The organism is Novosphingobium sp. GW835-FHT14H07, assembly GCF_058793515.1.
In genome coordinates this window covers 1-44,376 of the sequence record NZ_JBXAFX010000032.1, presented here as the reverse complement: position 1 = coordinate 44,376, position 44,376 = coordinate 1, and the positions used below count along the sequence as shown (strand labels likewise).

43 protein-coding genes and 2 pseudogenes are annotated in these 44,376 nt (G+C 64.0%); 25 read left to right on the top strand and 20 right to left on the bottom strand.

What is annotated here, in order from left to right:
* Nucleotides 1-14 precede the first annotated feature (14 nt).
* From AC1Q5P_RS19240 to AC1Q5P_RS19230, 3 genes are all read right to left on the bottom strand, one after another.
* Nucleotides 15-1,592, bottom strand: coding sequence for a strawberry notch-like NTP hydrolase domain-containing protein (locus AC1Q5P_RS19240; RefSeq protein WP_492519788.1), 1,578 nt, complete (start codon nucleotides 1,590-1,592; stop codon nucleotides 15-17).
* Nucleotides 1,593-1,650: 58 nt separating this feature from the next.
* Nucleotides 1,651-2,250: a DUF7146 domain-containing protein gene (locus AC1Q5P_RS19235; protein ID WP_492519787.1), complete on the bottom strand. Its 600-nt coding sequence runs from the start codon at nucleotides 2,248-2,250 to the stop codon at nucleotides 1,651-1,653.
* A 319-nt stretch (nucleotides 2,251-2,569) separates the two neighbouring features.
* Nucleotides 2,570-3,874: a replication protein RepA gene (locus AC1Q5P_RS19230; RefSeq protein WP_492519786.1), complete on the bottom strand. Its 1,305-nt coding sequence runs from the start codon at nucleotides 3,872-3,874 to the stop codon at nucleotides 2,570-2,572.
* A gap of 553 nt (nucleotides 3,875-4,427) precedes the next feature.
* On the opposite strand from AC1Q5P_RS19230, the gene AC1Q5P_RS19225 reads away from it, so the two are divergent.
* The 3 genes from AC1Q5P_RS19225 to AC1Q5P_RS19215 all read left to right on the top strand — a co-directional run bounded on the left by AC1Q5P_RS19225 (nucleotide 4,428) and on the right by AC1Q5P_RS19215 (nucleotide 7,233).
* Nucleotides 4,428-5,633, top strand: a complete 1,206-nt coding sequence (locus tag AC1Q5P_RS19225; RefSeq protein WP_492519785.1) for an AAA family ATPase — start codon at nucleotides 4,428-4,430, stop codon at nucleotides 5,631-5,633.
* Nucleotides 5,634-5,864: 231 nt separating this feature from the next.
* Nucleotides 5,865-6,845, top strand: coding sequence for a ParB/RepB/Spo0J family partition protein (locus AC1Q5P_RS19220; protein ID WP_492519784.1), 981 nt, complete (start codon nucleotides 5,865-5,867; stop codon nucleotides 6,843-6,845).
* Nucleotides 6,846-6,951: 106 nt separating this feature from the next.
* Nucleotides 6,952-7,233 carry a WGR domain-containing protein gene (locus AC1Q5P_RS19215; protein WP_492519783.1) on the top strand — a complete coding sequence of 94 codons (282 nt, stop codon included), beginning with the start codon at nucleotides 6,952-6,954 and terminating at the stop codon, nucleotides 7,231-7,233.
* 38 nt (nucleotides 7,234-7,271) lie between these two features.
* On the opposite strand, the gene AC1Q5P_RS19210 is transcribed toward AC1Q5P_RS19215, so the two are convergent.
* Nucleotides 7,272-8,435, bottom strand: coding sequence for a hypothetical protein (locus tag AC1Q5P_RS19210; protein ID WP_492519782.1), 1,164 nt, complete (start codon nucleotides 8,433-8,435; stop codon nucleotides 7,272-7,274).
* 151 nt (nucleotides 8,436-8,586) lie between these two features.
* Between AC1Q5P_RS19210 and AC1Q5P_RS19205 the strand changes: the two genes are divergently transcribed.
* Together AC1Q5P_RS19205 and AC1Q5P_RS19200 are read left to right on the top strand one after the other, a co-directional pair.
* Nucleotides 8,587-9,831 carry a hypothetical protein gene (locus AC1Q5P_RS19205; RefSeq protein ID WP_492519781.1) on the top strand — a complete coding sequence of 415 codons (1,245 nt, stop codon included), beginning with the start codon at nucleotides 8,587-8,589 and terminating at the stop codon, nucleotides 9,829-9,831.
* Nucleotides 9,831-11,042, top strand: coding sequence for a site-specific integrase (locus AC1Q5P_RS19200; protein ID WP_292923681.1), 1,212 nt, complete (start codon nucleotides 9,831-9,833; stop codon nucleotides 11,040-11,042). The genes AC1Q5P_RS19205 and AC1Q5P_RS19200 overlap by 1 nt, the downstream gene beginning before the upstream one ends.
* A gap of 46 nt (nucleotides 11,043-11,088) precedes the next feature.
* On the opposite strand, the pseudogene AC1Q5P_RS19195 reads toward AC1Q5P_RS19200, so the two are convergent.
* The 4 genes and pseudogenes from AC1Q5P_RS19195 to AC1Q5P_RS19180 all read right to left on the bottom strand — a co-directional run bounded on the left by AC1Q5P_RS19195 (nucleotide 11,089) and on the right by AC1Q5P_RS19180 (nucleotide 17,778).
* Nucleotides 11,089-14,311 (bottom strand): annotated as a pseudogene (locus tag AC1Q5P_RS19195) (efflux RND transporter permease subunit).
* 3 nt (nucleotides 14,312-14,314) lie between these two features.
* Nucleotides 14,315-15,445 (bottom strand): efflux RND transporter periplasmic adaptor subunit, encoded by a 1,131-nt coding sequence (locus AC1Q5P_RS19190; protein ID WP_292923683.1) that lies wholly within the window; start codon nucleotides 15,443-15,445, stop codon nucleotides 14,315-14,317.
* The gene (locus AC1Q5P_RS19185; RefSeq protein WP_056383951.1) at nucleotides 15,442-16,707 is read right to left on the bottom strand and encodes a TolC family protein; all 1,266 of its coding nucleotides are present in this window, start codon (nucleotides 16,705-16,707) and stop codon (nucleotides 15,442-15,444) included. The genes AC1Q5P_RS19190 and AC1Q5P_RS19185 overlap by 4 nt, the downstream gene beginning before the upstream one ends.
* 405 nt (nucleotides 16,708-17,112) lie before the next feature.
* The gene (locus AC1Q5P_RS19180; RefSeq protein ID WP_292923685.1) at nucleotides 17,113-17,778 is read right to left on the bottom strand and encodes a cation efflux transmembrane domain-containing protein; all 666 of its coding nucleotides are present in this window, start codon (nucleotides 17,776-17,778) and stop codon (nucleotides 17,113-17,115) included.
* A 75-nt stretch (nucleotides 17,779-17,853) separates the two neighbouring features.
* Here AC1Q5P_RS19180 and AC1Q5P_RS19175 point away from each other — a divergent pair, with 75 nt between their 5' ends.
* From AC1Q5P_RS19175 to AC1Q5P_RS19160, 4 genes are read left to right on the top strand one after another with little or no spacing between them, the layout of a single operon-like run.
* The gene (locus AC1Q5P_RS19175; RefSeq protein ID WP_056383946.1) at nucleotides 17,854-18,258 is read left to right on the top strand and encodes a MerR family transcriptional regulator; all 405 of its coding nucleotides are present in this window, start codon (nucleotides 17,854-17,856) and stop codon (nucleotides 18,256-18,258) included.
* Nucleotides 18,259-18,314: 56 nt separating this feature from the next.
* Nucleotides 18,315-18,950, top strand: a complete 636-nt coding sequence (locus tag AC1Q5P_RS19170; protein ID WP_056383944.1) for a cation diffusion facilitator family transporter — start codon at nucleotides 18,315-18,317, stop codon at nucleotides 18,948-18,950.
* Entirely contained in the window at nucleotides 18,947-19,591 is a 645-nt protein-coding gene (locus tag AC1Q5P_RS19165) for a class I SAM-dependent methyltransferase (RefSeq protein ID WP_056383942.1), read from the top strand. The genes AC1Q5P_RS19170 and AC1Q5P_RS19165 overlap by 4 nt, the downstream gene beginning before the upstream one ends.
* A 16-nt stretch (nucleotides 19,592-19,607) precedes the next feature.
* Nucleotides 19,608-20,144 carry an MAPEG family protein gene (locus AC1Q5P_RS19160; RefSeq protein ID WP_492519780.1) on the top strand — a complete coding sequence of 179 codons (537 nt, stop codon included), beginning with the start codon at nucleotides 19,608-19,610 and terminating at the stop codon, nucleotides 20,142-20,144.
* Here the strand turns inward: AC1Q5P_RS19160 and AC1Q5P_RS19155 are convergent.
* Nucleotides 20,130-22,034 carry a cytochrome c/FTR1 family iron permease gene (locus tag AC1Q5P_RS19155; RefSeq protein ID WP_056383938.1) on the bottom strand — a complete coding sequence of 635 codons (1,905 nt, stop codon included), beginning with the start codon at nucleotides 22,032-22,034 and terminating at the stop codon, nucleotides 20,130-20,132. The genes AC1Q5P_RS19160 and AC1Q5P_RS19155 overlap by 15 nt on opposite strands.
* Before the next feature lie 879 nt (nucleotides 22,035-22,913).
* On the opposite strand from AC1Q5P_RS19155, the gene AC1Q5P_RS19150 reads away from it, so the two are divergent.
* Complete coding sequence (locus AC1Q5P_RS19150) at nucleotides 22,914-23,252, top strand: hypothetical protein (RefSeq protein WP_056383937.1); 339 nt, start codon at nucleotides 22,914-22,916, stop codon at nucleotides 23,250-23,252.
* Between the two features lie 132 nt (nucleotides 23,253-23,384).
* On the opposite strand, the gene AC1Q5P_RS19145 is transcribed toward AC1Q5P_RS19150, so the two are convergent.
* On the bottom strand, nucleotides 23,385-23,498 hold the full coding sequence (locus tag AC1Q5P_RS19145; RefSeq protein ID WP_022684336.1) for a copper-binding protein: 114 nt from the start codon (nucleotides 23,496-23,498) through the stop codon (nucleotides 23,385-23,387).
* Between the two features lie 214 nt (nucleotides 23,499-23,712).
* On the opposite strand from AC1Q5P_RS19145, the gene tnpA reads away from it, so the two are divergent.
* Nucleotides 23,713-24,132 carry an IS200/IS605 family transposase gene (gene tnpA / locus AC1Q5P_RS19140; RefSeq protein ID WP_010408862.1) on the top strand — a complete coding sequence of 140 codons (420 nt, stop codon included), beginning with the start codon at nucleotides 23,713-23,715 and terminating at the stop codon, nucleotides 24,130-24,132.
* Nucleotides 24,133-24,159: 27 nt separating this feature from the next.
* On the opposite strand, the gene AC1Q5P_RS19135 is transcribed toward tnpA, so the two are convergent.
* Nucleotides 24,160-24,567: a MerR family transcriptional regulator gene (locus AC1Q5P_RS19135; protein WP_056383936.1), complete on the bottom strand. Its 408-nt coding sequence runs from the start codon at nucleotides 24,565-24,567 to the stop codon at nucleotides 24,160-24,162.
* An 83-nt stretch (nucleotides 24,568-24,650) separates the two neighbouring features.
* Here AC1Q5P_RS19135 and AC1Q5P_RS19130 point away from each other — a divergent pair, with 83 nt between their 5' ends.
* Together AC1Q5P_RS19130 and AC1Q5P_RS19125 are read left to right on the top strand one after the other, a co-directional pair.
* Nucleotides 24,651-25,019, top strand: a complete 369-nt coding sequence (locus AC1Q5P_RS19130) for a mercuric reductase (RefSeq protein WP_056383935.1) — start codon at nucleotides 24,651-24,653, stop codon at nucleotides 25,017-25,019.
* Nucleotides 25,012-25,239: a GDCCVxC domain-containing (seleno)protein gene (locus tag AC1Q5P_RS19125; RefSeq protein WP_082594896.1), complete on the top strand. Its 228-nt coding sequence runs from the start codon at nucleotides 25,012-25,014 to the stop codon at nucleotides 25,237-25,239. Before AC1Q5P_RS19130 ends, AC1Q5P_RS19125 begins: the two co-directional genes overlap by 8 nt.
* A gap of 64 nt (nucleotides 25,240-25,303) precedes the next feature.
* On the opposite strand, the gene AC1Q5P_RS19120 is transcribed toward AC1Q5P_RS19125, so the two are convergent.
* From AC1Q5P_RS19120 to AC1Q5P_RS19080, 9 genes and pseudogenes are all read right to left on the bottom strand, one after another.
* Nucleotides 25,304-25,693, bottom strand: a complete 390-nt coding sequence (locus AC1Q5P_RS19120) for a copper-binding protein (protein WP_056383934.1) — start codon at nucleotides 25,691-25,693, stop codon at nucleotides 25,304-25,306.
* Nucleotides 25,690-28,848, bottom strand: a complete 3,159-nt coding sequence (locus AC1Q5P_RS19115; RefSeq protein WP_056383932.1) for an efflux RND transporter permease subunit — start codon at nucleotides 28,846-28,848, stop codon at nucleotides 25,690-25,692. The genes AC1Q5P_RS19120 and AC1Q5P_RS19115 overlap by 4 nt, the downstream gene beginning before the upstream one ends.
* Complete coding sequence (locus AC1Q5P_RS19110) at nucleotides 28,845-30,329, bottom strand: efflux RND transporter periplasmic adaptor subunit (RefSeq protein ID WP_492519779.1); 1,485 nt, start codon at nucleotides 30,327-30,329, stop codon at nucleotides 28,845-28,847. Before AC1Q5P_RS19110 ends, AC1Q5P_RS19115 begins: the two co-directional genes overlap by 4 nt.
* A complete protein-coding gene (locus AC1Q5P_RS19105) occupies nucleotides 30,326-31,558 on the bottom strand; it encodes a TolC family protein (protein ID WP_492519778.1) in 1,233 nt (410 codons plus the stop codon). The genes AC1Q5P_RS19110 and AC1Q5P_RS19105 overlap by 4 nt, the downstream gene beginning before the upstream one ends.
* A 136-nt stretch (nucleotides 31,559-31,694) precedes the next feature.
* Nucleotides 31,695-31,967, bottom strand: coding sequence for a hypothetical protein (locus AC1Q5P_RS19100; RefSeq protein ID WP_232016589.1), 273 nt, complete (start codon nucleotides 31,965-31,967; stop codon nucleotides 31,695-31,697).
* 86 nt (nucleotides 31,968-32,053) lie between these two features.
* Complete coding sequence (locus tag AC1Q5P_RS19095; RefSeq protein ID WP_056383926.1) at nucleotides 32,054-32,416, bottom strand: hypothetical protein; 363 nt, start codon at nucleotides 32,414-32,416, stop codon at nucleotides 32,054-32,056.
* Between the two features lie 44 nt (nucleotides 32,417-32,460).
* Nucleotides 32,461-32,904, bottom strand: coding sequence for a DUF411 domain-containing protein (locus AC1Q5P_RS19090; protein ID WP_056383964.1), 444 nt, complete (start codon nucleotides 32,902-32,904; stop codon nucleotides 32,461-32,463).
* 68 nt (nucleotides 32,905-32,972) lie between these two features.
* Complete coding sequence (locus AC1Q5P_RS19085) at nucleotides 32,973-33,416, bottom strand: DUF305 domain-containing protein (protein WP_292923729.1); 444 nt, start codon at nucleotides 33,414-33,416, stop codon at nucleotides 32,973-32,975.
* Nucleotides 33,417-33,441: 25 nt separating this feature from the next.
* Nucleotides 33,442-33,615: pseudogene (locus tag AC1Q5P_RS19080) on the bottom strand (MerR family transcriptional regulator); the annotation flags it as partial.
* A 73-nt stretch (nucleotides 33,616-33,688) separates the two neighbouring features.
* Here AC1Q5P_RS19080 and AC1Q5P_RS19075 point away from each other — a divergent pair.
* The 12 genes from AC1Q5P_RS19075 to AC1Q5P_RS19020 all read left to right on the top strand — a co-directional run bounded on the left by AC1Q5P_RS19075 (nucleotide 33,689) and on the right by AC1Q5P_RS19020 (nucleotide 44,365).
* Entirely contained in the window at nucleotides 33,689-34,339 is a 651-nt protein-coding gene (locus AC1Q5P_RS19075) for a cation efflux transmembrane domain-containing protein (RefSeq protein ID WP_292923708.1), read from the top strand.
* A gap of 65 nt (nucleotides 34,340-34,404) precedes the next feature.
* On the top strand, nucleotides 34,405-34,701 hold the full coding sequence (locus tag AC1Q5P_RS19070) for a hypothetical protein (RefSeq protein ID WP_292923710.1): 297 nt from the start codon (nucleotides 34,405-34,407) through the stop codon (nucleotides 34,699-34,701).
* A gap of 60 nt (nucleotides 34,702-34,761) precedes the next feature.
* A complete protein-coding gene (locus AC1Q5P_RS19065) occupies nucleotides 34,762-36,039 on the top strand; it encodes a TolC family protein (protein WP_292923712.1) in 1,278 nt (425 codons plus the stop codon).
* Complete coding sequence (locus AC1Q5P_RS19060; RefSeq protein WP_292923714.1) at nucleotides 36,039-37,214, top strand: efflux RND transporter periplasmic adaptor subunit; 1,176 nt, start codon at nucleotides 36,039-36,041, stop codon at nucleotides 37,212-37,214. The genes AC1Q5P_RS19065 and AC1Q5P_RS19060 overlap by 1 nt, the downstream gene beginning before the upstream one ends.
* A 3-nt stretch (nucleotides 37,215-37,217) precedes the next feature.
* Nucleotides 37,218-40,463 carry an efflux RND transporter permease subunit gene (locus AC1Q5P_RS19055; RefSeq protein ID WP_492519777.1) on the top strand — a complete coding sequence of 1,082 codons (3,246 nt, stop codon included), beginning with the start codon at nucleotides 37,218-37,220 and terminating at the stop codon, nucleotides 40,461-40,463.
* A gap of 53 nt (nucleotides 40,464-40,516) precedes the next feature.
* Nucleotides 40,517-41,005, top strand: coding sequence for an SRPBCC family protein (locus tag AC1Q5P_RS19050; RefSeq protein WP_194919685.1), 489 nt, complete (start codon nucleotides 40,517-40,519; stop codon nucleotides 41,003-41,005).
* Complete coding sequence (locus AC1Q5P_RS19045; RefSeq protein WP_194919687.1) at nucleotides 41,002-41,376, top strand: hypothetical protein; 375 nt, start codon at nucleotides 41,002-41,004, stop codon at nucleotides 41,374-41,376. Before AC1Q5P_RS19050 ends, AC1Q5P_RS19045 begins: the two co-directional genes overlap by 4 nt.
* A gap of 45 nt (nucleotides 41,377-41,421) precedes the next feature.
* Complete coding sequence (gene fliE / locus AC1Q5P_RS19040; RefSeq protein WP_194919688.1) at nucleotides 41,422-41,763, top strand: flagellar hook-basal body complex protein FliE; 342 nt, start codon at nucleotides 41,422-41,424, stop codon at nucleotides 41,761-41,763.
* Between the two features lie 30 nt (nucleotides 41,764-41,793).
* Nucleotides 41,794-42,681 carry a bestrophin family protein gene (locus AC1Q5P_RS19035; RefSeq protein WP_194919689.1) on the top strand — a complete coding sequence of 296 codons (888 nt, stop codon included), beginning with the start codon at nucleotides 41,794-41,796 and terminating at the stop codon, nucleotides 42,679-42,681.
* 5 nt (nucleotides 42,682-42,686) lie between these two features.
* Nucleotides 42,687-43,070, top strand: coding sequence for a hypothetical protein (locus tag AC1Q5P_RS19030; RefSeq protein ID WP_194919690.1), 384 nt, complete (start codon nucleotides 42,687-42,689; stop codon nucleotides 43,068-43,070).
* A gap of 3 nt (nucleotides 43,071-43,073) precedes the next feature.
* On the top strand, nucleotides 43,074-43,760 hold the full coding sequence (locus tag AC1Q5P_RS19025) for a ZIP family metal transporter (RefSeq protein ID WP_194919691.1): 687 nt from the start codon (nucleotides 43,074-43,076) through the stop codon (nucleotides 43,758-43,760).
* Nucleotides 43,757-44,365, top strand: coding sequence for a cation efflux transmembrane domain-containing protein (locus tag AC1Q5P_RS19020; protein WP_194919692.1), 609 nt, complete (start codon nucleotides 43,757-43,759; stop codon nucleotides 44,363-44,365). Before AC1Q5P_RS19025 ends, AC1Q5P_RS19020 begins: the two co-directional genes overlap by 4 nt.
* Nucleotides 44,366-44,376 lie beyond the last annotated feature (11 nt).

The window sequence follows — 44,376 nt, the reverse complement described above, 5'->3', positions numbered from 1 at the left end:
GGATAACCGCCAGACTACCGAAAGGTGGGGTCAATATTGGGCGCCGATAGGGGGTCAGTTTTGCGCGCCGGTTGACAAAGCAGCGGCGCATTCTTCGAGATCCAGATGTGGCGGCGATTGCCCTTGAGCCACTGGTCGAGAATGCAGGCAGCAGCCTGTCTCCCCTTCCCTGCCCCGGTTCCGTCGCCAAGGAAGAACCCGGTGCGGTAGAGCTGACCTTCGGGATCCTCCTTGAGCGCGACTTCGCCGGCAGGATGGCTGAAGCGGCCATAGAGATCGCGACCCCAGGCCTCGCCTGCATAAATCACGGTTTCAAGCTGGGCGGCCGAAAGCAGCCTTGCCGTCACCGTTCGTTCGGGCAGTGAGGGCACATAACTGGGTTTGGGCGCGGCGATCGAGGCCATGGCGGCGGATTCGACGAGGTGGGTCGGATGTTCGCCAGCGTCCGCGATCACCACGCGTGAAGGCCGGTAATCGGCATAGACCCCACGCGGCTCGCCCATCGCGGCGGGTTCCGCCAGCACTTCATAGGCAACGGGGCGGACGTCGTTGGTCTGGGCCGCCCGCACGATCACGGGCCGGGCTGGACCGGTCTTCACCGAGCGGAACAGGCTGAGCTTGGGTCGGGGCGCTGCCGACGGCGTTGGATCACGCAACGGCGCCCGGGGAGGCACCGGCGGCAACGCGGCGAAGAGTTCGCCTACCGAACCGCGGTTGATCGTCGATACGCCGATCTCGCCCGGCACCTTGTCGACCGCCAGCACGCGAACCGCAATCCCGGTGCCGTGCTTGGCATAGCCGCCCTTGTCCAGGCGAAGCGACAGGACGACCCGCGCGCCTTCGAGGGTTCGCCGGAAGGTTTCCTCATACCTGGCCGAGGGCGAGAACCAGTCCGGCATGATCGCAACGATCCAGCCACCCGGCAGCAGATGATCCAGTGCAGCCCGCAGGTGCCTGGCGGCGGTATTCTGATCCTCACCGCGCGATTGCGACACCGAGAACGGCGGGTTCATCAGAACGACACTCGGCCGCATGGTTCCGGAGAGCAGCGCGCTGAGTTTCGCACCGTCGTGGCGGTAGACCTTCGTGCCCGGAAACACCGCCTCGAGCAGGTCGGCACGGGATGGTTCGAGCTCGTTGAGGATGAGGTCCTTGACCGCGCCCCTAGCGAGTGACGCGATGATCCCGGTGCCTGCGCTTGGTTCCAGAAGCACGTCATCGCAGGAAAGCCGCGCCAGATGAACGGCCAGACGGGCCAGCGCCGGCGGCGTCGAGAACTGCTGGAACTGGATCTGGTCCTCGCTGCGTACCGTGTGGGTTGGCAGTTCTTTCGCCAGCGCCTCCAGCGTGGCGATCGCCGCGCCGACGTCCATGCGGCCTACCAGCTCGGGAATGGCCAGGGAGAGCGCGACTTCCAGCGCTTCGAAACTGTCGCGCTGCTGCCAGGCACCTGCGGCGTCATTGCCGCCTGCACTCTCGGTCATGGCTTCGCTCAGAGCGGCGCGGTCGATCGGAACAGCGAGGAGTAGCTTGGCGGCAAGTGTGCGCGCAGCGCCGAGAATGGCGCTGGCGCGCGGAATCGTTGTGGTCATGCGGAGAGCTCCTGAGCTCGTGCCGATCAGCGGCACGCCCCCTCCAGCCCCCCTCCCCTCACCGCTTCAGAAGCTGCGCCCAGTCGTTCATGCGGCCCGGTGGCCATTCGGTCTCGATTGCAAGGCCGGGGCGTCGATAGGCTTCGGCTGCGCGATCGCGCGCCCGCCTGCCCTCGGCGTCGTTGTCGGCCAGCAGGATCAAGGTTTCGACTGAGGCGGGGATGTTGACCTGGTGGAAGCGTTTGGCACCCATGGTCGCCCAAGCCTGGATACCCGCGAGCGACGTATAGGCAGCCGCAGTCTCGAACCCCTCGCAGATGCCGATGGTCTTGGCTGGCGGGCCGTTGGTCCATGCAGCGCCGATAGCCTGGCCGAGGACGCGCTTCTCGGTGTAGGTCGATGTCGACGGATCGAGGAAGATCCGCTGGATCGCGGCGATCGCGCCCGCCTTGCGCATCGCAACGAGGAGTGCCGGCTCGAAGCTCGCAAGCTTCCCCTGCCCTCGTGGACACCGGGGATGAAAGCGCAGATCTTCGAGTGGTGCCCAGATCTGGCGCACCTCGCGCACATATCGCTCCGCCAAAGTCCCTTCGATTGGCCGACCGGCTTGCCAGATTTTGAGGTGAATTCCCGTGTTGCGCTGGAAGCTGGGGGTCATGGCAGAGGCATCGACCGTCGGCAGGTCTGCGATGCGTCGAAGAGCTCTGATTACGTCCCGGCTGTCGCAACCTGCGTGGCAAGTTACGAGAATGGCTCGATCACCTTGGCGGATGGACAGAGATGGGGTTCTGTCGGCATGGCAAGGGCACCGACACATTGCGGTATTACCGGACCACGTGCCACCGAGGCGCCGAACAAGGCTGCGTAGGTCCGGACTGGGATTGTTGTTGACGATGGGCATGACTGCCCAGTTCGACCCTACTCCCCTCCCCCTCGTCCTGCGTTTCAGCTTAACCGAAGTGCTCGGAAATCATCGGTCAGCCGGCATCCGAATTTGCGCGTCGCGCGGCATAACGAATGACAAATGCTTCCCAGACTCTCAGCCACTCCGCGTCGGTGCGCGCTTCCTTGATGCCGGGAAAGCCCGTGCGAAATGCATTTGCCATCGTGTCGACGCACCAAGGTTTACCCTTCTCAAGACCGATGGCTCGAAACTTCGTCTCGCGCTCGCCGTAGGTCAAACTGCCGCCCGGGAACGGGAACACCGGCTCGGCGACCTTGTCCTCTCGGACTGCCAACCGTGAAGCCTTTTTGACCGATGATCTCGGTGCGGTTTCGTTGGCCGGGGACCCCAGCAGTCGCAAATGCGGGCCAACAAGCTTGCGTTCCAACGGCGCGGGCGAAGGCCGCAGGACCACTTTCCTGCCGCTGAAATCGACGTCGGCGTTAGGGTAGACCGCAGAGACCAGTTGCATCGTTTCACGCACAGTTTGGCGGAAACGCTTGCTGTCGGCATCGTTGCCCAAGTGTTTAGCCAGCTGATCCCAAGAGATCACTTGCCCTCGATCACTGCTGATCCGCGGAAGTCGGTATGCGAGATAGGTATAAAGATCGAGAGCGGTTGGCGTGCCCTTGAGTTCACGTATCGCGATCTCGTTCAACGGAACGGCATGATCGACGAGGTGACTGTAAAATGCCTCGGACATCCGAATCTCGCGCGCAAATGCGCCATTTTTTTCGAGGGAACCCGCATATTCATTGGAGATCTTCACGTCTCGAACGGCAAATGCATTGTCGCCGGCGTCGTTGCCTTCCCACCGGATTTGCCATTCACACGCGAGCAGCCGGTCGACTTGCTCGCGCATCAAGTTGGCGGTTCCGCGAGGTCCGTACGAGACGGTCTGGTAGCCAAGACGGCGCATCCATTCCGTGAAGTTACGTCCCAGATAAACGTCCCGCGACCGCTTCGTCACCGCCTGCGAAAGCAGATAGATCAACGCGACGCGAGGGTATGCACCATAAGGCACCCCGAGGCTGCGCAGGACTGGTTTGCCCTCCACCGTCTGAAGAACCGGTCGAGGGTTGATTGCGAGGGCGTACTTACCGTCTTCGCGCAAGATCGGTAGAGTATCGTCCTTCGGACGCTTGGTCGGAAGCGACATGGCGCACAATGCGGAATGCAGAAAGGCCGGAACGGGTTCTTCGTCCTGGACGCGAAGGAACGCATCCATCGTGAGCTGAGTGCCGGCAGACTGCGCTAGCGAGCGGACTCGCTCTTCACCGCCGCCTAGCATTGCCAGGGCGTATTGATGTCCGATTGGACGCAGTGTGTCTCCGCTCATTAAACCGTCCCTTCCCGACTCATTGGAGCCTCGGGTTGGTCGTTAAACAACAGGTTTGAGCTTCGAAAGCAAGGCCATTGGCAGTTTCGGCGGGTTTCCGGGCCTTAAACCTCCAAGTCGGCCGATGATCTCGGAGCGGTTTGGCGGGGCGAGACCAAAATCGAATCTCAATTTTGGAAAAAGCGATTCGCGAATCGGTTTTTCTAGGAGATTCCTTTAGTAGGTATGGGCTCCGAGATCATCGGTCCAAGGGAACCGAGATCATCGGGGAAACGCACTGAATTCATCGGCTTGCACCGAGATCATCGGTGATTATCCACAGCCGGATCAATTAGGCTGTCAGTGCCCCAGCTGACTGTGGGGGCGTCAGCTCCTGGCCCCCTTTCTGGACACGACATCATCGGTCCAAGCCCCTGCGTGCTGCTTCGATCCGACTCCTTGATTCGCGAAAGGGCACGGAGATCATCGGTCGATTTGTAAGGTTGGTGGCCGAAGTTTGCTCAAAACTGCCAAGAGTGCTAATTGGCGCCCTCAATCTCACAAAGCGGTGATCATGGCTACCGACGCAGCGCTCGAAACACACCCCGATGAACTCTTGGAAGACGGCCTTGGCAATCTGCACCGCAAGGCCCTCACCATCCTGAAGCGTATTCGTGACGGTGCGCTCGATCCGGAGACCGGTCAAAAGATTGGCCCGTCGTATTCCATTTCGAAGGCGGCCTCCCTTGTGGGGCGAACAGCGTCTGCAATTCGCGAAGCTGAGCGTGATGGCCGCCTCCCCCAGCGCGACCGAACCGCTTCTGGCCATCGGGTCCAGTACACATTGGAAGAACTGGATCATATGCGTGCCGTTTTTGGCACTCGCCCGTGGCGCGCGCCGACGGACACCCCGGCGGTCATCTCCGTCTCGAACTTCAAAGGGGGCGTAGGCAAGTCGACTGTGGCCCTCCACCTCGCACAGCATTTTGCCATTCACGGCTACAGGGTACTGTTCATCGACTGCGACAGCCAGGCGAGTTCTACGATGATGTTTGGGTATCGACCAGACGTCGATCTGACTGAGGATGATACCCTCTACGGCCACTTCCATAACCCTGAACTGCTGGGTGTTCGCTCGATCATCCGCAAGACGCACTTTTTCGGCCTCGACCTGATCCCCGCCAATCTCAAGCTCTACAACTTGGAATACGAGATCGCCGGCTACCTGGCGCAAAATCAGAACTTCGACATCATCGACATGATCGCCGAAGCCATCGATACTGTCGTCGATGACTACGACATCGTCATCATGGACCCGCCTCCGGCGTTGGGCATGGTGTCCATGGCCGTACTGCAGGCGGCGAATGCGATGGTTATTCCCGTGCCGCCTAGTGTCATCGACTTCGCGTCGACCGTGTCATTTATCGACATGGCACGCACGACGATGAAGCAACTCGAGCAACTCGCAAAGCGCGTAAAGCCTGCCTACAACTTCATCCGTCTGGTCGGTAGTCGCGTCGACGAGAGCAAGTCGATGCATCGCGAAATTCTCTCGATGATGCGGCAGGTCTTCGGAGGTTCGATGGCGACCTCAGTCCTCAAGACCAGCGCCGAAATCGACAATGCCAGTTCGAGGATGAAGACGGTCTTCGAGTTAGATCGGCCAGTGACGTCTCACGAAGTTCACAACCGGTGCATGAAGCATCTGAGCGACGTTTGCCGTGAGATCGAGGCCGACGTGCTGCGATCGTGGGCGAGCAGGGCAGGGGACGCGGTTTAGGGACGTTGCCACGTGGCAACAGCCCAACAATATGACGTACGATCAATGTATTATGGTGGATTTGAACAGATTGCAGGCGATGCACGCAGGCGATGGTTTCGCGGCCAAGCAGGCATTGTTGCCACGTGGCAACGCGTCGGCATTCGGGGCCATTTGAACGGGCGCGCAGCCTCGGTTGCCACGTGGCAACTGGATGGCACGAGCAGTGATTGGAAAGGTTTGGAGTAGGCGATGGCAAAGGGTAACCGAGGCTTCGGCAGCAGTCTAACAGAAGGGCTTGACGACGAAATCGAGATTGGCGGCCCTGCGCCCTCCGAAAGCATCATGGCGAGCCGGAGCCAGAGCCTGGCCAGAATCGCGGCGGGCAAAGTCGTCACAGACCGCACCGAATGGGTGGACCCTGCTCGCTGCCGGCCGTGGCGGCTGCACAACCGAGACCTCGATCATTTGAACGAAGAGAGTTGTCGGGATCTCATCGACGCATTCCTCTCAGCCAAGAAGCAGCGCATCCCCGCCATCGTCCGTCGTCTCAAGGACGACCCGGATTTCGACTTCGAGATCATTGCGGGTGTGAGGCGCTGGTGGACAGTGCAGTGGCTCCGCGAGCATCATCATCCGGAATTCGAATACCTGGTGACCATTCAGAACGTATCCGACGAAGAAGCGTTCAGGGTATCGGATATCGAGAACAGGTCTCGGAAGGACATCTCGGACTGGGAACGAGCCAAGGAGTATTCAAGGGCGCTCGAGGAGTTCTACGGTTCAAGCCAGAGCGAAATGGCCGAACACCTCAAGATCTCGCGCTCATGGCTAAGTCGGCTGCTCGACGTAGCTCGACTGCCGGCGGACATTGTGAACGCCTTTCCAGACACGCACGGCATCACGGTCCGTATTGCTAGGGACATCAAGCCTCTCACATCGGAGAAGCGCACGCTGGATCTGATGATAGCGGAAAGCCGCGCCATTATCGCAGAGCGCAGCGATCTGGGAGCGGTGTTGCCTGCTCCTGAAGTAGCGAAGCGACTTATTCGTGCGACGGTCGCACCTACGAAGCCCACGGGAGGCGAAACGGAGGTCAAAAGTACGGCGGGCAAAGTGATTTTGCGCTATGCCCATTCAACGAGGGGGGGATACACGTTCAAAGTGCCCGCCCGCAGCGGTGCGTCGGCCGCTGAAGTCTTGAAGGCCATCGAGAACATCCTGACATCCTGACCGCCTGGGGGTTCCACTCCACAAATCGCCTCCGTGAATCACAGACGCCCGATTGATTCACAATTCCCGTTGGACGGGTATAGCGTGCCTTACTCATGCAGGCGCCATGAGCGCGCGGGCACAGGATCGGTTCATCTGGCTGGAGGCGGTCGACCGGCCGCGCAACGTGGCGCGGCGTTACGCCATCGCTACCAGCGCAGACCTGTTCGGCGCGATCATCGTTCAGTTTGCCTGGGGGCGGATCGGCACGCGCGGGCAGAGCCGCACGGTCTCATTTGTCGACCAGCCTGAAGCCGACCGCTTCGTGCGCCTGCTGCTGCGCCGCAGGGCGGGGGCCAAGGCCCGGATCGGGGTAGCTTATCGCGAAGTGGCAATGCCCGTCTCCTGACGCACTTCAACCGCCTCTTGAGGGGGCTGAAGTGGCATTCAGGTAACCTGGCCGCTGTCCTGCCGTGCCAGCAGCCTGTCGATGTCAGCCATCGCCGCGTCGAACTCGGCAAGCAGCGGAGAGGGAAGGGGGCTAAGCGGCGCGTCCACCACCTCAGCCGTATGCGCAGGGGGCAGGGCGGACAGGATGACCCGGCCAAGCGTGCTGGCGCGGGCAGCCAGTCCCGCGCCGACCAGCGCCTCGGCAACCGCGTAGGTACCGCGCCGGCTGATCCCGAACCCGCTGGTGAGTTGCTCGATGCCCATCGGCGCGAACCCGCGCAGCGCTAGCCACACTTGCGGCGCCCGAGCCGAGGCCCGCAGATGGCGGAGACGCTGCCCGAGCGCCCGACAATCCGCGCGCGCCTGCTGGATCGCTGCGATATGCCGCTCGGCGCTGCGCCGCAGCGCCTCGGCGAGCACCAGCGCGCGTTCGCCGGGCCGCAGCTGGGGGGCGAGTGCTTCGGCGGTCATTGCGCCGGGGAAGGGCAGGGCGGGGGTCAGAGCGATCTGGGCAGCGAGCAGGTGCCCAAGCTGACAATCGACTGCCCACAGCGGGGTGCGCTGCGCTGCGCGGGCGATTGGCGTGCCCTTGCCGAACAGCGGCATCGCCACGTCGCGCTCGATCGGCGCAAATGTCCGGCTGCGGCGCAGCTGGTCAGCCATTCGCGCGAGCGCGGGGAAGGGGAGGGACGGGCCTGCAAAGTTCGAGGTCGCGGCGAGCCTTGCCGCTTCGACCAGCGCCGCAGCGGGATCGCTGTCGTCGGCGCCCAATGCCCGGTCAGGGGCGAACTTGCCACACCGGTCAATTACCGAAGCCGCCTCGGCGAGCGGTTGCCACGGATGGCGCGCCAGCTCGGCAAGCAGGGCGCGAACCAGAGCGTGGGCCGGGCAGGAGGTGAGGGGGCTTTCCTGCGGCGCCCGGGTTGTGCCAGCGAACCACCCATCGAAGCGCAGTTCGGCCTCGGCGAACCCAGCCTGGGTTAACGCGCCGAGCAGCACCTGGCGTAGCAAAGTCCAGCAAAACAGCGCTTTTTCGGGAGCGGAGAGCCCGGCGAGCAGCCCGTCGAGGCGGCCGAGCGCGAGTGAACAGCGGGCTTCGGCCTCAGCCACTTCGACGGGATCGGCGTCGGCATCACTGGCAAGTGGGTAGAAGGGCTCCATGCGCGATGTGTAGTGAAGGTCCGCTAACTGCACAAGCGGCCGGATGTCTGGATTACAGACATGTGATAATTGCAGTTATTACATATCCATAATTGCGTTCTCTATAATGTATGGGCTATGAGGCCGCGCAGGTCATGCGGGGGGCGAGTGCGTGCGAAAAACGGTCTTCTGGTCCTGGCAGAGCGATCTCGACGGCCGCGTTACGCGCGACGTGATCCGCACTGCGCTCGATGAAGCGATCGCGATCCTTGCGGCCGACCTCGAGGAGGCCGATCGGCCGAGCCTGACGTCTGACACGCAAGGGGTTGCGGGCACGCCCGACATCTTGGCGACGATCCTCGCCAAGATCGACGAAGCGGCGGTGTTCGTCGGCGACGTGACGCCGATCGCGCTCTCCGACAGCGGCAAGGCCTGCGCCAATCCGAACGTGCTGCTCGAGATGGGCTATGCCAACAAGGCGCTCGGCCCGCACCGCGTGATCCAGGTCTGGAACACCGCGTTCGCGGGCGCAACGCTCGACAGGCTACCGTTCGATATGCGCGGGCGGCGTGGGCCGATAAGCTTCGACCTGCCGGCCGGCGCCGACACCGCAACTCTCCGTTCTGTCCGAGACAAGCTAGCGCGAGACCTCGCCGCAGCGCTCAAGCTCGCCCTCGATCAGTTACCGCCGCCTCTGCCCGAGGCCGTGCATTGGCAGTCGCATTTTCCAGGCGACGCCGATCTGTGGTTCGACCGCGCCGAGCCGCAACTGGTGACGAACACGGCGCATGGCACCAGCAAGCTGCGCTGGGTGGACCGGTTCCCCGGATACGCCCGGCTGATCCCCTCGAAATGGGCCGCCAAGGCTGGCGCCAAGCAAGCGATCGCCAATCACCCAGGTCACCCGGCGCTGCTCGCGCGCGCCAACTCGCTGAGCTATGGCATCAGCCGGGGCGGGGCGCTCGTCTATTGGCCGGGCACGGCTGACGATGGTGTCTATCCCACCGTCGCGATCACCCAATGGTTCGAGAAAACCGGTGAGTTCTGGGGTGTGGGCGGTGGTTTTCTGTTCGAGCGGGACGGACGCGTGAGTCTCGCCACCGGCTATTTCTTCGAGCACTGGCTCGATTTTCTGAAGCGGAACACGAACCTGGCGCTCGAGCATGGCGGGTCACTGCCCATCCATGTCCGGCTTGGCGTCAACGGGCTGTCGGGAAGCTGGTGGCCGCGGGGGCGTTTTGATTTTGGCGACGAGGGCTTTGCGGCCGTCGAGGAATCCTATGAGTATGTGGCCACCCTGACCTCGGCCGCACCGGAGGATCTCCGGCAGATCGCGGTGGATGCATTCAACGGTTTGGCCGGCGTCTATGGGCTCGAGCCGCATAGCTACGACCAGATCGTCGCTCTGTCGAAGTGATGGGCGACGAATCCCTTCCTGTGCCGATGGGTAGTGGGCGAGCCCTAGGCGCCGTCGATCTGGTATGGGAGGTGACCAAGCTGCAGTGCCGGTCGCCGGTCACCGTGAACGCCGAACTGATCGCAGCCTACCAGGCCGCCTCCTCGCCCCACTCAGTGCGGGCGCTGGCAAGCGACCTGGAGGCCTTCGACCATTGGTGCCGACGCACAGGCCGCATCACGCTGCCGGCGACACCGGAAATAGTGGCGGACTATCTCGACGCGAGGGCCGAGAAGGGCAGCCGACCCGCCTCGCTCGGGCGTTACAAGGCTTCGATCGCCAAGGTTCATCAGCTCCTCGAACTCGTCGACCCAACGAAGGCGCAGTTGGTGAAGCTCCGCCTTGCCGCGATCCGGCGGCGTGTCGGCACCGCGCAGCGCCAGGCGCGGCCGCTGCGTTTCAAGGGTCCGGTCAAGGATGTCGAGCGCGACCAGGCCCGTGGCCTCAATATCCGCGCACTGCTCGAGAGTTGCGCCGATGATCTCCCCGGCCTGCGTGATCGCGCCTTGCTGTCGACCGCCTACGACACGGGCCTGCGCGCATCCGAACTCGTCGCGATCGAGCTCGAGCACATCATCGAAGCGATCGATCCCGAGGCACGGCTGCTCGAGATACCGCGGAGCAAGGGCGACCCGGACGGCGAGGGGGCTACCGCCTATCTGAGCCCGCGTAGCGTGTGCGCGATCCGAGCATGGTGTAAGGCCGCTCAGATCGGACGAGGGCCGCTATTCCGGCGCGTACAGGTGCGGCGGTACAAGGCCCGACCGGCGGTGAAGGGCAGGCGGATCGAGACGATTTCAGGGCGCGAGACCTGGGATCTGCGCAAGACGCTGCCGAAACCGGCGGTGTCGGCGCGCGTTGAATACGATGTGGGCGAGGGCGCGCTCCATCCGGCTTCCATCGGGCCGATCTACCGCGTTATCATCCGGCGCGCTTATGATCGCGGTGCTCTGCCCGATCTGACCGCCGACGATCTTGCCCGGTTGCTAAAAGGCGTGAGCGCGCATTCGACGCGGGTCGGGCTCAACCAGGACCTGTTCGCCAGCGGCGAGGATCTGGCCGGCATCATGGATGCGCTGCGCTGGAAGAGCCCGCGCATGCCGCTCGCGTACAACCGCAACCTCGCCGCCGAGTCCGGCGCGGTTGGCCGGCTAGCAGCAAAGCTCAAGTGAGGCGCACTACGAGGGGTTGCCGCCGGCGAGCGGTACCCCCTCTTCGTCATTGATGCGCGGCTTCAGTAGCCAGCGGGTCCCTCGCCGGCGGTGTCGGCGTCTCTCGGCGTCCAAACCTGGCATAGAGCGTCGGTAACACGAACAGCGTGAGAAGCGTTGCGGAAAGCAGTCCGCCGATCACCACCGTGGCGAGCGGCTTCTGCACCTCCGCGCCAGGCCCTGTCGCGAGCGCCATAGGCACAAAACCCAGCGATGCGACGAGCGCGGTCATCACGACCGGACGGAGGCGGGCGAGCGCCCCTTCGTGCGCGGCTCGCGCCCGAGCCATACCGCGCGCCATCAGATCCTGAATCGATGTCACCATCACCAGGCCGTTCAGCACCGCGATGCCGGAAAGAGCGATGAAGCCGACGGCAGCCGAGATGGAGAAGGGCATGCCGCGCAGCGCGAGCGCCAATACCCCGCCCACCAGTGCAAGTGGCACGCCGGTAAAGACGATCGCCGCCTCTCTAACGCTGCCAAGCGCGCCATAGAGCAATAGCAGGATCAGCGCGAAACAGGCAGGGATCACGAGCAGAAGCCGATCGCGCGCTGAGGCCAAATTTTCGAACTGACCGCCCCATTCGAGATAGGTGCCTGCCGGCAGTCGAACATCGCTTGCGATTTTCTCCTGCGCGTCGGTCACTACGCTGGCAACATCCCGGCCGCGCACATTCGCTTGGACCACAATGCGTCGCTTGCCATTGTCGCGGCTGATCTGATTGGGACCATCAACAACCGCAATGGTCGCAACACTGCCGAGCGGAACAAAGGCTCCCGTCGGCGTCGGCACCGGCACTTGGCCCAAGGTCTCGAGATTGGCGCGTGCCTCTTCTCCCAATCGGATCGTCACGGCAAAACGCCGGTCGCCCTCAAAGATCATACCTGCGTCGCGCCCACCAACGGCCGCTGCGAGCGTGTCTTGAAGCGCTCGCGCGGTGATGCCGAACCGCGCCATCGCGTCGCGATTGGGCGTGACGTCAAGCATGGGAAGCCCCTCGGTTTGTTCGACGCGGACATCGGTCGCTCCCTCGACTTTCCGCAGCACGGCGGCGATGCGGTTGGCCGTTTCTCCCATCTGTTCGAAGTCGTCACCGAACACTTTCACCGCAAGGTCACTGCGGACGCCTGCGATCAGCTCGTTGAACCGCATCTGGATCGGCTGAGTGATCTCGTAGGCATTGCCGGGAAGCTGTGAGAGCCGCTGTTCAAGACGTTCAACCAATTCGGACTTCGCAAGGTGCGGGTCGGGCCAGTCGCTGCGGGGTTTCAGGATGACGAACGTATCCGAAGCGTTTGAGGGCATCGGATCCGAGGCAAGTTCGGCAGTACCGGTCCTTGAAAATACGAACCGCACCTCCGGCTCGCGCGTGATCGCTCTCTCGATCTCGATCTGCATCGCCTGGCTCTGGTCAACCGAAGTGCCGGGCACTCGAAAGGCTTGGATCAGCACGTCGCCTTCGTCGAGTTGTGGCAGGAACTCCTGTCCAAGCGTCGCGAAGCTGCCGATCGCCACGAAAAACGCGGCGACGCCGATTCCCAGCGTGCGACTGGGCCGACGCATGGCTGCGTCAAGACCGGGCTGGTAGCGGGTCTTCAGCCAGCTGATGACGCGCCCTTCCTTTTCCTCGACAGGCCTTGAAAGCCAGATGCCGAGCATGGCAGGCACGAACGTGAGTGAGAGGATGAAGGCGAAGACGAGGGCTAGGATCACAGTCAGCGCCATCGGCGTGAAGGTTTTTCCCTCGACCCCGCTCAGCGTCAGCAGCGGCACATAGACCAGGATGATGATCGCCTGGCCATAAACCGAAGGCCGGATCATTTCTCGAGCAGAGGCGGCGACGGTCGAGAGCCGTTCCTCAATATCAAGGGTGCGCCCCTTGTGATGTTGGCGTTCGGCGATCCGTCGAAGGGCGTTTTCGACGATGATCACGGCGCCATCGACGATGAGGCCGAAGTCGAGGGCTCCGAGGCTCATGAGGTTGGCCGAAACACCGCCTCGCAACATCCCGAAGCTTGTGAGCAGCATCGTGATGGGAATGACGAGTGCCGCGATCAATGCCGCACGAAAGTTTCCAAGCAAGACGAAGAGGACGACAATCACGAGGAGTGCACCCTCTGTGAGGTTTTTCACGACCGTCTTGATCGTTGAATTCACCAAGGCCGTTCGATCGAGAACCGGCTGCACCACAACGTCGTTCGGCAAGGAGGCATTGATCTCCTGAAGCCGGGCATTGACGCTTGAGGCCACCGTCCGGCTGTTTTCGCCGATGCGCATGACCGCGGTGCCGACCACCACTTCCCTGCCATTTTCGGACGCGGAACCCATTCGCAGGGCCTGTCCGGAACGAACGGTCGCGACCTGATTCAGGAGGATCGGAATCCCTTCCTTGGTGGCGATGACGGTTCGGCCGAGTTCGTCGGCATTGCGCAGACGGCCGTCGGAACGAACGGCCAGTCCCTCGCCGTTGCGGTTGATCACACCTGCGCCGACCGAGCTGTTATTCTCTTCGAGCGCGGTCGCGAAGGTCGCTGAGGCTGAGGTCCAAGGCTGCCAAGCGCTGTAGGTCTGGAACGACCTGGTATTGCTTCACATAGCCGCCGATTGAGTCGATCCCGGCCAATCCTGGCGTGTTCTTCAGGAGCGGCGAGACGATCCAGTCCTGGACGGTCCGCAGATAGGTTGCCTGATCGGCCTGGCTGACAAGCCGCTCGCCCTCGGGCGTTATGTAGCTCCCGTCGGGCTGGATGCCGGGCTCACCGGGCGCGTGGCGATCCTCCTTGCGATGTACAAGATGGACCGTCCACATCAGCACGTCACCGAGACCCGTGGCGATTGGCCCCATTTCCGGCGTGACGCCTTCGGGGAGGCTCTCCTCGGCGCTGCGCAGCCGTTCCGCCACCTGCGCCCGTGCGAAATAGACGTCCGTGGACTCCGAAAAGACCGCCGTCACTTGTGCGAAACCGTTCCGACTCAGCGATCTCGTGTATTCAAGGCCGGGCACGCCGGCGAGCGCTGTCTCGATCGGGAACGCCACCTGTTTTTCGACGAGTTCGGGCGAGAGGGCAGGTGCCCGGACATTCACCTGCACCTGGTTGTTGGTGATATCGGGGACGGCATCGATCGGCAGGCGGGAGAGTGCCCAACCCCCGATGATCACGCCGATGAGGGTCACGAGCAGCACAAACCAGCGCCGCTCGACCGAAAAGGTCACAATGCGCTCGATCATGGCTTAATCCTCGTCGACCGCTTCGCTCTTTCCGAGCTCGGCCTTGAGAGTGAAGCTGTTGGCGACGGCGATTTGCTCGCGGCCCGAAAGGCCTGACAGGATCGTCACGGCGTTGCCGCTGGGTTGCCCGAGGGCAACTGGAATCGCCTTGAAGCCCTGCGGCACACGAACAAAAACCGATGGTTTTCCTTCGACCGTCTGCACGGCGTCGGCGGGCACCATGATGCCCGGGGAGCTGCTTGCCACCGAGATTGCCGCCGTCACCGGCTCGCCGATCCGCCACAGGCCCGCCCGGTTGTCGATGAGGGCTATGACAGGCACGAGGCGGGTGCCTTCGTCGAGGATTGGCGAGACAAAGCTCACACGCGCTGTCGTTCGGCGCCCAGCCGCCGTGATCTCGACGGTTGAACCCGGTCGCACACGGCCGGCATCGGCCGGCGACAGCGACAGGTTGACCGAGACCTGGGAAAGATTGGCGACCCGATAAAGTTCAGCATCGGCTGCCACGGTCTGCCCCAGGGTCACGCTTCGTGCGATGACTTGGCCGCTAATGGGTGATCCGATGCCGAGGCGGTTCAGACCGCCGCCGCCACCCCCCGCTGCGGCGACCTGCTGCTGGGCCAAGCGCAGAGCGATGTTGGCCTCCGTTGCCGCCGTGCGCGCGGCGATCAGATCCTGTTCGGGCGACACGCGTTCAGCAAACAGGCGTTGCTCGCGTCTCAAATTGGATTGTGCGAGCGCCAGGCGGGCACGCGCAGCTTCCACCTCGGCCTTGAGCGAGGCGGCCTCACGGCTTTCGATGATGGCGAGCGTTTCGCCGCGTCGCACGTCTTGTCCGAGATTCCGGGTCAGAGCGACGACTTTCCCGCCGATGGCAGCGGACACGACTTGCATACCCTGGGGATCGCCTTCGATGGTAGCAGGGAGCGTGATCGCGCCCGTGCTGCCGCGGGAGGGAAGCGCGACCTCAATTCGCGCCGCGGCGACCTGCTGGGGCGTGAGTCGGATCAGACCCTCTTGGCCCGCGTTGCCTTCTTCCTTTTCCGCCTTCTCCTGCTCGGCGGGCTGGCTACCGCATCCGGCCACGACCAGTGCGAGCACGAGGGGCGCGATGGCCCGCTGCGTGAAGTTCATCGATTGTCTCCCTGATCGGGCGCGCGGGCGGTCAGCCGCTCCAGCTGCGCTTGTGCGTTGTGATAGGCGAGCAGCGCATCGATGGCGGTTGCGCGCGTCTCGGATAGGACGCGCTCCGCATCGAGCAGATCGAGCTGGCTGAACTTCCCCTCCCTATAGCCAATCCGGGCGATGCGCGCTGCCTCCTCGGCAGCCTCAAGGGCAGGCCCGGTCGCGGTCGCGGCGCTCGTTGCAGCGTTAGCGGCATCCGCCTGTGCCTCGGCGATTGCCTGCGCAACGTCCTGTGCCGTCACCCGCTTTTGTGCTTCGGCGCGCAGTTGCTCTGCACCCGCTTGCTCGAGCGCTGCCTTGCCGCTGTTGAAGAAAGGAAGCGGCACCGACAGGCTGAAGACCGCTGCGGTGTCATTCGTCTCCTCGAGACGGCGAGCGCCTGCACCCAGCGTGAGATCTGGGACGCGCTGCGCGCGTGCAAGGCGCATTTGGGCGGTTGCCGTGGCAAGGTCGGCATTGGCCGCAGCCAGCGAGAGTGTACCGGCAGCATCAGGGGGCCGCAGCGGTCCATATCGGCTGTCGACGCTATTGAACCAGGAGCCGTCGAGTGGCGCCAGGATGGTTTGGCCTATCCGCTGGCTGAGCGTGAAGCGGGCGACCTCGGCAGACCGTTCCGAGCGCTCCAGGGCGGCCGCGGCATTGATCCGCGTGACATCGGCGCGCTGAACTTCAAGCGGTGACGCGCGTCCGGCGCGGACACGGACATCGGCGGCACGAAGACCCTCGTTCGCAATCCTGAACTGCTCGCGGGCGTTGACGAGGCGACGTTCCGAGGCAGCGGCCTCTGCATAGGCGCGCGTTACCGCGAATCGGAGATCCGCCTGAGCAATAGCGCGCTCAATTCCCGCACGATCGCGCTGGGCATCTGCGACTGCTACGCGCGCGGATCGTTTGCCGCCGAGTTCGATTGGCAGTTGGAGAGAGGTCGTTGCCTCCATGCTCTGGGTTCCCGAATAGGGCCCAGTCCCCGCGACATTCTCCGCCTCGATATTGATCGTGGGGTTTGGCCGGAGGCCCGCGATGGTTCGAGCCGCTTCTGCCGCTCGAAGGCCCGCCGATGCTGCCTCAAGCGCTGGCGCCGACGCGCCTGCAAGGTCGAGTGCGCGCGACAACGTCAAGGGCGGCTGTGTTTCTGCGGAAGGCGGCGTCTGCGCCTGGGCGCTGAAAGCGTACGGCGCTGCGACCACGAGGGCCGCTAACAGTCGATTCATGTCTTGGAACTCCTGTGATGGCTGAGGGGCGCGATAATCGGTGGCGCCCCAGCGGCTATCATCAGGCTTTCGGGGGTCTCAGCTCTGCGCTGCGCGGCGCAGCCGTGAGTGCCTTCGCCGTATGAATGAACATGTCTGGCGGGCTGGCCGGAGCGATTGGGAGATCGCGGGTCGCAGGAAGGGCGGCAAGATGGTGCCCATGACAGCCACAATGGTTGTGGTGGCAGGCCTTCTTTGGATCTGCCGGCAGCGATCTTCCCTCTTCGGCACCATCTTCAGCCGCGATGGCTTGAGAAGTCGCGGAGCAGTCGATCGACGCCACGGCGTGGGCAACGGATCCGGTCCCGAGGGACAGAATGAAGGCCAAGCAGGCGAGGACGATGAGCAGCCGGACCATTCTCGCCTTCACCCCTTGCTGGCCGCGCGCGCAGGAAGGAGTTCGGTCCGGCTTGGCCCCTTTGAAACCCTTAGCTCGGTGATGGACTGCTGCAAGATCTGCGCACCACCCCACAGCCCGAGCGCCGCCATAATTCCAGCCACGATTATATCGGGCAGCGCCGAGCCGGTGCCGAACACGCCCAAAGCGGCCAGCATCACCGCAATGTTGCCGATCGCGTCGTTTCGCGAGCAAATCCATACCGAGCGCATGTTGGCGTCGCCCTCACGGAAGCGATACAAGATGAGCGCGACACCGCCATTGGCGAGCAGAGCGACAAAACCGACCGCGCCCATCACCTCGGCATGGGGAACGGTGCCATGTGAGAGTGCCCAGATCGCGTTTAGCAGCACATAGAGGCCGAATGCGAAGATAGTCGCGCCCTTGACGAAAGCTGCGCGAGCGCGCCAGGCAAGAGCAAGGCCCGCTACGCCAAGGCTGATCGCATAGTTGGCGGCATCACCAAGAAAATCGAGGGCATCGGCTTGGAGTGCTCTGGAGCCTCCCATGATGCCGGCGGCCAGCTCGGCGGCAAACATGAGCCCATTGACGGCCAGCGCGATCCACAACGCGCGCCGCCAGGCGGGGCTGTTTGTGGGGCCGCCTTTGTCGGCGGCACAGCTGGAACATGCCATTGGTCGGGCTCTCGTATTCTTAGAACGGCTCGCTATATGCACCCTGTAGCAACTATAGGATCAAGAGGATTTCTGATGCAGATAGGTGAGCTGGCCCGAACGACCTCGACGAAGGTCGAGACTATCCGCTTCTATGAAAAAATCGGCCTGCTTCCAGAGCCGGGCCGAACCTCGGCGAATTATCGCGACTATGGTGCCGCTCACCTGGCGCGGCTTTCCTTTATTCGCAGGGCACGCGATCTCGGTTTCACCCTCGACCAGGTGCGCGAGCTGCTCACCTTGTCTGACGATCGTAACCGGTCATGCGCCGCCGTCGATACCGTCGCCCGCGCCCATCTCGCGCACATCGACCAGAAGATCGCCGATCTTCGCGCGCTACGCCGGGAGCTCGACGAGTTGATCGGCCAGTGCAGCCAGGGTGCGATATCCGAATGCCGGATTATCGAGGCCCTCGGTCCGTCCGCTCAGCGCGGGCATTGACCCTGTAGCTACTAGAGGGTGCAGAATTCCGCTGCGACTCGCTGCGGAGACAATCGATGAGCGACTGTGGATGCGAAACGGACACCGCCCGCGCCGGAACAGATCCCGGCTACAAGCGTGCCTTGTGGATCGTCGTAATCCTCAATCTGGGATTTGGAATCTGCGAGCTTGTGGGCGGCTTTGTCGCAGGCTCCCAAGCTCTCAAGGCGGATTCGCTGGACTTCATCGGCGACGGATCCATCACCTTGGTGGGCCTTGTCGCGCTTGGTTGGTCTGCCGTGGCCAGGAGCCGGACCGCACTCATTCAGGGCCTGTTCCTCGCCACTCTTGGGCTCGGCGTGATCGCATCGGCGCTTTGGCGCATATTCAACGCCGTGCCGCCCGAGGCCGATCTGATGGGCGCGCTTGGCATTATTGCGCTCACCGTCAATGTGTCTGCCGCGCTGGTCCTCGCCCGTTTCCGCGATCAGGGCGATGCCACCTCGCGGGCAATCTGGCTGTTCTCGCGCAATGATGCACTGGCCAATGTCGCGGTCATCGCGGCGGCGGCGTTGGTGGCGTGGACCGGGCAGGCATGGCCCGATCTGCTCGTCGCGGGAGTTATCGCGCTGCTCTTCTTGCACTCCGCCTATGACATCATTCGCGATGCCCGCAAGGAGCTGACGGAGCATGGCAGGCGGGTCGTGCAGTGAACGCGCGTGCTTACACCCCGCCGCTCGGAAAGGGCAGCACTGCGGACTACGACCGCGCGATCCGGCTTTGGACGCGCGAGACGCTCTGGCGCCGGGCAATGCTCGAGGAATTGGCAGCCCGGCCGGGCGAGACAATTCTCGACGTCGGCTGCGGCACTGGCAGCTTCGCTGTCATGCTCAAGGCTTCCCAGCCCGCTGTGCGCGTGATCGGTATCGATCCCGATGAAGAGGCGCTGACCATTGCGCGCGCAAAGGCGGATGTTGCGGTCCTGAACGTTGAGTGGGAGCAGGGCTTCGCCCGCGATCTCGGCGTCAGAGGGGCCGATGCGATCGTGTCGAGCCTGATGTTCCACCAAGTCCCGATGACGGAGAAGCGGGCCGGCCTGAGCGCAATGTTTGCGGCAGTGCGACCCGGCGGACGGATCGTTATTGCCGATTATGGCCGGCAAAAAGGGTTGATGCGGGTGCTGTTCCGCCTGACTATTCAGCGGCTCGACGGTGTCGCCGATACCCAGCCCAATGCGGATGGGATCCTGCCCGAATTGGTCAAAGCTGCGGGCTTTCGCAAGGTGCGCGACGTCGCACGCTTCGACACGGTTACCGGCACCATCGGCCTTATCGTGGCGAGTCGGCCTGACTGAGGCGAGAACGATGGATTTGGCGGAAGAACAGCGGCAAATCCGGAAACGGTCGGCGCTGGCGCTCCTGCCTTGCGCGGCGGTTTCGACCGGGAGCGTGCTGCTTCTTCCAGAGGTTATGTCCTTTCCGGAAGCGCTTGCCGAGCGTCTCGCCTTCGCAATCCAAACCAGCAGCATCCATTTCCTGCTCGTGCTGGTGGCGGTGCGGCTTGTTTCGAGCGGACGCTATCGTTCGGAGGCCGATATTGGCGGGGCCGCCAAGAGCGCGCCCAGCCCGGCGCTCGCGATCAAGGTCGCATTCCTGCAAAATACGCTCGAGCAGTCATTCTTGGGCGTCGGTGCCCATTTGCTCCTTGGTTCGATCGCGGAGGGCCGATGGCTGGGACTGTTGATTGCCTCGCCTGTGCTTTTCGCCATCGGCCGCGTGAGTTTCTATCGCTGTTATTCCAGGGGCGCTGGCGCCCGCGCCTTCGGGATGGCGACGACCGCGCTGGCTACGCTCACCTGCTATTCGGTCGCCGCTGTGTTGATCGCCGCTCGGCTATTTGGCGGGTGATGCTTGCGATGCGGCCGCCGCCGAACTGCGACCGCTGAACCAGAAGCCGGCGGCAAGCACTACGATGGCGGTGACCTGCGCGAGCACGCTCTCCCTGGTCGGAAAGAGACCCAGAATCTCGATACGTGGCACGTCCACCAGCGGCCTCACGCCGAGGATACCGGCCTCCTGCAAACCGGCGATACCCTTGCCGGCGAGCACGACGGCCAGGATCGCGATCAGGACCGAGCTCCAGGAGAAGAACTGGGTGATCGGCAGGCGAGCGCTGTAACGCAACATTATCCACGCGACGAGCGCAAGCAGACCCGCTGCGGCGCCTGCGCCCGCGAGCATCGCTGCGCCATTTCCTTCGGCCCAGAGAGCCGCATAGAACAGGATCGTTTCGAAGACTTCCCGGTAGACGACGACGAACGATAGCAGGAACAAGAACCAGCCCGAGCGGCGGGAAAGGGCGGCGCTGACCTTCGCCTTCACATAGCGTTGCCATGCCTCGGCATTGCTCTTACCATGCATCCAGATACCGACGCTGAGCAGGATTATTGCAGCGAAGAGGGAACCGAAGCCCTCGGTAAGTTCCCGCGATGCGCCGCTCACGGTGATGAAGTAGGTTGCCGCGAACCAGGTCGCGACACCGGCTGCGAGGGCTACCGCCCATCCGCCGTGAACATAGCCGAGGACGTCCGGTCGATCAGTTTTCTTCAGAAAGGCGATCATCGCAACCACGATCAGAAGCGCTTCGAGCCCCTCGCGCAACAATACGCCGAACGCCCCCAGGAAGCTGGATGCTCCACTTGCCCGTTCCGGCGCCAGCGCGGCCTCGGCCTCAGCAAACAGGTTGGCCAGTGAACGGTTCGCCGCTTCCACCTCGGCCGTAGGGCGCCCTTGCCCGATGGCCGCACGAAGCTGCGCCATCCCTGTCTCGATCCGCGCCATGAGCGCAGCGTCGCGTGCGGACAACACCGGCTCAACCGGCTCGAAGCCGTCGAGATAGGCCGAAAGAGCCAATTCGGCTGCGGCTTTGCGATCGCCGGCCCGATAGGCGGTCAAGCTTTCGGCCAGGCGTTCACGCGTAAGCGCAAGCGAGCCGTCGGGACGAGCGGTGACGGCATCCGGATGTCGGCGCAGAAAGGCCGTGAGCATCGCAGCGTTTTTGGGGCCGAGGTCGCGGGCCAAGGCGGCCGGCGTCGTCCCGACCAGAGCCGCCAGATTGGGATATTTTGAACGCATATCGGCGCGCTCCCGCCAAAGACGCTCGCCTTCGCTGGCGGCAGCGTCAGGATAGGCGAAATGGCCGGCATAGAATGCCAGGGCCCAGCGGTCCGCTTCCGGTAGCGCCTCGAAGCTCTGCATGGCGGTGCCGTCCAGACCCTGGCTGATGACCTGGTAGAGACCGAAGAGGCTGCGCTGGTCGGCACGTTCCTTGTCGGTGAAGGCGATGGGTGGCGGGTCGAGCTTGGCCGCATCGCGCCCGCGCCCGTCGCCGTTCATGCCATGACAGCTCGCGCAATTTTCGGCGTACAGCTTAGCGGCCCGGTTTAGATCGGGGGGAGTGCCCGGTGCGAGCGGCACCGGATAGGCCGCCAGGAGTGCCGAGGCGAGAAGATGCGATTGCTCGGCGACGACCGCGGGTGCTGATTTCGCGGCGATCGCGCTTCGCAGTGTGGCCGATCGGCGGAGAAGGTCTTCCTTCGCCGGCTTTTCTGGCAGGGCCTTGAGTCGTGTCTCGACCTGTGCCGCGAACTCGGTCATCTCGCCATATTCGGCCGAGCTTGTCACTTTCCCGTCCGCGACAGCCCCGGCGTAATCCACCCCGATATAATCGAGCAGCCGCCAGCTGGTCTGAACGTCCGCATCGCTCGCCAAGGCTCGTCCTGGGAGCGAGATCATCATTAGGGTTGCGAACGCCAGCGCAATGAGATGCGCTGTCCGGCGCCATCTGAGGGGAAGAACGACGGAAATGGCGGCAGGCGAGCGAGGATACATTTGCGAGTCTCTGATAAGAATTGTTCGCAACTTGCACCCTGTAGTAGCTAGAGGGTCAAGTGGTATCAACGGGCGCGGCAGCGCGCCCAACACCCCGGCATGCTTGGTCGTTCATGAGCGTGATCCGACGGCGCGCGCAACGAAGCTCGAGGTTCCATCGGGGCAGCCAGCAAGGGCAACAAAGCTGGAATTGGTAAGGGGTAGCTGCGTCGCGCATGATCTTGGCTCTGTATGACGTGAGCTTACGTCGTTGGCTGAGTCTCGGCCCAATTATGGTCTTGGGAAACTTGACTCAATTCAGCATCAGGCAGAGAATGCGGACATGAGACGAGCGCACAAATTTGCGCTGATCTTAGGCGTCCTTCTCGGCCTGTTTGGACAGATAGCCACAGTTGCCGCAGATCCCGCTGTGGCAACCGCCATAAGCGCGAACGCGGCAGCAACGATGCCCATGGACTGTGTCGGGATGACGCAGGACGATGGCGAGAAACCACTCCCCTGTCAGCGGATGACGCTCGCTTGCCTGGCAGGCATGGGGTGTCTCCCTTTATATGCGCTCGAGAGCCGGGGACCCCTAGCGGCTGAAATAGTGAGCGCGGATGTTCTTGTCGTCTTTCCATCTTATCCGGCGCTACACGGACGGTCGGCTCCGCCGGAACAGCATCCACCCGACACCTTGGCCTGACAACTCGCCAGGCGAACCCTCCCAAGCGCTGGACGGCCATAGGTTGCCCAGCCCCTCGGAGCCAGTTTGCCCACGGCACCTTCAGTCCGAGGAGAGAAATCATGAAGACCTTGATATTCACCGCCGCCGCGGCCGCATTCACAGTGCTCGTCGCCGCCCCGGTTCCGGCATTGGCACAGGCTGATGTCGAGAAACCGGCCACCGTCAAATGCGAGTGGCAACCCCAAGCTCCTGGTCCGCGTGCACCGTTGAGTGCGAGGGTCTGCAAGAAGGTTGGCGACCAACGCGACCGGTGGACTGGCAAAGGCGGACCGGAATGCGATCCGGCCTATACCGGCAAGACCGGTCGCTACGTGTGGCGGATGCGGCCGCAATATGGTCCGCGCGCGCCGTTGCAGGGACCGGTCCGCGTTTGGGTCGACGGGAGCGATGTCTGCTGAGGCCGTGAAGTGATGGCGAGGGGCTAACTTGCCCTCGCCATCGATCATGGATCTGACGAAACATTTGCCTGTCCCAACTGTCGGAACTCTTCGGGAGGCGCTTCCACAGTGCCTCCCGAAGCCCTCATCGAATTACTTGTTGCTGATGCTGGTGACCTCGCCGGCATTGCCGTCGAGCTTCAGCTCGAAATTCACCTGATCGCCGACTTTCAGGCTGTCGATCATGGTCGCAGCGATGCCGCTCATGACCTCCACGCGGGGGCCGGAACCCAAGAGTATGGAGTTCGGCGTACAGAAGGCGTCGCCCAGGCGGAATTTAGAGTCCTCTAGCAAGGAGGAACCCCTCCGACTTCAGTCGGATACTGGCTTCAGCCACAGACTCGCGTGCTAGCCTGTAACCTCGGGAAAAGCGGAAGCCGCCGAAGGCGTGAAGCTTCCGCTTTTCCCGAGGTTACAGGCTATGGCGTATCGGTCCGGTTGTCACACCACATTCCATCATCGCTACCATCTCGTTTGGGCGCCGAAGTATCGGTATAAGGTGCTGATCGGCGATGTTCGGCTACGGGTGCGCGAGATCATCCGTCAGGTCTGTGCCGAGATGGGCGTGAAGATCATCAACGGCGCGCTGTCGAAGGACCACGTACACATGTTCGTCGAAATCCCGCCGCACGTCTCGGTCAGCGACTTCGTGCGCCGGGCCAAGGGGCGCTCATCCCGCAAGATCCAACAGGAATTCGAGCACATCCGCAAACGATATTGGGGCCAACGCTTCTGGCAGCGCGGCTACTTCTCGACCACATCCGGCAACATCACCGATGACATCATCATGCGTTACCTCGACCGACATACCCACAAGGACGGCTTCAGCCCCACCGCTTGATCCTACCGGCGTCAGCCGGTCAGTGATTCAGCGAGCCGCAGACAATGTATTGATCAGTGGGCACCCGACATGATCGCCGGAACTGCAGGCCCGCACGGTGTCGGCAAGGACCCGCTCCATGCGCTTCAGATCCGCGATCCGCGCGCGAACCTGCGTCAGATGCAAGGTCGCGATTTCGCGGGCATCGTCACATGAGATGTCATTGGCGGTCGCAATGCCGAGCAGCGTGCGAACCTCGTCCAGCGTGAAGCCCAGTTCCCGCGCGCGCCGAACGAAATGCAGCCGCGCCACGTCCGCGGGGCCGAAGCTCCGATACCGGCCCCGCCGCGCCGCCTCGGGCAGGAGCCCGATCCGCTCATAATAGCGGATCGTCTCAATGTTGCAGCGTGTGCGCCGCGACAGTTCCCCGATTGCGATAATCTCCGATGTCGTCATCTTCTGCTCAAAATTGGGGGTTGAGTCTGTAGCGGCTACAGACGGTAGGATGCGATTCCGTTGATCACAAGGAGTCGCCCATCATGTCCGAACCGCCTGAACTGCGCCGTTCTTTGGGAGCGGAGGGCGCTGCTGTTCTCACGGTCGGCGGAATCGCGGCCGCCTTCGCCGTGGCATCCTGCTGCGCGCTGCCCATATTGCTCACCACCGCCGGCTTGGGTGCCGGATGGCTCGGCGGCATTGCCTTGGCGGCCAGCCCGTATCGGATGCTCCTGCTGTGCTTGAGCGCGCTCTTCCTGATCGGCGGCGCGATCATGCTCTGGCGGCAGCAGCGCGTGGCGATGACCTGCGCATCCGAGGGCGTCTGCACACCGCCTGCTGTGCGCGCGGTCCTTTTCATCGGCTTGCTGCTGGGCGTGACGTTGTTCTGGCTTGGCTATTCCTATGTCTGAGCGCGTTTTCGTTCCTCAATCGGTCCTCACCTGTCCGCTGTGCGGCACGACGAAGACGGAGACGATGCCGACGAACGCCTGCCAGTTTTTCTATGATTGCACCGGTTGCGGAGCGGTCTTGCGGCCGAAGACCGGCGATTGCTGCGTATTCTGTTCCTACGGGACCGTGCCGTGCCCACCGATTCAACTCGCCGGGCCGGACGCCTCCTGCTGCACCTGACGATCGTAGGCCATGGTGGGCCGCCCATATTCCGGCGGCCCGCCCGGAGTAGATATGGAATCGACTACTGCTTTGTGATCGCGGTTACCTCGCCGGCATTGCCATCGAGCTTCAACTCGAAATTCACCTCATCGCCCACTTTCACGCTGTCGATGAGCGCCGGCGCGGCCTTGAACGCCATCGTCATAGCCGGCCAGTTGGCCTCGGCGATCGGGCCATGGTCGAGCGTGATCGTTCCGGCGGCCTTGTCGACGGCCGTCACCTTGCCGGTGCCCTTGGCCATCTTGGCGGTGGGGGACATCGCCATATTGTCCATGTCGCCAGCCATCGCGTTGGTTTCGGTAGCCGCCGGTGCCGCCGTATTCGTCGCTGCCGCCTCATTGGTCTCGGTCTTCGAGCCACAGGCAGCAAGGGCAGCGGTCAGGGCCAGGATGGACAGAGCGTGAACTTTCATTGCAGGTTCCTTTCGTGGTGCTTCATTGGGATAGAGGGTTGAGAAGACCGCCGCCTCAGAAGCAGATAGGCGGCGGGGATGACGAACATGGAGAGAAGCGGCGCGGTCAGCATGCCGCCGACCATGGGTGCGGCAATCCGGCTCATGACTTCCGAGCCTGCGCCGGAGCCGACGAGGATCGGCAAAAGCCCCGCGATAATGACGGCGACGGTCATCGCCTTGGGCCGGACCCTGAGCAGCGCGCCTTCGCGCACCGCTTCTGCAATATCTTCGTGCGACGGCCTCTCGCCCCGCGCCTCGAGGGCATCCCTGAGATAGATCAGCATCACGACGCCGAACTCCGCGGCCACGCCGGCAAGCGCAATGAACCCGACGCCAGTCGCGACCGACTGGTGATAGCCGAGCAGGTAGAGGATCCAGAAACCGCCGGTGAGCGCGAAGGGGAGCGTGCCCATGATGAGCACTGCCTCGTCGAGCCGCCGGAAGATGAGGTACAGCAGCAAGAAGATGATCGCGAGCGTCGCCGGCACGACGATCTTCAGCCGGTCGATCGCTCGCGCGAGATATTCGAACTGGCCCGAATAGGCGAGGCTGACACCCGACGAGAGCTTGACCTCGCGGGCCACCGCAGTCTGCAGATCATCGACCACCGAGGCGAGATCGCGTCCCCGGACGTCGACATAGACCCAGGTCGATGGCCGTCCGTTCTCGGTCTTCAGCATCGGCGGTCCGTCGCTGATCGCGATCTGCGCGACGCTGCCCAGCGTGATCTGCTGGCCCGATGGCGTGAGCACCGGAAGAGCGCGCAGTGCGTCCGGACTGTCGCGCAACTCGCGCGGGTAGCGGACATTGATGGGATAGCGCGCCAGCCCCTCGACGGTTTGGCCGACATTCTCACCGCCGATCGCGCCCGCGACGATCGCCTGGACATCGGAGATGTTGAGGCCATATCGCGCGGCGGCGATCCGATCGATCTGCACATCTACATAACGCCCGCCTGTCAGCCGCTCGGCGAGTGCGGAGCTCACTCCGGGCACTCCCTTCGCGACCCGTTCCACCTCGCGCGCGATATGGTCGATGGCGGCAAGATCCGACCCAGAGACCTTGACCCCGATCGGGCTCTTGATGCCGGTCGCCAGCATGTCGATCCGGTTGCGGATGGGCGGCACCCAGATGTTGGCGAGGCCGGGTACTTTCACGGTGCGGTCGAGCTCCTCGACCAGCTTCTCCGGAGTCATGCCGGGCCGCCATTGCTCGCGCGGCTTGAAGCGGATCGTCGTCTCGAACATCTCGAGCGGGGCGGGGTCGGTCGCGCTCTCCGCACGCCCCGCTTTCCCGAACACGCTCTGGACCTCAGGCACCGACTTGATCATGCGATCGGTCTGCTGGAGCAGCTCCGAGGCCTTGGCGGCAGAGAGCCCCGGCAGCGCCGAGGGCATGTAGAGAAGATCGCCCTCGTTCATCGCCGGCAGGAATTCGCCGCCGAGCCGGGACAGCGGCCAAGCGGTCGTCAGGAAGACCAGCCCCGCGAGGACGAGGGTCGCCTTGGGTTTCTTCAACACCCAGTCGATGGCGGGACGATAGGCCCGCGTCAGCGCGCGGTTGACCGGATTGGCCTGCTCGGAAGGAATCTTGCCCCGGATGAGCCAGCCCATCAGCACCGGAACCAGCGTCACGGACAGGATCGCCGCGGCCGCCATGGTGTAGGTCTTGGTGAACGCGAGCGGCGCGAAGAGACGCCCTTCCTGTGCTTCCAAAGTGAAGACGGGCACGAAGGACAGGGTGATGATGAGGAGCGAGAAGAAGAGCGCGGGACCCACCTCGCGCGCCGCGTCGGTGATCACCGTCCAGCGCGCCGCCCCGGCCAGCTCTTCACCGGGATGATCATGCTCCCATTGCTCGATCCGCTTGTGGGCGTTCTCGATCATCACGATCGCGGCGTCGACCATGGCGCCGATCGCGATCGCGATCCCGCCCAAGGACATGATGTTGGCGTTGACGCCCTGGAAATGCATCACGATGAAGGCGGCGAGGACGCCAAGCGGCAGCGTGACGATCGCGACAAGCGCCGAGCGCACGTGCCAGAGGAACAGCGCGCAGACGATCGCCACAACCACGAACTCTTCGGCAAGTTTGTGTGTGAGGTTCTCAATCGCGGCATCGATGAGGTGCGAGCGGTCATAGGTCGGCACGATCGCGACGCCGCGCGGCAGGCTCTTCTTTAAGAGCTCGAGCTTGTCCTGCACCGCCTGGATAGTGGCACGTGCGTCTGATCCCGAACGCAGGATGACGACTCCGCCCGCCACTTCGCCGTCGCCGTCGAGCTCGGCGATACCGCGGCGCATTTCGGGGCCAAGCTGGATGGTCGCGACGTCGCCGAGCGTTACCGGCACGCCGCCGGCCGCAGTGCGCAGCGGTATGGCGCGGAAGTCGTCGAGCGTCTGAAGATAGCCCGAAGCGCGCACCATATATTCGGCCTCGCCCAGCTCGAGGACCGAGCCTCCGGTTTCCTGGTTGGCCTGCCCGATCGCCGCGACGGCCTGCGCATGGGTGATGCCGTAACCGGCAAGCTTCACCGGATCGAGCACGACCTGATATTGCTTGACCATGCCGCCGATGCTGGCGACTTCGGCCACCCCAGGCAGGCTCTTGAGCTCGTAGCGGAGGAACCAGTCCTGGAGCGACCGCAGCTGCGCGAGGTCGTGTCCGCCGGTCCGATCGACCAGCGCATATTGATAGACCCACCCCACCCCGGTGGCGTCGGGGCCGATCGCGCTGCGTGCGGTGTCAGGCAAGCGGCCCTGGACCTGGTTGAGATATTCAAGGACGCGCGAGCGCGCCCAATAGAGGTCGGTCCCATCGGCGAAAATGACATAGACGAAGCTGTCGCCGAAGAAGGAATAGCCGCGCACGGTCTTCGCCCCGGGCACCGACAGCATCGTCGTCGCGAGCGGGTAGGTGATCTGATTTTCGACGATCTGGGGGGCTTGGCCCGGATAGCTCGTGCGGATGATGACCTGGGTGTCGCTGAGGTCGGGCAGCGCGTCGATCGGCGTGCTGCGCAAGGCAAGGAGTCCGCCGAGGACGAGCGCCAGGGCGCCGAGCACTACGAACAGGCGGTTGTTAGCCGACCAGTCGATGAGACGGCCGATCATCGCGCCGCCTCGCGGCTCAGCGTGCGAACAACTGGACCTTCCGCCGCTTGGTCGAAGCCGAAGACGACGCGGTCGCCCTTCTTGAGCCCGCGCGCGAGCGCCGGGCTCCCCAGCTTGAACGTCATCGTCATGGCGGGCCATTTGAGCGCGGGGACAGGGGCGTGACTGAGGGTAATCCGGTCGCCCGCGATGCTTTCGATCCGGCCGCTCGCGCGATAGGCGCCGTTGGATGTCGTTTCCGGTCGCGGAGTTGGGGCTGCCCCGCCGATCGGGCGCGCCTCGATTCCCGAGAGGCTGGCCTCGGAGTCGATCAGGAACTGGCCGGAAGCGACGATCTTCTCCCCCTCGGCGAGGCCGGCAAGGATTTCGGTCTGGCCTCCTGACTCGGCGCCGGTCTGCACCTCGGCGGGCCGATAGCGCCCTTGCGCCAGCGCCAGCATGACGAGCGAACGCTTGCCGGTCCGAATGACCGCCTCCGAGGGGACGAGCAGTGCCGGCCGTGCAGCGTCGCCGAGATCGACCGAGGCGAACATGCCAGGGCGCAGGCGCCCGGCTCGGTTGGAAAGTTCGATCCGCACGGTGAGCGTCCGGCTTTCGGCGGCGACGCTTGAGAGGATCGCGGCGATGCGGCCGGTAAAGCGCTCGCCCGGATAGGCGGCGAGGGTCGCGGTCGCGCTCTGGCCCGGGCGAAGCCTGCCGGCCATCGCCTCCGGCACCGCGGCATTGAGCCACACCGTACCGAGCCCATTCACCTCGGCGAGTGTCTGACCGCTCGCGACCGTCATCCCGGCCCGGACGCCGAGCGTCTTGATCGTGCCGCCGGTCGGCGCCGAGATCGTCACCACATTATGCGGTCGCCCGCTCCGCTCGACTGCGGCGACCGTTCCGGTGGGCATGCCCAGCAAGAGCAGGCGCTGACGGGCCGCGCGAGCGAGGCCCACATCACCGATCCGCCGGACGGCCAGATATTCCGCCTGTGCGCCCGCCCATTCCGGCACCAGTATGTCGGCGAGCGGGGCGCCTGCCCCGATCACATCGCCCGGCGCGCGCGCATAGACCCGTTGGACGAAGCCGCCAGTTCGCGCCTGGACGATGGCGATGTCGCGCTCGTTGAACTCGATCGTACCGGTCGCCGCGAGGCTCGATCCCAGCGTGCCCGTTCGCGCCTCCGCGATGCGCAGGCCAAGCGATTGCGTGCGGCTTGGGTCGATCGCCACGCCGGTCTCGCCGCTCGCCGCTTCGTCGGCATATTTGGGGACAAGCTCCATATCCATGAAAGGCGATTTGCCCGGCTTGTCGAAATGCTGGCTCGGGACCATCGGATCGTACCAGTAGAGGATCTTGCGTCCGCTTTGCGCTGTTGCTCCAGGCGGAGACTCATGGCGCCAATTCGCGAGGCCATAGCCGAGGCCACCCGCCGCGAGTGCGAGCGCCGCGGCGGCCATGCCCAGCTGCGCGCGCGAGCTTGTGTCGAATTTCATTGGCTGTTCCCCCCAAAGGTGAAGACGAGCCGCACAGCATCGCGCGCGACTTCGGCCTCCCTGTCGAGCAATTGCAGTTCGATGTCGGCAAGCATGGTCTGGGCCTCGATCACGTCGAGCAGCCCGGCGCGACCCGCCGCATAGCTGGCCGTCTCGAGCTCAGCGCGATTGCGCGCGAGCGGCAGCAGCGTGTCGCGTGCGCGCATCCATTGCTCATGGTGCATGTCATGGTCGGCAAGGCCGGCTTCGAGATCGGCGAGCAGCGACCGGCGCATGTCCTCCTGCTCAGCCATCGCCGCGGCGGCGTTCGCGGTACTGGCGGCGATCATCGGGTCCTGCCGCCGTTTGGCAAAAAGGGGCAGGCTGACGGTGACGCCGGCCGAGACCATGTCGCCGTAGCGGTCGGCCCGGCGCTGGTAGGCGACATCGAAACCCCAGTCGGGACGCTTGTCGGCCCGGGCGACGGCGACGTCTGCCTCGGCCTGGGCGACACGGGCACTGGCGGCGCCGAGATCGGGATGCGTTGCTAAGGCGGCTCGCAAGGTCGTTGCATCGACCGTGAGCGCTGGGGCGTCGCCAACGGTTTCAGGCGCCGGCTCGCCGGTCCAGCGCGAAAGGAGCGCGCGCTGACGTCCCACTTCGGCGGCGAGCTCGCTCCGGCGGTCTTCCAGCACCGCGAGCGACTGCCGAACCTGCAGCGTCTGTGCGGGGCGGGCCGCGCCTGAGGCAACACCCGACTTTGCCGCGGAGGGAAGGGGGGCGAGCCGGGAAACTATGCCGTCGAGGGCGGCAAGACGACGCTCCGCATAGGCGAGATCGATCCAGGCCAGCCCCGTCGCCACCTTGACCCGCCTGCTCTCGGACAGAAAGGTTGCTTCCGCCGCCTGGACATCAGTCCGCGCTCTGCTTGAGCGCGCATGTCGCTTGGCGGCGTTGGGGACCTCCTGCGAGATCCCGACCCGCGCCATCGTCATGCTGTCTTCGACGAAGCTGCCCGCTGGCGGACCCGACACCGGGAAATTGTCGATTCCGAGTCCAAGCTTGGGATCAGGAAGCTGCCCTGCGGCGGGCAGCGCAGAACGACGCGCATCAGCCTCCAGCGCCTTGGCGCGAAGCGAGGGAGCCTGTGCCTCGGCTCGGGCGAGCGCTTCCTCAAAGCGAAGCTGCCCGGCGAGCGCGGGATTCGTGGTCAGAGCGAGCACAGGGACGGCTAAGAAGAAGGTACGCATGGAGGACTCCCATTGCAGAGGATCCCGGGCCGTGAAGGACAAATTATGAGTGCCAACGCGCGCCGACGCGGTATCTTCCGCGCCGGCGCGACGCGCCTGGCCTCATTGTTCTATCTTATCGGCCGGGATCCGTGGTTCAGCCGGCCGAAGACGACATGTGACCACCATGCATGGATTTCATGCAATCGGCCGCGCTCGTCTTCATCATGTCGCAGGCGCAGTTCGCCATCTGCGCGCTGTCGGGCACCCACACGCGCTTCTGCGCCGGGCCGGTTGCTCGCGGCCCATATTGCGGCACCGACTTCCATTCCCAGTGCCCTTGCGGCGCCCTGTTCTGGTCGGCAGCCCATGCGGGCGCGGCGAGGCTGAAGACCGCCAGCAGGGCGGCCAAAATCGACTTCTTGATCATCACGAATATCCTTGACTGTATGGAGAGGCATCGCGGGCGTCTGGACGCGACAAGAAGCCGCGCGCCTGACGGGCGCGATTGTTCAATCAGCCAAGGAGGGTGGGGGGCTCCGGCTCGGGTGCGTACTCGTGCCCCTGCAGGACGCTGACGGTGGTCCAGAAAATAGCCTGGTTGTGAATCCATGGCGATGCGGGCGCGGGCACTGCATTACCCAGCACGATTGGCACAACGCATCCCATCGCCCCGATACAATCGAGCGTAAGCCCCTTACACGGTGTTCCTTTTGGGGCGGGCTGCTGCTTGGCCATCATTGCCATGCAATCGGCGTCCATCGCCATCGCTGTGGGCGCACGCACCGCGACAGGCACGCCGTGCGCATAGGCCAGCTGCGCCCCGAAGAGGCCAAAGAGCGCTCCGACAAGGAGCAGAGAGGCGAGCAGGCGTTTCAAGACGTTTCTATCTATCGCAGGCGAATCTTTCCGACAATCACCATCTATCCTTGATGGCGCGCAAATATTCGTGTGCCTGACGGACCGAATGCGACGACGACATAGGGATCGCCGCGACGACCCGGCACCTCCATGCCCGGCGATCCCACCGGCATGCCGGCCACGGCAAGGCCAGTGACGCCCTTCGGGCGCTGGGCGAGCACCCGCTTCATGTCTGCGATGGGAACGTGACCTTCGAAGACCAGGCCGTCGATGACTGCGGTATGGCAGGAGGACAGCGAGGCCGGAACGCCGCGCGTGCCTTGGAAAGTGGCGCGAGACTGATCGTCTACCATCCTGATCTGCCGCCCGAACTGTGCGCGGACTTGTGCGGCCCATTGCTCGCAGCACCTACATCCCGGGTCGCGGTGAACCACGACCGGGCCCGCCGCATTTGCGGCGGTTGCCAAAAGCATCAATGCGGCTCCAAGCAGGTGGCGCTTCAGCATGTTCGGTCCTCTTTCCTTCATCTGCCTATACGCGGTCGGGAGAAGAACCCCTCGAAATATGTCGAGCGTCAATTGAGGCGCGCAAGGATGACCTTCATCTGTTCGATCTCGCGGCGCTGAGAGTTTCGGATTTCGCCGCACAGGCGCTTGACCTCTGCATCCCGGAGATTCGCTTCGCGGCACATCAGGATGGCGCCTGAATGATGTGGGATCATCGAACGCAGGAAGGCGACGTCGTCGATTGTCGTTTGGGATCGGATCAGCGCGAATGACCCAAAGAAAACGGCCACCGATACGACGATGATCGCAAGATTGGCGGAGCGCGACGCAAACATGTGCTTCATCGCCAGAATCATCAGCACCACCATGGGTGCTACCATCATCAGCGTCATGTAGAGCATGTTGAGATTGTTGTAGAAGCTGTCGAGGCTGTCGATCATGACGAACATCACGAGGTACATGATGACGGCGCCGATCAAGGTCTGCACGGCAAGACTCAAATAGCCATTCATCTTGCTGCCTGCGTTCTGCGAGCGTGAAACCCAGATCACGCGAGCGTTTGATGAATGACAGGCGATCAAGGTGCGAGCGATCGTAGAGACGATAATTGCCACCGCTACGGATGGGAGCGGGAACCAGGCCCTCGGCTTCGTAGAAACGGACGGTCTCGATCTTCAACCCGGTACGCTTTGCAACCTCACCAATTTTCATCGCTCAACCTCTTGACCCTCAAGTAGGATGAGGGTTCATATAAGGCGTCTGATCCACGAATCGAGCTTCGATAATGGCAGACGCTTGTTGCTCAGCGAAACGCGACACGATTGCGGAACTTGGTCGCAAGGCCGAGCAGCGCCGCGTGCTCATCGTCGTGATGCTCATCAATCTAGCGATGTTCGTTGTCGAGTTTGGCGGCGGCGTCGTCGCGCGTTCCTCCGCCTTGATGGCGGACTCGGTCGACATGTTCGGCGACGCGGTGGTCTATGCGCTCAGTCTCTATGCACTGCATCGGGGGGGGCGCTGGGAAGCGGGCGCGGCGCTGGCGAAGGGCGGCATCATCCTGGCTTTTGGCGTCGCGGTCATTTTCGAGATCGCTGACAAGATTGCGAACGGCGTTCCTCCGGCATCGGGCGTGATGCTCGGAGTTGGCAGCGCCGCGCTGGTCGCGAACCTGATCTGCTTGGTGCTGCTCTGGCGCTTCCGCCGCGAGAATGTGAACATGTCGAGCACGTTCGAGTGCTCGCGCAACGATGTCGCGTCGAATGTCGGGGTTCTCGCGGCTGCCGGATTGGTCGGTCTGACCGGCTCGGCATGGCCGGACATCATCGTCGGCGGACTGATCGCCGTAGTCTTCCTGCGGTCGGCATGGCGCGTGCTACGGGAAGCTTGGCCGGCATGGCGTGCCACGAAGGTACCGGCGCGCGAGTTACTGCAATGACATGGAAACCTCGCTGTGGTAAGGGCGGTTTCGTGCGAGCCTTTTTCCCTCTTTTGACATGCCTGATGCTGGTCCTCACCAGCTTCTCTGGTATGGCCCATGCCGCCGATTTGGCGGGGGGAAGCATCGCGGGCGTGGAGTTCACGGTTCATACCGATGGCGACATCGATCAAGTGCCATCGGATTCGGACAAGAACGTTCCGCACCATCACAATTATTGCCACGGGCATGACGTTGGCGCGCCTGCGCGCATGACGATGGAATATACGCATGTTTTGGCGGATCCCAAGCCGGCAATCTCCGCCTCTGCATCGCTCGACGGCCGCACCGGCATTGTCCATTTGAGGCCCCCGCAAGCCTGACGACCGATTTGGGTGCGCGTTGGCGCGCCACTGTCGATCATCGTCAGGAGTCCTATTTTCATGCATCGTATCCTCGCGGCCATGCTGGCCGCAGCGTCGTGCGCCACTATGGCGCAGGCGCAGGTCGGACCATCCGCGCCTTTTGCGCAGGACACGCCGGTCTACACGCTTGACCAAGCGGTCAGTGCAGCGGGTGGCTCTGCCCCCGCTGCGGACGCGGCCACCGCCGCGATCGACGCGGCTCGCGCAGGTCGCACGGTCGCCGGATTGCGGCCGAACCCGGTCGTTCAAGGCCAGGTTGAGAACGTCGTCGGGTCAGGTCCGTATCGGGGCGTCCGCAGCGCGGAAACCACGGTCGGCTTTGCAATCCCGATCGAGCTAGGCGGCAAGCGCGGTGCCCGCGTCGCGGTCGCCAATGCGCAATTGTCCCGGGCCGAGATCCAGGCCGCGATCATCGCGGCGGATGTCCGGCTTCAGGTGACGCAGCTCTATGTCGAAGCGGTCGCAGCCGACCGGCGGGTGGCGACGGCGCGGGATCAGGCCCGGATCGCCAGCGACGCGCTGCGCGCTGCGAGCGTCCGGGTGCAGGCGGGGCGTGCGTCGCCGCTGGAGCAACAGCGCGCGGATGTCGCGCGCATCAATGCCGATGCCAATGTGGAGCGGCAGCTTCGCTTGGCGGAGGCGGCGCGGGCCAATCTGGCGCGTCGGGTCGGTCGACCGATCGACGGCGCGCTCGATGACACGCTACTCGATCGCCTTCCGGGTGCGAACGTCTATGGGCCGGTGGCACCGGTCAACACGACCGGCACGCTCGCGCTGGCGGCGGCGAACGCGGATTTCTCCATCGCGGAAGCCGGCGTGCGGCTCGCGCGCGCCAATCGCGTCCCTGACCTCAATGTCGGGCCTGCGATCCGCCGCCTGGAAGCGACCAACGACATGGCGGCGGTGTTCACCGTGTCGATTCCAATCCCGCTGTTCAACAATGGTCGCGCGGCGATCGCGCAGGCGACCGCGCAGCGGACGCAGGCGGATGCACAGCGCCGCGTGACCGCGCTCGACATCGAACAGGCGATCACGGACGCGCAGGCGCAGGCGGCCAATGCCGCGACCACCGCCCGCGCGGCATCGGGGCCGGCGCTGGCAGCCGCCCAGGAGGCCGCCCGCATCGCGCGGATCGGCTACCGCGAGGGCAAGTTCGGCCAGCTCGAATTGCTCGATGCGGAACGCACCCTCGCCGAGACGCGCGTCGCCGCGATCGACGCGCTCGCCAACTACCAAAATGCCCGCGCGCAGGTGGAGCGACTGACCGCTCCTGCACCCAATGGGGGGAACCAGTGATGAAGAGTTTGTATCTCGCGGGCGCGGCGTCGCTCGCCCTGCTGCTGGCTGCCTGTGGCGGCAAGGACGCCGGAAATGAGGCAACTGCCGATGCCGCGGCCGGTAACGAAGCGGCTGTTGGCGCGGAAAGGGGCGGTGCTGAAGGTCACGCTGATGAGGGCGTCGTCACATTGGGTGCCGATCAGATCGCTGCGGCGGGCGTCCAGGTCGGACGGCCGATCATCGGCGGAGCCGGAACGATCGAGCTTCCCGCGATCATCGAGGGCGACCCTCAAGGGACGCAGGTCGTCTCGGCCGCGATCGCGGGACGGGTGGTCGCGCTGACGCGCAACCTTGGCCAATCGGTCGGGCGCGGCCAGACTATCGCGGTGATCGAGAGCCGCGAGGCGGCGCAGATCAAGGGCGAGGTCGAGGCGGCACGGGCACGGCTTCAGCTCGCTAACTCGAACCTCGCGCGCGAGCAGCGGCTTTTCGCGCAGAGAGTCTCCCCTGAACAGGATCTGATCGCTGCCCGCACGGCGGCGACGGAAGCGCGCATCGCGCTGACGCAGGCGCAGAGCATGGTGTCGGCCGCCGGTGTCGGCGGTGGGGGCCTCAACCGGCTCGGCATCGCCGCGCCGATCTCGGGCCAGATCATCGCGCGCCCCGTGACGCTGGGACAGACTGTTGCGGCGGACGCCGAACTCTATCGCATCGCCAACCTCGCCCAAGTGTCGATCGCGCTCAACCTGAAGGCTGAGGATGCGGGCCGAGTGCGCCCCGGCAACACCGTGCTGGTCAAGGCGGCGGGCCGTCAGGCGACGGCGCGCGTGACCTTCGTGTCGCCCGCGCTCGATCCGCAGACGCGGCTCGTGCCGGCGCTCGCCACGCTCGACAATCGCGGTGGCGAATGGCGGGTCGGCGAGCCGGTGACGGCGGCCGTCCAGCTCACGGGCAGTGGTGGCAGCGGTGCGATCCGCGTGCCAACGACGGCGGTCCAGAGCTTCGAGGGTAAGTCGGTCGTGTTCGTCCGAACGCCCACTGGCTTCAAGGCGACTCCGGTCCAGCTCGGCGATGCGTCGGGCGACACGGTGATCGTCCGTTCGGGCCTGACCGGCAACGAACAGATCGCCACCACAGGAAGCTTCACGCTCAAGGCCGAGATCGGCAAGGGCGAAGCGAGCCACGAGGATTAAGCCATGATCGCCCGCATTGTCACATGGGCGGTCGAGAAGCGCTGGCTTGTCCTGCTGCTCACCGTCATTGTCGCCGCCATCGGCGCGTTTTCCCTTTACCGGCTGCCAATCGACGCGGTGCCGGACATCACAAACAATCAGGTCCAGATTAACGTCCGCGCACCCGCGCTCTCGCCAGAGCTGGTCGAGAAGCAGGTGTCGTTCCCGATCGAAACCGCGCTCGCCGGCACTCCCGGCCTAGAATATACGCGCTCGCTGAGCCGCAACGGCTTCGCGCAGATCACCGCGGTCTTTTCGGACGCCACCGACATTTATTTTGCCCGTCAGCAGGTGGGAGAGCGTCTGCAAGGCGTGCAAGAGAACCTGCCCGATGGCGTGAACCCTGAAATGGGCCCGATCGCGACCGGGCTGGGCGAGGTGTATATGTACACTGTTCGTCTCGAGCATCGCAATGACGACAAGCACAAGCCCGGTGAACCGGGCCAACAGCCCGATGGCAGTTACATCACGCCAGAGGGCGAGCGACTGACGACCGAAGAAGACAAGGCGACCTACCTGCGCACCGCGCAGGACTGGATCGTCACGCCGCTTCTCAAGAACACTCCGGGCCTCGCCGGCGTCGACTCGATTGGCGGTTACGCCAAGCAGTTCCTCGTCGTGCCCGATGTGCAGAAGCTGGCCTCGCTCGGCATCACGCTGACCGACCTGGGCAATGCGCTGGAGCGCAACAACACCAGCGTCGGCGGCGGCTTTGTCAATCGCAATGGCGAGGGTCTGGCTGTCCGCTCGGATGCGCTCGTACGCAATGCCGGCGAGTTGGCCAGGACCGTGATCGCGACACGTAACGGCGTGCCGATCACGGTCGAACAAGTCGCGACCGTGAAGACGGGTCAGGCGATCCGCATGGGTTCGGCTTCGGAGAACGGCACGGAAGTGGTCGTCGGCACCGCGATCATGCGGATCGGCGAGAACAGCCGCGTCGTGTCTACAGCGGTCGCCGAGAAGCTGAAGACCATCAACGCGTCGCTGCCCCCGGACGTCGTGATCCAGCCGGTCCTTAACCGCACCGAGCTGGTCAACTCGACGATCAAGACAGTCGCGAAGAACTTGTCGGAAGGCGCGGTACTGGTCATCGTCGTGCTCTTCGTGCTGCTCGGAAACTTCCGCGCGGCGCTGATCGCGGCGCTGGTCATCCCGATCACCATGATGCTGACCGGCTTCGGGATGCTGCGTGCTGGCGTCTCGGCCAATCTGATGAGCCTCGGCGCCCTGGACTTCGGTCTGATCGTCGATGGCGCCGTCATCATTGTCGAAAACGCGCTGCGCCGGCTTGCCGAGCAGCAGCATCACGAAGGCCGATTGCTCAGCGTCAAGGAACGGCTCGCCACCGTGGCAGCCGCTGCGCGTGAGATGATCCGTCCCTCTGTGTACGGGCAGGCGATCATCATCCTCGTCTACGTGCCGCTGCTGACGCTGACCGGCGTGGAGGGCAAGACGTTCGTGCCGATGGCGCTCACCGTCATCATCGCGCTCGCCTTCGCCTTCATCCTCTCTCTCACCTTCGTGCCGGCGATGATCGCGATCTGGCTATCGAAGAAGGTCGAGGAGAAGGACGGCCGCATCATCACGTGGCTGAAGAAGCGCTACGAACCCGGTCTTGATCGGGCCATGAAGCGTCCGACCGTGACGATCGGGGCGGGTGTCGCGAGCCTTGTAGTGGCGGCGCTCGCCTTCACCACGCTCGGCTCGGTGTTCCTGCCGCAGCTCGATGAAGGCGATTTGCTGATCCAGTCGCTCCGTATTCCGGCGACGTCGGTCCAGCAGAGCCAGGCGATGCAGGTGCCGATCGAGCGGATGATGTCGAAGCAGCCGGAGGTGCAGTTCGTCTATTCCAAGACGGGCACCGCCGAGCTGGCGGCCGACCCGATGCCGCCGAACGCGACCGACATGTTCGTCATCCTGAAGCCGCGCAAGGATTGGCCGAATCCTGAGCTTCCCAAGGAGGAGCTGGTCAGCCGGATCGAGGGTAATCTCGCGAAGATCCCGGGCAATGCCTACGAGATCACCCAGCCCATCCAGATGCGCTTCAACGAGCTGATCGCCGGCGTGCGCGGCGACATCGCGGTGAAGGTGTTTGGGGACGACTTCAACCAGATGAACCGGACGGCCGAGCAAATCGCTGCGGTGCTTCGCAAGACGCAGGGCGCAGCGGACGTGAAAGTCGAGCAAACGACGGGTCTCCCCATGCTCGACATTCGCGTCAATCGTGACGCGATGGCGCGCCTGGGCGTCACGGCGCAGGACGTGCAGGACACCGTAACTGCCACGATCGGCGGTCGGACCTCAGGCCAGATCTTCGAAGGCGATCGTCGCTTCCCGGTGGTGATCCGCCTGTCGGAGGCGCAGCGCGCTGACATCGGCCTGCTCGAACAGGTGCAGGTGCCGGTGGCAGGCGGCCGCTATGTGCCGCTGTCCAGCGTCGCCGAAATCAAGGTGGTCGATGGTCCAAACCAGATCAGCCGCGAGAACGGCAAGCGGCGCGTGGTGGTGCAAGCCAACGTGCGTGGCCGTGACGTTGGATCTGTGGTGGCGGATGCGCAGGCGGCGATCGGCAGCCAGGTCCGGCTGCCTGCCGGCGCCTATCTCGAATGGGGCGGCCAGTTTGAGAACCTCCAATCGGCAAGCGAACGGCTGAAGCTCGTCATCCCGGCCTGCTTCATCCTGATCCTGTTGCTGCTCTATGGCGCATTGGGATCGGTGCGAGATGCAGCGATCGTGTTCACCGGCGTGCCCTTCGCGCTGGTGGGCGGCGTCCTGCTGCTCTTCTTGCGAGGCATGGACTTTTCGATCTCGGCGGCGGTGGGCTTCATCGCCTTGTCGGGCATCGCGGTCCTCAACGGCCTCGTGATGGTCAGCTCGATCCAGGATCTGATCCGGTCGGGGCTATCTCGCGAAGAGGCGGCCCATCTCGGCGCAATGCAGCGTCTGCGGCCCGTCGTCATGACCGCGCTCGTCGCCAGCCTCGGCTTCGTGCCGATGGCGCTGGGCGAGGGCGCGGGTGCGGAGGTGCAGAAGCCCTTGGCGACCGTCGTCATCGGCGGCCTGATCTCGGCGACGCTGCTGACGCTGTTCGTGCTGCCGACGCTCTACGCCCGGTTCGGGCAGAAAGTGATCGAGAAGCCCGAGCACTACAATGAGGAGCATGAAGGGGACGACCACGGTCAGACCTTCGTGAACAACTTGGCCTGATGGGTGGGCGGGGAGGTCCGCGATCGCCCCGCTCATCTCTGGGAGATGGGGATATGCCTCGCACCATAACCAGCTCAATGCTTCACGGCGGGCCACTGCGCATCTGGTCGGCACTCACCGATCCGGATCATCGCCGGGCGTGGAGTCCGCTCGTATTTCTCGATGACCCGTCCCGGCTCGGCGACACGGAATGCACCTTCGCGATCCAGGGCATCACCCGGCCAATTCGGACGCCGGCCCGGGTCGATCAATCCGATAAACCGCACGCCTTCGCTTGGTCCTGCGGAATCCCCTATCTGTTCACGCTCGAAGAGCGGTACGAGCTGGCAGGGGACGATGGCGGCACCAGGCTAACGCATAGCTGCACGCTACGCGGGGCACTTTCCCTGCCGTTCGCGGCGATGATGTTGCGCCGCCTGCGGTCCCTGATGATCGAGGCTGACGAACGTCTCGCAACCTATCTGCGCTGGCGGGTGGGTCAGCCTGCCCGTGGGATCAATCGTCAGCGCGTTCCCTCTCGCTACAGGAGGAAGGCGCGATGATGAACTGGAAGCGGGCGCTGTCCGCCCTGGTCTTCGTTGGCGGACTCGTGGCTTGCTCGGAAAGCAAGCCGCCGGCCCCGCCGACCGAGCAGCAAATTCATTCGTCCGACAGCGCTGTGGCGACCGGGGAAATGGGCCGGCACCCGTATCGCTGTTCGGACGGGGAGCCGCTGTTCGTCGACTACAAGGATAGCGGACTGCAGATCGACTTGCGGCGCACCAACAATGGGCCGGCGATGACGCTGACCGCACCGGCGCAGGGCCTGCAATATGTCGGCGAGACGGCCACCGCGACCTTCAAGGGGTCGCAGCTCACAATTGTGGAAGGCGATGGCCGCACCCGGACCTGCGAGCGGGAGGGCACCCGATGAGCCGTTCCGTTCTCCGACGCATCGCACTGCAACGGGAGAGGAGCGATGTCTGACAGGTCGATCTCGAATGTGATGGCCATTCGCGCCGAAGTGATCGCGCGAAGCCGCGCCTTGCGCGAGCCGCAGCCCACGGTGCCGCCCGGCGTGACGCCGACCGCTCCGGCGTCGAACTTCGCCGACACCCTCAATGCTGTGGTCGCGAAGGTCAACGAGACCCAGGAGCAAGAGGATGTCGTCACCGAAGCATATGAGCGTGGCGAAACCACCGACATTGCAACCGTCGCGCTCATCCAGAGCCGCGCATCCATCACTTTTGAGGCGACCCTGCAAGTCCGAAACAAGCTGCTGTCCGCTTATCGGGACATCATGAACATGCCGATCGGATGACGATTGCAGGGAGATTAGGGCGTAACTGATATGATTGTTGGCACAAGGCCACGATTTAGACAAATCATTATCGAGGTTTGGAAGCCGCTCACGATCTTGTTCGTGTGGGACGTAGCCGTGACGGCATTCCACATGATGACCCCGATCAAGGAACCGCCTTTGCCGACGGCGCTGTTCGGCACTGCCATCGCGCTCTTCATGGGATTCCGGACCAACGCTGCTTATGCGCGTTGGTGGGAGGCGCGCACCTTGTGGGGCGCGCTCATCAATGCGTCGCGCAGCCTGGCCCGGATCACGCGCAGCCTGACCAAGGGGGAACCCGAGGGCAGTGAGATGCGGCACAACATCATCCTGCGGCAGATCGCCTTTGCGCACTCGATGCGCTGCCAGCTTCGCCGACAGTCGCCCTATGAAGAGATTGCCCGGGTCGCCGGAGCGGACGTCGCCGATATGGCGGTCGCTCGCCTGAACCCTGCCAACGCGCTCTTGGAGGACATATCGGGCATCTACGCCGACGCGCTCGCGGAAGGTCGGATTACCGAGATCCAGCAGGCAACTGTCGAGCGCGTCCTGATCGACATCGCCAATGCCGAAGGCGGCATGGAGCGGATCAAGAACACGCCGCTGCCCAATGGCTTTAGGTTCTTCCCGAACCTTTTCACGCGCGTGTTCTGCGTGCTGCTCCCGATCGCGCTGGTCGAATCCCTGGGCCTTGCCACGCCGATCGGATCGACGTTGATCGGACTCGTCTTCCTCGCGGTGCTAAGCATCGGCGAGGATCTGACCGATCCGTTCGCCAATAGCGTTCACGATGTCCCACTCACGGCCATGTGCCGCACGATCGAGATCGACCTTCTTCAGACGGCGGGACTGCCAGCCCCTGATCCGCTGACGCCCGATCACGGCGTACTGTGGTGAGGGCGATGTGCGCCTTGCGGCACCTGCCTAGCCTGACAGCCACGCGCATCGGCGCCGTTCTGTTTGCGGGTATGGTCGTAGGGGCGTGCAATCCCGCGCCGAGCGAACCTGTCGAGCCGGCACATGAAAAGCATCTGACGCCTCGATTAATCGCGCAGCGCATCATGTATTGCGACGATGGATCGCGCGCCGATGTCGACTTCATCGACGATGGCCTGAAGATGGCTGTCACTTGGCTGCCCAAGGGCAGAACCGAGATCCTGCGCGCCCAGCGAACCGGCGAAGAATTTCGCGGCGACCAGTCGCGGGCAGTCGTGGCGGGCGGGTCGATCGCCTTCATGCAGCGCGGGAAGATCCGCGTTTGTCACCGAACCCCGGAGGAAACATAGGATATGCAGGCATTGCTCTACACGCTTGCGCCTGTGTTGGCGGTCGTGCTCGGCGCGATCATCGCGAGCCGCACCAAGTTGAAGCCCAACCTTGTGGCCGGCCTCCAGCATCTCGCGGCGGGGGTCGTGTTCGCGGCGGCCGCGACTGAAATCCTGCCGCAGGTCAAGCATGAGGCGTCGCCCAGCGCGACGTTGATCGGCGGGGCGGCGGGCGTTGCGACAATGCTGGGGCTCAAGACATTCGAAGCCCGCTTCAAAGGACCGATGGCGCTGCTCGCCGCGATCGGCATCGACATTCTGGTCGATGGTCTGGTGCTCGGCCTCGCCTTCGTAGCGGGTGAGAAGGCGGGTTTCCTGCTGACGATCGCGCTGACGTTGGAAGTCTTGTTCCTGGGGCTGACGCTGACCGACGAGCTGGCGGAAACCTATCGCTCGCGCCTGCGCATCATCGTGATCGTCTCGGCATTGGCGCTGCTGCTGCCGCTCGGCGCGCTCGCGGCCGTGCCCGTCGCCACGCTGTCGCCGGTGATGGTCGCCGGCTTCCTGAGCTTCGGGCTGATGGCGCTGCTCTATCTCGTCACGGAGGAGCTGCTGGTCGAGGCGCACGAGAAACCCGACACCCCGCTCATCAGCTCGATGTTCTTCGTGGGGTTCCTGGCCCTGCTGACGCTTGAGGAGATTATGGGATGATCTCGAGCAATGACAACAAAGGCGGACAGGAGCGCCGCACCCTCTGGATCGTCCTGCTGCTGAACGCGGCGATTGCGGCAGGCTTCTTCGTCTCGGGCTTCTTCGCGGATTCGAGCGCGCTGATCGCCAACGGCGTCGACAACCTGTCAGACACCGCCGTGTACGCGCTGAGCCTTGTGGCGCTCACCCGGGGCCAGACATGGAAGACACGCGCCGCGGTCGCTTCGGGCGTCATGCTGCTGATCTTCGCGGGCGGTATCCTGATCGACGTTGGCCGGCGCTACCTTCAGGGCAGCGAGCCGATCGGACCGACCATGATGGTCATGTCGGCGATCGCCGGCGTCGTAAACTACCTCTGCCTGCGGCTGCTCCAGCGGCTCAAGGATCCGGACGTCAACCTACGGGCCGCCACCACCTTCAGCTTCAATGACTTCATTTCCAATGGCGGCATCCTGATCGCGGGCGTGCTGGTGCTGTGGCTGGGCACCAACTGGCCGGACCTTCTGGTCGGCTTCGCTACCGCCCTCATCGCCATCAAGGGCGGTGTCGAAATCCTGCGCGACGCGCGCGCCGAAACCAAGAAAAGCGAAAGGAGGTCGTCATGAACGACAAGCTC

Bases quoted from the DNA above. Each gene is read 5' to 3' on its own strand.
- AC1Q5P_RS19240 (WP_492519788.1), bottom strand. From the start codon at position 1,592: ATGACCACAACGATTCCGCGCGCCAGCGCCATTCTCGGCGCTGCGCGC.
- AC1Q5P_RS19235 (WP_492519787.1), bottom strand. From the start codon at position 2,250: ATGACCCCCAGCTTCCAGCGCAACACGGGAATTCACCTCAAAATCTGG.
- AC1Q5P_RS19230 (WP_492519786.1), bottom strand. From the start codon at position 3,874: ATGAGCGGAGACACACTGCGTCCAATCGGACATCAATACGCCCTGGCA.
- AC1Q5P_RS19225 (WP_492519785.1), top strand. From the start codon at position 4,428: ATGGCTACCGACGCAGCGCTCGAAACACACCCCGATGAACTCTTGGAA.
- AC1Q5P_RS19220 (WP_492519784.1), top strand. From the start codon at position 5,865: ATGGCAAAGGGTAACCGAGGCTTCGGCAGCAGTCTAACAGAAGGGCTT.
- AC1Q5P_RS19215 (WP_492519783.1), top strand. From the start codon at position 6,952: ATGAGCGCGCGGGCACAGGATCGGTTCATCTGGCTGGAGGCGGTCGAC.
- AC1Q5P_RS19210 (WP_492519782.1), bottom strand. From the start codon at position 8,435: ATGGAGCCCTTCTACCCACTTGCCAGTGATGCCGACGCCGATCCCGTC.
- AC1Q5P_RS19200 (WP_292923681.1), top strand. From the start codon at position 9,831: ATGGGCGACGAATCCCTTCCTGTGCCGATGGGTAGTGGGCGAGCCCTA.
- AC1Q5P_RS19190 (WP_292923683.1), bottom strand. From the start codon at position 15,445: ATGAACTTCACGCAGCGGGCCATCGCGCCCCTCGTGCTCGCACTGGTC.
- AC1Q5P_RS19185 (WP_056383951.1), bottom strand. From the start codon at position 16,707: ATGAATCGACTGTTAGCGGCCCTCGTGGTCGCAGCGCCGTACGCTTTC.
- AC1Q5P_RS19180 (WP_292923685.1), bottom strand. From the start codon at position 17,778: ATGGCATGTTCCAGCTGTGCCGCCGACAAAGGCGGCCCCACAAACAGC.
- AC1Q5P_RS19175 (WP_056383946.1), top strand. From the start codon at position 17,854: ATGCAGATAGGTGAGCTGGCCCGAACGACCTCGACGAAGGTCGAGACT.
- AC1Q5P_RS19170 (WP_056383944.1), top strand. From the start codon at position 18,315: ATGAGCGACTGTGGATGCGAAACGGACACCGCCCGCGCCGGAACAGAT.
- AC1Q5P_RS19155 (WP_056383938.1), bottom strand. From the start codon at position 22,034: ATGATGATCTCGCTCCCAGGACGAGCCTTGGCGAGCGATGCGGACGTT.
- AC1Q5P_RS19150 (WP_056383937.1), top strand. From the start codon at position 22,914: ATGAAGACCTTGATATTCACCGCCGCCGCGGCCGCATTCACAGTGCTC.
- AC1Q5P_RS19145 (WP_022684336.1), bottom strand. From the start codon at position 23,498: ATGAGCGGCATCGCTGCGACCATGATCGACAGCCTGAAAGTCGGCGAT.
- tnpA (WP_010408862.1), top strand. From the start codon at position 23,713: ATGGCGTATCGGTCCGGTTGTCACACCACATTCCATCATCGCTACCAT.
- AC1Q5P_RS19135 (WP_056383936.1), bottom strand. From the start codon at position 24,567: ATGACGACATCGGAGATTATCGCAATCGGGGAACTGTCGCGGCGCACA.
- AC1Q5P_RS19130 (WP_056383935.1), top strand. From the start codon at position 24,651: ATGTCCGAACCGCCTGAACTGCGCCGTTCTTTGGGAGCGGAGGGCGCT.
- AC1Q5P_RS19125 (WP_082594896.1), top strand. From the start codon at position 25,012: ATGTCTGAGCGCGTTTTCGTTCCTCAATCGGTCCTCACCTGTCCGCTG.
- AC1Q5P_RS19120 (WP_056383934.1), bottom strand. From the start codon at position 25,693: ATGAAAGTTCACGCTCTGTCCATCCTGGCCCTGACCGCTGCCCTTGCT.
- AC1Q5P_RS19115 (WP_056383932.1), bottom strand. From the start codon at position 28,848: ATGATCGGCCGTCTCATCGACTGGTCGGCTAACAACCGCCTGTTCGTA.
- AC1Q5P_RS19110 (WP_492519779.1), bottom strand. From the start codon at position 30,329: ATGAAATTCGACACAAGCTCGCGCGCGCAGCTGGGCATGGCCGCCGCG.
- AC1Q5P_RS19105 (WP_492519778.1), bottom strand. From the start codon at position 31,558: ATGCGTACCTTCTTCTTAGCCGTCCCTGTGCTCGCTCTGACCACGAAT.
- AC1Q5P_RS19100 (WP_232016589.1), bottom strand. From the start codon at position 31,967: ATGATCAAGAAGTCGATTTTGGCCGCCCTGCTGGCGGTCTTCAGCCTC.
- AC1Q5P_RS19090 (WP_056383964.1), bottom strand. From the start codon at position 32,904: ATGCTGAAGCGCCACCTGCTTGGAGCCGCATTGATGCTTTTGGCAACC.
- AC1Q5P_RS19085 (WP_292923729.1), bottom strand. From the start codon at position 33,416: ATGAATGGCTATTTGAGTCTTGCCGTGCAGACCTTGATCGGCGCCGTC.
- AC1Q5P_RS19075 (WP_292923708.1), top strand. From the start codon at position 33,689: ATGGCAGACGCTTGTTGCTCAGCGAAACGCGACACGATTGCGGAACTT.
- AC1Q5P_RS19070 (WP_292923710.1), top strand. From the start codon at position 34,405: ATGCTGGTCCTCACCAGCTTCTCTGGTATGGCCCATGCCGCCGATTTG.
- AC1Q5P_RS19065 (WP_292923712.1), top strand. From the start codon at position 34,762: ATGCATCGTATCCTCGCGGCCATGCTGGCCGCAGCGTCGTGCGCCACT.
- AC1Q5P_RS19060 (WP_292923714.1), top strand. From the start codon at position 36,039: ATGAAGAGTTTGTATCTCGCGGGCGCGGCGTCGCTCGCCCTGCTGCTG.
- AC1Q5P_RS19055 (WP_492519777.1), top strand. From the start codon at position 37,218: ATGATCGCCCGCATTGTCACATGGGCGGTCGAGAAGCGCTGGCTTGTC.
- AC1Q5P_RS19050 (WP_194919685.1), top strand. From the start codon at position 40,517: ATGCCTCGCACCATAACCAGCTCAATGCTTCACGGCGGGCCACTGCGC.
- AC1Q5P_RS19045 (WP_194919687.1), top strand. From the start codon at position 41,002: ATGATGAACTGGAAGCGGGCGCTGTCCGCCCTGGTCTTCGTTGGCGGA.
- fliE (WP_194919688.1), top strand. From the start codon at position 41,422: ATGTCTGACAGGTCGATCTCGAATGTGATGGCCATTCGCGCCGAAGTG.
- AC1Q5P_RS19035 (WP_194919689.1), top strand. From the start codon at position 41,794: ATGATTGTTGGCACAAGGCCACGATTTAGACAAATCATTATCGAGGTT.
- AC1Q5P_RS19030 (WP_194919690.1), top strand. From the start codon at position 42,687: ATGTGCGCCTTGCGGCACCTGCCTAGCCTGACAGCCACGCGCATCGGC.
- AC1Q5P_RS19025 (WP_194919691.1), top strand. From the start codon at position 43,074: ATGCAGGCATTGCTCTACACGCTTGCGCCTGTGTTGGCGGTCGTGCTC.
- AC1Q5P_RS19020 (WP_194919692.1), top strand. From the start codon at position 43,757: ATGATCTCGAGCAATGACAACAAAGGCGGACAGGAGCGCCGCACCCTC.